The organism is Klebsiella sp. NPDC088457 (assembly GCF_044900465.1).
Lineage (GTDB): Bacteria > Pseudomonadota > Gammaproteobacteria > Enterobacterales > Enterobacteriaceae > Klebsiella.
Map to the genome: position 1 here is coordinate 75081 of NZ_JBJDNH010000006.1, position 57671 is coordinate 132751.

The following is a 57671-nucleotide window of genomic DNA, read 5'->3' on the forward strand; positions in this document are numbered from 1 at the left end:
CGCTTTCCCTGCGAGCAGCTCCTGCTGATAGTTTTTGACGATCTGCTGGAGATAATTGGCGGCGATTTGCGCGCTATTGGAGTTGCGACCATCCAGCAGCAGTTGCAGCGGCGCGGTTTGCCCATGATCGAGATGGCGCGAGAAATCCGCCGGGAAGCGGACCAACAGCAGCGCTTTTTGTTCATCAATGGTCGGGCGAATCTCCTGCGGGCTTTTGAGGATCAGAATGTGGGTAAAGGCTTTGGCGCGGGCAAAACGCTGGGTCAGTTCCACCGCGTGGCGGCCGTTGTCTTCGTTGTAAATGGCGATGGTGGCGTTGGTCACTTCCAGGGTGGCGGCGAAGGGAAACAGCAGCACCTGAATCAGCACCGGCATAATCAAAATGGCGCGGGTTTGCGGCTCGCGCAGCAGCGATTGCAGTTCTTTGCGAATCAACGTCCATAAGCGATGGAACATCTTGGTCTCTCTCAGCATGGCCCGCCGCTCCCCGTCGTGCGCATCCGGGTGAGCCGCCCGCGGGCGCGTTAATCCAGGCGACGTTTGGTTTTCAGCCACGTCAGGCCGATAAACATCACCGCCGAAGCGATTAAAAACAGCACGTTCACCAGCAGTACCACTGGTATATTGCCGGCCAGAAACAGGCTTTGCAGGGTGCTGACGAAATAGCGCGCCGGGATCACGTAGGTCACCGCGCGGATCACCGCCGGCATACTGTCGATCTGAAAAATAAACCCGGAGAGCATAATCGACGGCAGAAAAGCGGCGTTCAGCGCGACCTGCGCGGCGTTAAACTGGTTGCGGGTGATGGTTGAAATTAACAACCCCATCCCCAGGGTGCTGAGTAAAAACAGGCTGGTGATAAAGAACAGAATCAGCAGCGAACCGCGAAACGGCACGCCGAGAATAAAGACTGCCACCAGCATGCACAGCAGCATTGCCAGCATGCCGAGAAAATAGTAGGGGATCAGCTTACACAGCAGTAGCTCAACGCGGGTAATTTCCGTCGACAGCAGCGCCTCCATGGTACCGCGCTCCCACTCGCGGGCGACCACCAGCGAGGTGAGGATCGCGCCGACCACGGTCATAATGATGGTAATGGCGCCGGGGATAATAAAATGCTGGCTGATGGCCGCCGGGTTGAACCAGTAGCGCATCTGCACGTCAATCAGCGGCTCGAAGGTTTCACCGCGGTCCTCCGCGCGCTGCTGCTGCCAGATTTGCCAGATCCCCTCCACGTAGCCCTGGGCAAAGTTGGCGGTGTTAGGCTCGCTGCCGTCGGTAATCAGCTGCAGCGGGGCGCTATCCCCGGGGCGCGCCATCTTCTGGTCAAAATCCACCGGGATCACCACCAGCGCGCGAATGCGCCCGGCCTGCATCATCTGAATCAGCTGCTGGCGATTATCGCTGAGGGTGGCGTCAATATAGGGGGAGCCGGTCATCGCGTGGACGAAATCCAGCGCCTCTTCACTGTGTTGTTCCAGCAGGACGCCGACCCGCAGCTTGCTGGAGTCGAGGTTGATCCCGTAGCCGAAGATGAACAGCAGCAGCAGCGGGATTACGACCGCAATCAGCCAGCTGCTGGGATCGCGGACGATCTGCCGCGTCTCTTTGACGCACAGGGCGCGTACGCGCCGCCATGACAGCAGTTTAGCGCTCACCGGCATTCTCCTTATCCCAGTCGTGAATCAGGGTGATAAACGCCTGTTCCATGGTGGGATCGGGCTGTTCATCGTTTGCCGCCAGCGCTTTCAGGGCATCCGGGGTGCCGCTGGCGATAAGCTTACCGTGATAAACCAGACCAATGCGGTCGCAATATTCCGCCTCATCCATAAAGTGGGTCGTCACCATCACCGTTACCCCTTTATCCACCATACTATTGATATGCAGCCAGAACTCGCGGCGGGTGAGGGGGTCAACGCCGGAGGTCGGCTCATCGAGAAACAGAATATCCGGCTCGTGCATCAGCGAGCAGGCCAGCGCCAGGCGCTGTTTGTAACCCAGCGGCAGCTCATCGGCGGCATGGCCGGCGATGTTTTTCAGGCCAAACGCCTCGCTCATGCGGGCGATCTTTTCGTTTTGCTCCCGGCCACGCAAACCGTAAACGCCGGAGAAGAAACGCAGGTTTTGCTCCACGCTAAGGTTGCCGTACAGCGAAAACTTCTGCGCCATATAGCCAAGATGCTGGCGCGCTTTGCCGGAGCTGATTTTCAGGTCCATCCCCAGCACCAGCGCTTTGCCGGAGGTGGGGACCAGCAGGCCGCACATCATTTTAAAGGTCGTGGATTTACCGGCGCCGTTAGGGCCCAGCAGGCCAAAAATCTCGCCTCGCCTGACCTGGAAGTCCACGTGGTCGGTGGCGGCGAAGTCGCCGAACTTTTTGCTCAGGCTTTGCGCTTCAATGACCGTTTCATCGCCGCTCCCCTCGACGCGATGAATAATCTCGCCCAGCGGCGATTCGGCGGTCGCGGCGCCGCCCAGCAGATCGATAAACGCGTCCTCAAAGCGCGGGGCGGTTTCGGCCACCTCCAGCGGCGGCAGGCCGCTATTGTGCTGCACCTCCGCCATGCTGGCCTCTTTTTTCAGGATCAGACGTACCGATTTGCCCTGAATGACGCCGTCGCTAATCTGCGGCAGTTTCAGCGCCCGCTGCAGGAGGCGACGGTTATTCTCCTCGCGACTGGAAACCAGGAAGCTGCGCCCGGCCATCGTTTGGGTCAACGCCTTTGGCTCCCCCTGATACAGCAGTTGGCCTTCGTTCATCAGCAGCACATCGCGGCACTGTTCCGCTTCATCAAGGTAGGAGGTGCTCCAGAGGATCAGCATCCCGTCGCCCGCCAGTTCATGCACCATTTGCCACAGCTCGCGCCGGGAGATCGGATCGACGCCGACGCCGGGCTCATCAAGCAGCAGGACTTTCGGTTCGCCCACCAGGGTACAGGCGAGCCCCAGCTTCTGCTTCATCCCGCCGGAAAGCTTACCCGCCAGGCGGCCGGTAAAGGGGCCTAGAGAGGTGAACTCCAGCAGGCGGGCGAAGGTTTTTTTCCGCGCCTCGCCGGTGACGCTGCGCAGGTCGGCATACAGGGTGAGGTTTTCCATGACCGTCAGATCTTCATACAGCCCGAATTTCTGCGGCATATAGCCGAGCACCGCGTGCAGGGCGCTATCGTTGGCGATCGGATCGAGGCCGATAACGCTGGCGGTGCCGCCATCGGCCTTCAGCAGCCCGGCGAGCATGCGCATCAAGGTGGTTTTTCCGGCTCCGTCGGGGCCCACCAGCCCGGTGACATAGCCCGAGCGGATAGTGCAGGTGAGCGGCGCCACGGCCGGGCGGTCCATCCCGGCGAAGCGGCGGGTCAGCCCGTCGAGCGTGATGAGGTCCTCATTCATGTCCGTTCCCGCGGCTAAAGGTGACGGTCACCGGCATCCCCTGACGCAGCGCGTCGTCCGCATCGTTAACGACAATGCGCAGGCGGTAGACCAGGTCGGTACGTAAATCGGGGGTTTCAACGGTCTTCGGCGTAAATTCAGCGCTCGGGGAGACGAAGCCGATTTTGCCGTGATAGGGCTGATTCGGGCGGCTATCGGTGTACAGCAGGACTTCACGTCCCGGTGCCGCCTGGCCGAGATTTTTTTCGTCAATGTAGGCGCGGACCCATACCGGATGGGTGAGCGATAGCGTCATCACCGTGCCGCCGGCGCTGAGCATGCTGCCGGGCTCAACGGCGCGGGTCATCAGAGTACCGTCGGCGGGGGCGATCAGCGTGGTATCGTGCAGATCGAGCTGCGCCTGCGCCAGGGCGGCCTGCGCCTGCTCAAGGCTGGCTTTGGCCTGGGCGATTTCCTGCGGCCGGTTGCCGGCGCGATACTGACGCAGTTTATCCTGGGCTGATTTCAGCGTCGCCTGGGCCTGATCGCGGGAAGAGCGGGCGTTTTCGAGATCGTTAAGCGAAATGGCGCTGTTCTGGCGCAGCCCAAGCTGGCGCTGGTAGAAGTTCTGCGCGTAATCGTAGGCGGCCTGCGCCTGTTTGACGGCGGCGGCGGCCTGAGCGATCTCTTCCGCCCGGTAGCCGGCCATCATCAGGTCATACTGCGCCTGCGCGGTGGAAACATTGGCTTGCGCCTGCTGCAGGGCGTTCTCGTAGGGGGCGCGATCCAACTGGCCCAGGGTCTGCCCGGCCTGAATGGCATCGCCCTCATCGACGTTTAACGCCGCCAGGCGGCCGCCTACGCGGAAGCTCATATTGACGGTACGAATATCGACGTTGCCATACAGGGTCAGCTCCCTCTGTTGGCTGTTTTGATACCACCACCAGCCGCCGCCGACGGCGGCAATCAGCAGCAGCGCTAACAGGACGATGATGACGGGTTTTTTCATGATCCCAAACTCCTTTGCGATAACCCTTGCAGAACGAAATCGATATGGCAGGCGATAACCTGATAAATTTGCTCGGTTTTCTCTTCGTCGAACTGCGCCCAGCCGGTACGCAGCAAAATAGTTTCTCGCCCAAGGCGGAAAGCCAGAATCTCGCCCAGCAGCGCATGCGTGTGCAGAATCATCTGCGTGTCATCGGCATCAAGGCCGGTAAACGCGGCGATTAAACGGGTCAGATAGCGGTGCAGCGGCGCGATGACCTGGTCGTGGATTAACTGGTACGCCGCGGTGGGAGACAGCTGCTCGCGAGAGATGAATTTACTCAGATTGACCGTATCATCCTGGGTCAGCAGCAAAATCATATTCTGGCAGGCGCGCAGAATCAGCGTGCGAATCGCCGACTTGTCCAGCGTCGGCGCGGCAAGGAGCGTTTCCGCCGCCTCGGCATGCGGGCGAAAATTGTGGCTGATAAAATCGGCAATCCACTGCGCGCAGGCGAGATACAGGTCGTCCTTCGAGCCGAAATAGTAGGGGATGGCGGCGATATTTTGCCCGGCCTGGGCGGCAATATCCCGGGTGGTGGCATGCAGTCCATATTCGCCAAACTGGGCGATGGCTGCGGCAATCAGCTGACTTTTGGCTTGTTCGCCTTTGGTGGTGACCGGGGAGGTATTCATCGCGCGCACCAAAAAATTAATCAATCGATTGATTAATAGTATGTCCGGTTCGCGAAACTGTCCACCGTGGCTGATACTCTATTCAGCCTGCGTGCCCACCGGCTGGTGTCGCCGGGCGGACGAGGATTATGCGGCGGAAAAACCCCGCAGGGATATTTTATGCGCTATGTCACAAAACCTGCTAGACTGCGCCCCTTCATGGCATTGTGGTTTTTGCCATCTCTTTCGCAATAATCTCCCCGAAAACTACGCCTGTAACGGGCCGGGGCGGTTTGGAGTTGTTATGTCTTTTGATTCCCTTGGCCTGAATTCTGAAATCCTGCGCGCGGTCGCCGAGCAGGGTTACCTTGAGCCAACCCCAATTCAGCAGCAGGCGATCCCTGCGGTGTTGCAGGGACGCGATCTGATGGCCAGCGCCCAGACCGGCACCGGCAAAACGGCAGGCTTTACGCTGCCGCTACTGCAGCATCTGATTCAGCAAGAACCGCATGCCAAAGGCCGTCGCCCGGTGCGCGCGCTGATCCTCACGCCAACCCGTGAGCTGGCGGCGCAGATCGGCGAAAACGTCCGGGATTACAGCAAGTACCTGAATATTCGCTCTCTGGTGGTCTTCGGCGGCGTCAGCATTAACCCGCAGATGATGAAGCTGCGCAGCGGCGTCGATATCCTGGTGGCGACCCCCGGGCGTCTGCTGGATCTCGAACATCAGAACGCGGTCAGCCTGGATAAAGTGGAAATCCTGGTGCTGGATGAAGCCGACCGTATGCTGGACATGGGCTTTATCCATGATATTCGCCGCGTGCTGGCGAAGCTCCCGGCGAAACGCCAGAACCTGCTGTTCTCTGCGACCTTCTCCGACGAGATTAAGTCGCTGGCGGAAAAGCTGCTGCATAATCCGCTGGAAATCGAAGTGGCGCGCCGTAACACCGCTTCCGAGCAGATAACGCAGCACGTCCATTTCGTTGATAAGAAACGCAAGCGTGAACTGCTGTCGCAGATGATTGGTGAAGGCAACTGGCAGCAGGTGCTGGTCTTTACCCGCACCAAACACGGCGCCAACCATCTGGCAGAACAGCTGAATAAAGACGGTATTCGCAGCGCGGCGATTCACGGCAACAAGAGCCAGGGGGCGCGTACCCGGGCATTAGCTGATTTTAAATCCGGCGGCATTCGCGTGCTGGTGGCCACCGATATCGCCGCCCGCGGCCTGGATATCGAAGAGCTGCCGCACGTGGTGAACTATGAGCTGCCGAACGTTCCGGAAGATTATGTGCACCGTATCGGCCGTACCGGCCGCGCCGCCGCCACCGGCGAGGCGCTGTCGCTGGTCTGCGTCGATGAACATAAACTGCTGCACGATATTGAACGTCTGCTGAAAAAAGAGATTCCGCGGATTGCGGTTGCCGGCTATGAACCGGATCCGTCGATCCGGGCGGAACCGATTCAGAACGGTCGTCAGCAGCGCAGCGGCGGCGGCCGTGGTCAGGGGCAAGGCCGCGGTGGCCAGGGCCAGGGGCGTAACGCTCAGGGCCAGGGGCGCAGCCAGCAGTCCGCGCCGCGCCGTACCGACGGTGAAGCGCCGAAGGCCGGGGCTAAACCTTCACGTCGTACCGGCGAGGCGAAACCGGCCGGCGAGCAGCAGCGCCGCCGTCGTCCGCGTAAACCGGCGGCGGGCGAATAACCGTCGTACCTCGCTCGCGCGATCCGGGCAATCTCCTGCCCGGATCGCGCGAGGCCGCAGCATCGCCCGGATAAGGCCTTTATCCCGCCACCCGGGCTTCTTCTTTTACTTACGCCACGCCTGCTGGCATCGCGATTTTCCGCCAGACACCGAGCCGCATTCCACTTTCCGCAGAAAGAAACTCCTCCTGTCAGGCAAAAAGTGTCACAATAGTGGCTGTTTATACAGTATTCAGGTTTTCTCATGGCTTTGACCGCTGCGCTAAAAGCGCAAATCGCCGCCTGGTATAAGGCGCTTCAGGAACAGATTCCGGACTTTATTCCCCGTCCTCCGCAACGGCAGATGATTGCTGACGTGGCGAAAACGCTCGCCGGAGAAGAGGGCCGCCACCTGGCCATTGAGGCTCCTACCGGCGTCGGGAAAACCCTGTCGTATCTGATTCCCGGCATCGCCATCGCCCGTGAAGAACAGAAAACGCTGGTGGTGAGTACCGCCAACGTCGCGCTGCAGGATCAGATCTACAGTAAAGATTTACCGCTGCTGCGCAAAATCATTCCCGATCTGCGTTTTACCGCCGCCTTTGGCCGCGGGCGCTACGTCTGCCCGCGCAATCTGGCCGCGCTAGCCAGCACCGAGCCGACGCAGCAGGATCTGCTGGCGTTTCTCGATGACGATCTGACGCCGAATAATCAGGCCGAGCAGAAGCTGTGTGCCACCCTGAAGACCGATCTCGATAGCTACCGCTGGGATGGCCTGCGCGATCACACCGATAAACCTGTTGATGACGGGCTGTGGAGCCGCCTGAGCACCGACAAAGCCAGCTGCCTGAACCGTAACTGCCACTATTACCGCGAATGTCCGTTCTTCGTTGCCCGGCGAGAAATTCAGGAAGCGGAAGTGGTGGTGGCGAACCATGCACTGGTCATGGCGGCAATGGAGAGCGAAGCCGTGCTGCCGGAGCCGAAAAATCTGCTGCTGGTTCTGGATGAAGGTCACCACCTGCCGGATGTCGCCCGCGATGCGCTGGAGATGAGCGCGGAAATTACCGCCTCCTGGTATCGGCTGCAGCTGGATCTGTTCAGCAAGCTGGTGGCGACCTGCATGGAGCAGTTTCGGCCTAAAACCACGCCGCCGCTGGCGAACCCCGAGCGCCTCACCAGCCATTGTGAAGAGCTGTATGAGCTGATCGCCACGCTGAATAATATTCTCAATCTGTATCTGCCCGCCGGCCAGCAGGCCGAGCACCGTTTTCCGATGGGGGAACTGCCGCAGGAGGTGATGGCGATCTGCCAGCGGTTGGCGAAACTCACTGAAATGCTGCGCGGGCTGGCGGAGCTGTTTCTTAACGATCTCGGCGAAAAGACCGGCAGTCATGATGTGGTGCGTTTACACCGGGTGCTGCTGCAAATGAACCGGGCGCTCGGCATGTTCGAAAGCCAGAGTAAGCTGTGGCGGCTGGCGTCGCTGGCGCAATCTTCCGGGGCGCCGGTCACCAAGTGGGTCACCCGCGAGCTGCGCGACGGCCAGGCGCATATCGGGTTTCACTGCGTCGGGATCCGCGTCAGCGACCAGCTGGAAAGATTGCTGTGGCGAAGCGTACCGCATATTGTCGTCACCTCTGCCACCCTGCGTTCGCTAAACAGCTTTGCCCGCCTGCAGGAGATGAGCGGGCTGAAAGAAAAGGCCGGCGATCGCTTTGTGGCGCTGGATTCCCCCTTCAACCACGTCGAGCAGGGCAAAATTGTGATCCCGCAGATGCGCTACGAGCCGCTCATCGATAACGAAGAGCAGCATATTGCGGAAATGGCGGCCTACTTCCGCGGGCAGGTTGAGAGCAAAAAGCATCTGGGGATGCTGGTGCTGTTCGCCAGCGGCCGGGCGATGCAGCGTTTTCTGCAACATGTCACCGACCTGCGTCTGCTGCTGCTGGTGCAGGGGGATAAGCCGCGTTACCGGCTGGTAGAGCTGCACCGCAAACGGGTGCAGGACGGCGAACGCAGCGTCCTGGTGGGGCTACAGTCGTTTGCCGAAGGGCTGGATTTAAAAGGCGAACTGTTAAGCCAGGTGCACATTCATAAAATTGCTTTCCCGCCCATCGACAGCCCGGTGGTGATTACCGAAGGCGAATGGTTGAAAAGCCTGAACCGCTATCCGTTCGAAGTGCAAAGCCTGCCGAGCGCCTCTTTCAACCTGATCCAGCAGGTCGGGCGCCTGATCCGCAGCCATAGCTGCTGGGGCGAAGTGGTGATTTACGACAAGCGTTTGTTGACCAAAAATTATGGCCAGCGTCTACTGAACGCACTGCCCGTTTTTCCGATAGAGCAGCCGGGCGTCCCTGAGGTTATAGTAAAAAGCAAAGCAAAACAGACGCGCCGCAGGCGTCGTTAATGGTGCAGTGTCGACGATGTGAGCAGCTTAGAAGGAGTCTTCAATGGACTACAGCAAGATCATTAAAGAAGTCGGGCGGGGCAAAAATCACGCTCGCGACCTGGATGTGGAAACGGCCCGCGCGCTTTATACGCGGATGCTCGATGGCGAGGTCGCCGAGCTGGAACTGGGTGGGATTTTAATTGCTCTGCGCATCAAAGGCGAAGGCGAAGCGGAAATGAAAGGCTTTTATGAGGCCATGCAGCAGCAAACGTTGCGCCTGACGCCGCCTGTGGCCCGGCCGATGCCGGTGGTGATCCCCAGCTATAACGGCGCGCGTAAGCAGGCTAACCTGACGCCGCTGCTCGCCGTCCTGCTGCATAAACTCGGCTTTCCGGTGGTGGTGCATGGCGTCAGCCACGATCCCACCCGGGTGCTGACGGAGACGATTTTTGAGCTGATGGGGATCCCGGCGACCCGGCATGCGGGACAGGCTCAGGCGCGGCTGGACGGCCACGAGCCGGTCTATATTCCGGTTGGCGCCTTCTGTCCACCGCTGGAGAAACAGCTTGCCCTACGCTGGCGAATGGGCGTGCGTAATAGCGCGCATACGCTGGCGAAACTGGCGACGCCGTTTGCTGAACAGGCGGCGCTGCGCCTGGCGAGCGTCTCCCATCCCGAATATGTCGGCAGAGTCGCGAAATTCTTTGCCGAAATAGGGGGGCGGGCGCTGTTAATGCACGGTACCGAAGGGGAGGTGTATGCCAATCCACAGCGTTGCCCGCAGATTAGCCTGATTGATAGCCACGGCGCGCGGGTGCTCCATGACCGGCAAAGCGATACGCCGCAGGGGGACCTTGCGCTGCCGGAGTCAAAAGATCCGCTGGTGACGGCGCGGTGGATTGAGCGCTGCGCGGTGGGAAGCGAGCCGTTGCCGCAGTCGCTGAGAATTCAGCTGGCATGTTGCCTGGTCGCTACCGGGGAAGCCACCTCGCTGGAACAGGGGCTGGCTAAGGTAGCAGAGCGCTGGTAGCCGCCCGGCTATCCGGGCGATAAAAAACCGCTAAAAAGCTTCATCAGCGGTTAGCGTGGCGTGTCGCAGGTACAAGACGGCGCGAGCAAAAGCATTTTTTGCCGCCGCGCCGGGTGGCCGGTTTTTATGGCTGCCGCTGAAAAGCGTGCAGCATAAAAATGGCGGCGGTGTGGCAAGGGGCCGATCGCCTGAGGTTCCCGGCGGCCAGTACACGTCTCCATGCCATTGATCGGCGGCGGGTGATCGGCGGCGGACAATATCAACGCATGCCACAGCCGCCGTGAACGGAATTATCCGCTGCACCTGACTCATTTACCTTCGCCCACACCGCCTCCAACAAGAAACCCATCGCCGAATGCGGCGCATAAAAAAAAGCCCGTCCGGTGGCACGGACGGGCAAAACAAAGGTATTAAAGGGTTTTTCAGGGTTAATACAGGTGGAGCAGCGATTATTTGTAGATAACCGCGGTACCGCTAACTTTGTTATTGGTGTTAGCGGAGGTGATGCTGTAACCGGTGGCGCCCGCGGCATTCGCTTTCGCCGCCAGTTTGGCTTCCAGGCCATCCAGCGTCGTTGCGCCTTCCGCAGACACAACGCCGATTTTATTCATGCTTTCAGCCTGAGATGGAGTGACCGGTTGAGCGGCGAAAGCACCAAAGGACAGAGCAGATAGGGCAATAGCAGCGGCAGCATATTTAATGGTTTTCATGATTAATCTCTCGCAGGTTATTTTGTTAAGAGGACGATGTTCCGTCGATGTGATAAGTATCACGTTTGTTCGCGAGATATAAAATCGAAGGAAATTAACAGTCTTTATCGAATTTTTTGAATGACTATTAATTTATTGAATATTAATAAATTATTTTTCTGTTCGTGTCCCCGCGGGACGGTAGAGAGGGGCAGAAACTTTTCAGGGCACATTTTGCCACTTTTTTCGCCGGAAAACGTGCGCGAAAAGATAATCCATGCTGTGGTAATGAACGGTAAATGAAGGTCAGCGTAGCTGGCTATCCTTGGATCCGCGGCGATTATATCCTGAAAATGTATTGTTATGTAAATCTTTATCCTGCTGGCACTTCACGCAGAATCTGACCCCAGGAATCGCCTTGCGCCGGGCCTCGGGAATCGGCTCTCCGCATTCATCACAAAATTTGTTGCTCTCCCCGCTGGGAAGGGCGTTTCTCGCCCGCGCGACCGCATCGTCAATGGTGCTGTCGATCTGATCCTGAACTGCGCCATCATTTGCCCAACCTGATGCCATGATGCACCTCCTCACTGTTGTTACTGTCAGTATAGAGAAGATGGGGGCAAAAAAGGGTCAGGCAAGGGATCAGATTTCCGACCAGTCCCGCAGCAGGTTATGGTACAGATTCAGCAGCGATAGCACCTCATCACTTTCGCCGTGGCGGCTCTTCAGGGTTTGAATATTACGATCCAGCTCAAACAGCATACCGCGGCGCTTGTCGTCCCGGACCATTGACTGGATCCAGAGGAAAGAGGCCACCCGCACGCCGCCGGTGACTGGCGTCACGCAGTGCAGACTGCTTGAGGGGTAGAGTACCAGGTCGCCCGCCGGGAGTTTGACCGCATGCTGACCGTAGGTGTCGTTCACCACCAGCTCTCCGCCTTCATAGCTCTCCGGCGCGCTGAGGAACAGGGTGGCGGAAAGGTCGGTACGCATCCAGCCGCCCTGGGCCTGACTACGGACCGCGCCGTCAACGTGAAAACCGTAGGTTTCACTCTGCTGATAGCGGTTAAACAGCGGGCTGGAGAGGGTTTTAGGCAACGCGGCGGCGAAGAATAGCGAGCTGCGGTTGAGCGCGGCGAGGACCTTATTCTGCAGTTCAGCGTACAGAGGCGTGCGGGTGTCGACCTGCTGGTTTTTTTTCACCTGCGCGCCCTGATCGCCGGTGGTAGCTCGCCCGTCAACCCATTCGGCCTGCTGCAGCTGCGCGCGAAAATCATCAACTTCCTGCGGGCTGAGAACGGCGGGAATATGGTACATCATCGTGGTGTCTCCTGAGAAAACGGGGCGTTGCCGCCCCGTGTGTGGATTAGAAATGGACGTTGGCGGTCAGCAGGAAGGTCCGCGGTTCGCCTGGGTGATAACGGTAGCCGCTCTTGTTGATTGAGGCGACATAATTGGTATCGAACAGGTTATAGACGTTCAGCTGCAGATCGACGTTTCGGTTGATACGATAGCCCACTTTAGCGTCGGCCACCCAGTAGCCTTCGGTGTAGGACGGCGTACCGACGGCGCCGTCGCTGCCGCGATGCATGCTGCCGATGTAACGAGCGCCTGCGCCAAGGGCGATCGCATCGGTTGCCTGGTACTGGCTCCAGAGGGTAAAGGCGTGCTCCGGCGTGTACGGCAGCGCGCTGGTGCCATCCTGGGAGATGTTGGCGCCTTCACGGATGCTGGCGTGCTGCTGGGTGTATCCGCCGATGACCTGCCAGTCCGGCGTGATATTACCGGCCAGCGACAGCTCATAACCTTCGACGCGTTTTTTACCGTACTGCGAATAGGTGCCGTCGTCGTTTTGCTCGACTTCGTTCTCAATATCGGTACGGAAAACCGCCGCCGTCAGCAGCAGACGCTTATCCATCAGCTCCCACTTGGTGCCGACTTCGCTGGTCTTCGCTTTCTGCGGTTTGAAATCGGTACGGTTGGCGCTATTCCCGGTACCGCTCTGAGCCAGGGCGAAGTTGTTGCCGCCCGGGGGCTGCTGCGAGATCGCGTAGTTAACGTAAACGTTGCCGTTATCGGTCAGGTGGTACAGCGCGCCGGCTTTCCAGTTCACCAGATTGCCGCTCGTTGAGGTATCTACCGTGGTGACCGGCGAGTTCACCGCGACGCCGGCCGGGCAGGCAACCGCGCCGCGGCCGGTGCCGCCGCACAGGCTCGCGCTGTCGTATTTAGTCTGGTAGTTATCCAGACGAATGCCGCCGTTAAGCTCGAAATCACGGGTAATCTGCAGGGTATCGAAAGCATATACGCCGAAGGTGTCCGTCCGCCCGTTGGCATTGGCGCCGCTGCGGTTCAGCCCGCCAATAGAGATATCGCTATTGGGGTGGTAAATATTGACCGCCGGAGGCGTGATGGGATAAACGCCGTAGTTGGTCTGGGTTTCCCGGGTCAGCTCGAAGCCAGCGCTGATGTCGTGCCCGATCGAGCCGGTGTAGAACTTCGAGGTCAGGTTGGTCTGGTTGGTCAGAATTTTATTGCTGACGTCTTTGGTGTTCGCCAGGCGCGACCAGGTCCAGTCTCCAACATCCGGGCCACTTTGCGTGATGTTAGTCGCGCCGCCCATCACCGCCGTCAACAGATAATCCTGCTTCACGCGCGACCAGCGGGTGGTGTTGCGGATGGTGGTATTATCACTCAGGTCATGCTCAAAACGCATGGTCACCGTATCGGTGGTGGAGTCGTCGTAATCGGAATTGGTACCGTAGAAGTTGCTGGTGGCGACTTTGCCGGAGTGATTGAGCGCCGCCGTGCCTGCCGTAGGGGCCGAGTATCCCGGCAGACCGATGGTTGGGATACCGCCATCTGGCGTGTTGTGCTGGGTCACGTGCAGATAGTTCAGGTACAGACGATTCTCCGTGCCGAGACCAAACGCCGCCGATGGCGCGACGCCGTAACGTTCATTTTTGACGTTATCGCGGCCGGCATCGTGGGTTTTCTCACCCATCAGGTTCAGACGCACGGCGCTGGTTTCGCCGATGGCCTCATTGATATCGAGCGTGCCGCGGCGCAACCAGGCGCTGCCGGCGCTGACGGAGGCATCGATACCGGAGTCCAGGCGCGGCTGCTTGCTGATCATATTGATTGAGCCGGTAGGGGCGCTACGGCCGTAGTCAGACCCCGACGGGCCTTTAATCACTTCCACCTGTTCAGTGTTAAAGGTATCGCGGGTCACGCTGCCGATATCGCGGACACCGTCGACATAGATGCTGTTAGACGTATCGGCCCCACGCATATAAATGGAATCGCCGGTCGATGAGCTACCGTTTTCACCTGCATAGAAGGCCCCGACGCCAGGGACGTTTTTTAGCGCATCGGTCAGGTTGGTCACGCCCTGATCTTTCATCACCTGATCGGAGACGACCGTTACTGTACGCGTGGTATCCGCGAGCGGGCGGGAGAATTTAGGGTCGGCGGATTGCGTGGGGGCATACAGAGAGGGAGCCTGCGCTTCCACCACCAGCGTTTCACCGCTATTTTTTTCACTGCTGTCTGCGGCCAGCACCTGTCCTGTCGGCGACAGGCTCAGACACAGACCGGTAAAGATCGTCAGCGAGCTAAAACTGCTGAAAGGTAAATTCTGTTTTTTGTCCATTTCAATAAGCAACTTATAGTTTTAATTTAAGCCATTACGGCCGCAGGCCCAGCGATGCCGGGTCCCGACCACTGCAGGTGATTTGTTAAAATAACAATGCGTTTGATAATGATTTTGATAACCATTATCAAATAACGGCAAATTTCTATCACTCATTGATAAAAAAATAAATACATTTCTTTACGTGCATTACATTTTTTCTACATAAACGGCGGGCGGCTGGCTCACCATGAGGGTCGGAAGCCCGATGGTCACCGACCCGTTTAGCCGCGGCTTATTTATAGATAATGGCGGTCCCGGACATTTTATTGGCGCTGTTGGCGGAGTTGATACGCCAGGCGATCGCCCCTTGTTCATGCGCTTTTTGCGCCAGTTTTGCCTGCAAATCATCCAGATTGCTGGCGCCAGAGGCCGAGACGGTACCGACCGGGCGCAACGGACCGCTTTCGGGAATCGTGGGGGAAGGGAGTATCTCGGCCGGGGCCATAAACGAGCTGGCGGCGAGCGCGATGGTGATGAGTACCAGCACATTTCTTCTCATGAGCATATCCTCATTAACCGCATGGGACATACTCTAAGTTTAGGCCTTTGCCGCAGGATAGACAGGATAAAAAACTGAAGGCAAACAACGACTTTTTTGCATGAACGGCGCGATAATCTGCTGCCCGGCCGGCCGTTTGCGCAGCAGGCCGGGCAGAAGGGGGCGCGGTCAGGCGGGGTTAGCGCGCGTCCGGGCGGATCAGGTCAAAACGCAGACTTTCATCAATCGCGTAATAGGCGCTCGGGCCGCCGGCACGGAGAATCGGCTGGGCCTTCGCGGTCTGATACACGCCATTCTCCAGCAGCGATTCGTCGATATGGACCGCCACCACTTCCCCCAGCACCAGCCAACTGTCGACGGGGGCGCCATCGGCGGTGGTCAGGCGAATGCATTGGGATAACCGGCACTCGAAGTTCACCGGACTCTCCGCTACCCGAGGCGCGGCGACGAGGCGACTGTCTGCGGGGGTCAGCCCGGCGCGGACAAACTCATCTTCGTGACGCGGGATACTGGCGGAGGTCTCGTTCATTGCTTCAGCCAGCGGGCGGGTCGCCAGATTCCAGACAAATTCTTTGGTTTCGACAATATTCTGTACACTGTCTTTCCATCCGCTGCTGGCAAAACCGATAATGGGTGGCCGATAGTTAAAGCAGTTGAAAAAACTGTAGGGAGCCAGATTGCGCTGTCCCGCCGTGTCCAGAGACGCGATCCAGCCGATCGGGCGCGGCCCGATGATTGCGTTAAGCGGGTCGTGCGGCAGGCCATGTCCTTGTGAAGGTTGATAGAAATACATAGAACACCCGTAACCGAATAGGAGATATCCAGACTCCCTTATTTACCGCGCCGCCGTCAACGGGTATCTTACGCGGCTGTTCAAAGGAGATTGCCATGAAAGCCCAGAAACCGGGGTTACACCCGCGTAACCGTCATCATCAACGTTATGATTTGCCCGCGCTATGCCAGGCTCATCCGGAGCTGGAGGGCTTTATCACCCTGAATCCGCTGGGCGAACAGACCATCGACTTTGCTAACCCGCTGGCGGTGAAGGCGCTGAATAAGGCGCTGCTGGCGCACTTTTACGCGGTAAAACACTGGGATATTCCGGACGGCTTTTTATGCCCCCCGGTACCGGGAAGGGCGGATTATATCCACCATCTGGCCGATCTGCTGGCGCTGGATACCGGGACGATTCCCGACAATGCCACCATCCTCGATATTGGCACCGGGGCAAACTTAATTTATCCGCTGATTGGCGCGCATGAGTACGGCTGGCGTTTTACCGGCAGTGAGATTAACCCGGAAGCGCTCGCCAGCGCCCAGGCGATTATCAGCGGCAACCCGGGGCTGAGCCGTCAGATTCGCCTGCGTCGCCAGAAAGAGAGCGGGGCTATCTTTAGCGGCGTGATACATAAAAACGAGTGCTACGACGCCACGCTATGCAACCCGCCGTTCCATGACTCGGCGGCCAGCGCGCAGGCGGACGGCGAGCGCAAGCGCCGTAACCTGGGGCTTGGGGCAGACAGCGTGATGAACTTCGGCGGCCAGCAGCAGGAGCTGTGGTGTGAAGGCGGCGAGGTCGCGTTTATCACCCGGATGATTCGCGAAATCCAGCAGTTTGGTCGTCAGGTGAAATGGTTCACCTCGCTGGTCTCCCGCGGCGATAATCTGCCGCCGCTGTATCGTACCCTGACCGACGTTGGCGCAGTGAAGGTGGTGAAAAAAGAGATGGCTCAGGGGCAGAAGCAGAGCCGTTTCATTGCCTGGACCTTTATGGACGAAGCGAAACGTCGCCGCCCGCTGTAGCCGTGAGCCGGCGCAGTGACGACGGCCGGGCGGTCTGTGCCGCCCGGGCCTCACGCTAGAGCGTCGGTTCTGATGGCGCCGGAGGCGCCTCGGGGGAGGCTGTCGATGCCGGTGCCGGGAGGACCTGGTAAGTTTGTACCGGCGCCCGTACCCCGGCGAGGTCGAAGTGTTTTTTCACCTGGGTGTCGAGGGCGAAACGGACCGTCCACTGCTTCAGCGGCAGGGTGGTAAAGGTCACCCGCAGGGTAAACGCCGTATTGCTGAGGCCGACCAGCCCGGCAAATGACGGTTCGCCAATCACCAGCCCACGAATCTCCTCCTGGGCCATCACCGCGGCAACCGCATCTTTCAAGGCCTGCCCGGCTTTTTCCAGATTTTCATGTCTGTCGACATCGTAGTTGGCGACCACCGAACCGATGCCGCGCACGAAGTTGGCGAAGGTGGTGATCGAAGACCACGGGATAATATGGTACGCGCCGGTATCCTGGCGCACGCCGACCGAACGGATCGACATCCGTTCCACCGTCCCGGTTAACGGCCCGATGGTGACCAGATCGCCGGTATTCATCCCGTTCTCAAACTGGATAAAAATCCCGGTGATAATATCCTTCACCAGCGTCTGGGCGCCGAACGAAATAGCCAGCCCCAGCGCGCCGGCGCCAGCCAGCAGCGGCGCGATATTCACCCCCACTTCGGAGAGCAGGATCATCGCGGTGATGGTGCTGATGATTACCGCCAGCGCGTTGCGGAATAGGGTCAGCAGCGTGCGTGCGCGGGCGCCCGGCAGCGGACGGCCGTGGATGTCGGAGGCGAGGCGGTTTTCAATCAGGCTGGCGAGCAGCGTCCAGCCGATGGCGGAAAAGAACAGGATCAGCGCGATGCGGATCAGCACATCCACCGCTTTTTGTCCGGCGCCGTTTTGCATCCAGTTCCAGAAATCAAACAGCCCCCACGCGCTGAGCAACAGCATGATCGCCACGGCAACCACCAGAATACGCGCCACCTTGAGCGAGGCCGAGATCCAGCCGTTCAGCCGTTTTTGCAGCTCCGGGTAGTTACGCTGGGTGTGCGGCGACAGGGTGATGGTTTTGGCTATCCAGCGCGATAGAATGCCGGAGACCAGCGCGGCGGCGCCGATAATCGCCAGACTGCGTACCGTGGCCCCCATCATAAACTTCAGGCTGTTGCCGGGATCGAAGAGGGAAAAGAAAAACAGCACGATAAAATAGGCGCAGGCCAGCCAGTGCCAGATCAGCGCGAAGGCGCGGATAAACAGGCTGAAGAAGGCCAGCGAGCGATCCGCCAGATGGAGCAGCTCCTCGGTAATCAGTTTCTTATTATGGAAGATCAGATACAACGCCCACAGGGTGATACAGAGCATGATTATCACGTTGGCCAGCGCGCCAACCTGCACATTGACCTGGTTGGAGATAATCGGTACCGCCACGATAAGACCGTAGCCAATCAGGCTGCTCAACGCGCTGAGACGGAGGTTCCAGTATCTGGCGCCCTCATCGCTGAGGTTAAAGGGGCGCAGCTCCGCCACCCGCGGGCAAAAAATCAGGCGCAGAATGGCTTTAAAGAACTCAATCAGGGCGAAGGCGTTGAGGAACAGGCTTTGCTGAAAGGCGATGGTGCGGCTGCCGCCGTTAAACCGGTCGCTGAGCATCTGGCCGATAAACAGCGTGAGCGCCAGCAGGAGCAGGTCGAAAATAAACGCGCCGGCGATGGTGGCCGGCAGCTGCAGCCAGTTGCCGCGATCGTGGTTTTTCCGTCGTCCCCATTGGCCCATTTTGCGATACAGCGGCAGGGCGGCCAGGCGCACTAACCACCAGAAGGCGAAGACCAGCGCGGCCAGCAGCAGGAAGTGGCCCGCGGCGTTGCGAAAGGTATCGGCATGAAAGGGTTTATGCGCCGAAGCGGTGATATTGCGCCACAGCTGGGAGAAACGCGAGGCGAAGCGTTCGCCGTACTCGCGGCTGATTTGGGTGACATTTTCCAGCACCGTACGTTCATCTTTCTCTTCCGGCGGCGTCAGTTTCGGCGCGCTGGCCGGCGGCGGCGTGGCGGCGGCGGTGCGCAGCTGGTCGATCAGCTCCTGGCGTGCGGCATCGTTATCCAGTACGTCGGCCAGCGCGGCATAGGCGGCTTTCTTCTTCGCAAGATCGGGTTCACTGCTGGCGGAGCGATCGGCGGTGGCGGTCGGGGCGCCGGGTAGCGCGGCTGCCGACAGCGGGGCGGTAAACAGCGTTGCAAGCAGTAACAGGATCCACGGCACAGGCGCCTCCCTCTCATTCCAAAACCATTAAGTATAGAAGTTGATGGGCGGAGGGGGGCGGTGAGATGAGTCTGGAAAGCGGCCCCCCGCGTTGGGGGAGCCGTTGTTGACGGTCAGGCTACGTGCTGGAGGAATTCGCGCAGACGCGGGCTCGGTGGGTTCCTGACCAGCTCCTGCGGGTTACCATCTTCCGCAATGCGCCCTTTATCAATGAAGATCAGCCGGGAAGCCACCTTCTCGGCAAAGCCGATTTCGTGGGTGACGATGACCATCGTCATGCCTTCTTCCGCCAGATCCTGCATAACCTTCAGCACTTCGTGACGCAGTTCCGGGTCCAGCGCCGAGGTGGGCTCATCAAACAGCATCATTTTAGGTTTCACCGCCAGCGCACGGGCGATCGCCACGCGCTGCTGCTGGCCGCCGGACAGTTCAGAAGGATAGTGGTGGGCGCGTTCCGCCAGACCCACTTTCTCCAGCAGATCTTGCGCCAGTTTCTCTGCCGCCTCTTTTTTCGCGCCGCGTACGCGCAGCGGCCCGAACATGACATTCTCCAGCGCCGTCAGGTGCGGGAAGAGATAAAACTGCTGGAACACCATCCCGGCTTCCTGGCGGATCAGGCGCTCGTCGACCTTCGGGTCATTGACCTTCAGGCCATCGACAATCAGCTCGCCGCTGGTGATCTCTTCCAGTTTGTTGATGCAGCGCAGCAGAGTTGATTTTCCGGAGCCGGACGGCCCGATGATCACCACCACTTCGCCCTGGTTGATCTTCAGATCGATATCATGCAGCACCTTGGTTGGGCCAAAGTGCTTGGAAACGTTTTTAAATTCAATCACAGGATTTTCATCCTTCTTTCAAGACGACGCAGAATGAAGCTCAACACCAGGGTGATGATCAGATAAATCACGGCAACGGCGCTCCAGATTTCCAGCGCGCGGAAGTTACCGGCAATAATCTCCTGGCCCTGGCGGGTCAGTTCGGCGACGCCGATGACGATAAAGAGCGAGGTATCTTTGATGCTGATGATCCATTGGTTGCCCAGCGGCGGCAGCATACGACGCAGCGCCAGCGGCAGGATCACGTGACGAATGGTCTCGCGTCGGGAGAGACCAAGGGCCAGACCGGCTTCGCGGAAGCCTTTATGGATAGAGAGCACCGCGCCGCGGGTAATTTCCGCGATATAGGCGCCGGAGTTAATCATGATGGTGACCACGGCCGCGGAAAACGGGTCGATGCGCAAATCATTAAACGCCATTGGCAGGGCGAAGTAGATAAACATGACCTGCACCACGATCGGGGTGCCGCGAATGATCTCAATGAACACTAACGCGATGTGGTTGGCGATCCAGCCGCCAAAGCAGCGGGCGAAACCGGCGACGAGGCCGATAATCAGGCCGCCAGCCAGGCCGAGGACGGAAATCCACAGCGTCATTTTGGCGCCTTCCAGCAAAATCGGAATGGCGGGCCAGATGGCACTCCAGTCAAACTGCATAATTCGTTCCTGTTACCGTGTCGAAAAACAGAGGACAACCTCTGCGAAAAAATGACTCAGGCCTGCGGTGAGGTGATTCCCGGAGCGAGGCAACGGCCTTGTCCGGGAGACCAGACCACAGCAGGCCTGTAAACGAGCGACGCCGATTATTATTTCGGTTCAGTACCGAACCATTTTTTATAAATTTCGTTGTAGGTGCCGTTTTCATGCAGCGTCTTCAACGCGCCGTTCACTTTCTCGCGCAGCTCGTCGCTGCCTTTCGGGAAAGCGATACCGTAGTTTTGCGCTTCCAGCGACTCACCTACCGCTTTGAACTGACCGTTGCCGGCAGTTTTGATGAAGTAGAGGATGTTCGGGGTGTCATGCAGAACCGCATCGGCGCGGCCGGTACCCAGCTCCATATAGGCGTTATCGATATTCGGGAACTGGCGCAGATCCTTGGTTTTGATGTTCGCTTTTGCGTAGTCAACGGAGCCGGTGCCGCCTTTAACGGCGACGACTTTACCGTTCAGATCCTTCACGTCTTTGATGTCGTTGTTATTGGCTTTCACCATCACCAGCAGACCGCTCTTATAGTAGCCATCGGAGAAGTCGATCGCTTTCTTGCGTTCTTCAGTAATGGTAATACCCGCCAGCGCGAGGTCGATGTTCTTGGTTTGCAGCGCCGGGATGATACCGCTGAAATCCATCGGCTTCAGGGTGTAGTCCAGTTTCAGCTCTTTGGCGATGGCGGCCCACAGGTCAACATCGAAGCCGACGTACTTATCGCCTTGTTTAAATTCAAACGGCACAAACGCCGTATCAGTCGCCACAATCAGTTGTTTTTCAGCGGCCTGGGAAGAAACCGCAAAAGCCAGGGTCAGTGCAGCCAGTGAAACTTTAAATACAGACTTCATAGCATTTCCTTTTTTATCCACGGGACGATCCCCTGCGAGAACGACTAACCATATGAAAAAATCGTGCCAGTTTTACAACTTATTGTTTTATAACAAACGAAGTCGGTCCTGTTGCACGGTTTCGGTTATAGAGAACGGTAAATGCACCGCAATGGGGCGTCATTTTGGTGCGCCATAAACGCGCCGTATAACCAGCACATTTTTAACGCAAACACCGATGGTAAAACAATCTCGCTGTAACGATTGTGTGAGGTGATTATTACAATTGATTTACTTTAGTACGTATTTCGTACATTGGTGTGCACTGAAATAGTGCGTTTCGGCGAGCGAAGAAAAAATGGAGGGCAAAGGTGAGGATCATCTGAAAAAAGAAAGGCCGCCAGCCAGGCTGACGGCGATACAGGACGATCAGGCAATATTGGCTTCGATGAACCACAGGAATTTATCCAGGTCGCGGGAGGCGGCGGTAAAGATATCCGCAGTATCCTCGTCTTTTGCTTCGTCGATCGCTTTACGTACGTCATTGGCGACAATCGCGTAACGATCGGCCAGCTCTTTCAGGTGGTCCTGCACGTTGTGAATATCCAGCGGGTAGCTTTTCAGCGGCGTTTTGCTGTTAATCACCTGGGTGGTGCCGAGGGCGACGCCGCCCAGCTGTACGGCACGTTCTGCCATGGTGTCGAGATGATCGGTAAGCGCCGTACGGAAACCATCGAGCATTTCATGGACGGCGATAAAATTGGCCCCGCGCATATTCCAGTGAGCCTGCTTGGTGATCAACGACAGGTCGATGAACTGAATTACCTGGCGATTCAGCAGCTCGACGGTAGCCTTTTTCTCATTGTCTGCGACATCGTTGCGGGTATAGAGCAGATCGGACGCTTTCGTTTTAACCAGTTTTGCGGTACTCATAGTTTCATATCCTCTTGATATTTATACTCGTCATACATCAAATTTGAATCAGATGGAGCGCTTGTCCCCGGTAACTAATGGCATTAAGTATAGCAACGGATAGGAAAAGGGGGGTGGTGGTAGTCTCTATCGGTTTGATAGCGCAGGTGGGTTAGCTATTTTGAAAAATTCGTGAAATCAAAAGATTAGTCGGTGGCGGTTCTGCACGACACCCGGTGGCCGTGCAGAACGGAGGGGAGGATTTAGCGGATATCCACTTTTTCGATTTTACTTTCTCGCTGCATCGTCAGCGTCGACCCCATCGAGGCCAGGATAATCGCCCCGAGCGCCAGGGTTTGCGTTAAGGTCAACGTCTCGCCAAGGAACACCATCCCGGATAGCGCAGCCAGCGCGGGCTCCAGACTCATCAGGGTACCGAACGTTTTGCTTGGCATACGGGTGAGGGCGATCATTTCCAGTGAATAAGGCAGCGCGGTGGAGAGCACGGCGATAGCCACACCCAGCGGCAGAAGCGACCACTGGAACAGCGTATCGGTGGCCTGCAACATCCCCAGCGGAACAAAGATCGCCGCCGCGATAAGCGACCCCATGGCCACCGTTGCCGGGCCGTGCTCCTCCCCGGCGCGCTGTCCGGTCAGGATATAGACCGCCCAGCAGGCTCCGGCGCCGAGCGCCAGCAGCGCGCCGGGCAGATCGACCTGTGAGACATCTTGCCCCAGCGGCAGCAGGAACCACAGCCCCAGCACCGCGAGGATCACCCAGACAAAGTCGGGCGGACGTCTGGCACCAAACAGCGCTACCGCCAGCGGCCCGGTAAATTCCAGCGCCACCGCGATGCCAAGCGGGATGCGTTGGATAGATAAGTAAAAGAGATAGTTCATCGCCCCCAGCGCCAGGCCGTAAAAGAGCAGCGGCACACGCTGCGCTGCGGTGAAGCGCAGTCGCCAGGGCTTGAAGACGATCGCCAGAATTAAGGTACCCAATGCCAGGCGTAGGGCGGTCACGCCAGGAGCGCCGACTAACGGGAACAGCGATTTCGCCAGCGATGCGCCGCTCTGGATAGACACCATCGCGATTAAAATAACCAGTATCGGCAGCCATGCCGGAACTTTACGGGACGAGCCGGGCATCCTTTCTCCTGTCAGAATTTGTCAAACGCGGTAAAGGTTCCAGTGTAAATGAATAACCCAGCTACGGTTTATCTATTGTTGAAAAAAACGCGGACAGGAAGCGTACAATGCGGCGAGATGCGAAGATAAACCTCTCTGTGGATTAGGAATTATCTGGATGCACGTCCGGCGGGTTATGGGCCTTAATAAGAGGATATTCGCTAAAAACGGTTGTTTTCCAGTTTGTTATAGAATTGTGGAAACTTTTGGTTACATGAAAAGCTATGTTAGACAGTGTAAAGTGAAAAGAGTTTCCCCAAAGTTTTTGATATATTTAAGACTTAGGACTTATTAGAAACACATTTGAGGTGGTTATGAATAAAATTGCACGTTTTTCAGCACTGGCCGTTGTTCTGGCTGCATCCGTAGGTACCGCTTTCGCTGCAACTTCTACCGTTACCGGTGGTTACGCGCAGAGCGACATGCAGGGTGAAGCCAACAAAGCAGGCGGTTTCAACCTGAAGTATCGTTACGAGCAAGACAATAGCCCACTGGGTGTTATCGGCTCCTTCACTTACACTGAAAAAGACCGTACCGAAGCCGGCGTTTACCAGAAAGGTCAGTACTACGGCATCACCGCGGGCCCGGCTTACCGTCTGAACGACTGGGCAAGCATCTACGGCGTAGTGGGTGTTGGTCACGGTAAATTCCAGGACAACAGCTACCCGAACAAGCACGACATGAGCGACTACGGTTTCTCCTACGGCGCGGGTATGCAGTTCAACCCGATCGAAAACGTTGCCCTGGACTTCTCCTACGAGCAGTCTCGTATTCGTAACGTTGACGTCGGCACCTGGATTGCTGGCGTAGGTTACAGCTTCTAATCACTCCGGTGATATAAAAAATCCGCCTCATTGGGGCGGATTTTTTTTGCCTGCAGCGAGCGACGATTCGCCGCCGCTAGCTGGGGGTGAAGAGATCGCTACCCAGATGGGTATAGTCCACCTTCTGCAGCTGGAAGTTAGTGATATAGACTGGCCCGGCTTTTTGCTCCGAGATAAAACGATAGCGCGGCGTAATTTCTGCGGCGCTGATTCCGGTCCACTGGGAGAAGAACCCCAGGAAGTCGTTGGCGGAGCGACGGGCTTTAATGATCTTATGCGCTTTATCGTCGCTGGACAGCACCATAAACGGAACCTGGAAATTCTGCTGAAACTTATCGTCGTGCGCCAGGTACTGAACCGCTTTGCCGCGCTCTTTAAAGGCCAGCCCGTGATCGGAAAAATAGGTCATCGAGAAGCTATCGCCGGAGTTTTGTAACTGACGGTAGAGCTGCCCCAACAGACCATCGGTTTGCGTCATGCTGTAGAGGTAGCAGGAGGTCTCTTTCGATTGCACAAAGACGGTATATTTTCCTTTGGTGCGGTCACAGGCCTGCGGGTGAGAGCCCATCAAATGCAGGACGATCAGCTGCGGCTGGGTCCGCTGAACCGAAAGTACCTGCTCTGTCAGCTTTAACAACTGCTCATCCTGGGTATTTTTGTTCGCTTCAAAGTCGCCATTTTTGAGGAACTGCACCTCATCCGCGCGCCTGGCAATACTGGCGATCGCCGTATCGTATTCGCCAATCTGCCCCTGATTCGAGAACCACCACGTCTGAAAGCCCGCGCGGTTGGCCAGAGTGACAAAGTTATCCTGATACTGCGGCTTGCCGTCTACTACCCGGTTAAGCGTTAAGCCGAGGGATTTTTGCGTTGAGCCGCTGGCGGCAATGTAGTCATTGAACAGATAGCCGTTGACCGAGCTGGTAAACGGGGTGTTGTCCCAGTGGCCGCCAAAGGCGCCGAGAGCATCGCGGCGCGCGCTTTCGCCGATCACCACAACATACAGATGATACTTCGGCTTGACCGCCAGCACGTGCCAGCTGTCTTTCATATTCGCCAACTGGGCCATCCGCGCCTGTTCATCCAGCACTTCATTGTTATTCACCACCACGTCCTTGACGAAGCGCAGCGCGGGATAGCCGGTATCAATCACTTTGAAGACCCCGCCCCAGGCCAGGTTCTGCACCGGCTGGAGAAAGAAAATACCGATGCTGAACAGCAGGGCGACTATTTCCAGTTTATTCCAGCGCTTGTGCTCTTCCGCTTTGCGGCGCACGGCAATGACGCCCAGCGCAAAAATGAAGACCGCCAGCAGGTAGTTGTACCAGGGGAAGATGGTCAGGATCTCCGTCGATTCTTCGACGTTGGTGGCATGCAGCGCCAGCAGCGTGTTGAAGTTGGGGGCGCCATACGCCTGGCCAAACGGATAGTAGAGCGCCGCCAGCAGGGAATAACCGCCCACCACCACCTTTTGCGCCCGCGGGAAACTGCGCCATAGCAGATGTAGCACGCAGGTAAATGCGACGGTATAAAGCAGGCTAAATTCGTAGCCAAGGGCGAGGTTAATCAGCAGAGACTGTAAAAAATAGAATCCTGTCCATGGGTTGGGAACCAATCCACGGGCGACCAGCGTTTCTTTCAGGGTGACATTCATAGTTAATAATCAAAAAGACGCCATGTGCATCCCCTGGCATCAAGGGGTAAAACCTGCTGGACAGTGCCGGAAGAGGGTCTCTGCGAGCCGCAGTAGTGGCAGGGCTGACAAAAGATAGGGCCTGCAAATGATAAGGTCAACCGGGCATAACGGATTGTTTTGGGAGAATGCTTACAAAACTTGAAAAAAGTGGCGGGAACGCGGGGAAACTAGCCAGTCTGGCAGCGGATTATGACGAAAAAATGAAGCGGCGTACCGCGACGCCGCTTCAGGGGTTGGATTTGTCCTGGCGATTTTTGCCATTAATCATGTCGCACAGCATGCCGATCAGCATCAGGCGGACTTTAAAGGGAGAATGAGTAAACACGGCTAAGCACCTCTTGAATTCGTTCATGGGACCTCCTGTAATTTCGCCCTTCGCTCCTTGAAGGATGTCTGCATTACATACAGATATAGCACAGGCTATATCTTATAGCTATGGCTAAAACGTTAATTTTTTGTGCTACGGGCCCAATCATTTACAATGGTGATCTTTTGAGATGATGCGTAATGCGTCACCAGGTATGAGGAAGCACAATGAACCGTCGCGTGGGTAAACCAATAACAAAAAAAGTGACGCAGCTTGTTAATGTTGAAGAACACGTTGAGGGGTTTCGCCAGGTGCGTGAGGCGCATCGCCGGGAGCTTATTGATGACTACGTGGAGTTGATTTCCGATCTGATTCGCGAAGTAGGGGAAGCCCGTCAGGTCGATATGGCCGCACGTCTGGGGGTTTCGCAGCCGACGGTCGCCAAGATGTTGAAACGGCTGGCCAGCGTCGGGCTGATTGAGCAGATCCCGTGGCGCGGCGTGTTTTTGACCCCGGAAGGCGAGAAGCTGGCGCACGAGAGCCGTGAACGTCATCAGATTGTGGAAAACTTTTTGCTGGTGCTGGGGGTCAGCCCGGAGATTGCTCGTCGCGATGCCGAAGGGATGGAGCACCACGTGAGCGAAGAGACGCTGGCCGCCTTTAATCAGTTCACCCTGAAATACGGGCCGCGCGGAGAATGAGTCTCCCCTTTGTCCAGTCGTTGATCCGCGATCGCTTTCTCCATCTGCTGCTGCTTATCGCCTGTGGTTTAAGTTTCTTTGTACCGTTCGCGGCAAAAGGCTGGCTGCATGCTATCGACTGGCACACCATTATCACCCTGAGCGGGCTGATGCTGCTGACCAAAGGGGTTGAGCTGAGCGGCTACTTCGATGTGCTCGGGCGTAAAATGGCGCGTCGCTTTGCTACCGAACGACAGCTGGCGATCTTCATGGTGCTGGCGGCGGCGCTGCTGTCGACGTTTTTAACCAACGACGTGGCGCTGTTTATCGTCGTGCCGCTAACGCTGACGTTGAAAAAATGGTGCGCGATACCGGTTAACCGCTTGATTATTTTCGAGGCGCTGGCGGTCAATGCCGGCTCCTTACTCACCCCCATCGGCAATCCGCAAAATATCCTCTTGTGGGGGCGGTCCGGCCTCTCTTTCCCGGCGTTTATCGGTCAAATGCTGCCGCTGGCGGCGGCAATGATGCTGACGCTGCTGGCGCTGTGCTGGTGCTGTTTTTCCGCAACCCGCCTGCATTTTCAACGCGGCGACCGGGTACCGGCATGGCAGCCGAAGCTGGTATGGGGCTGCCTGGCGTTTTATCTGATTTTCCTTACCGCCTTAGAAATGCAGCTGGCGCTGTGGGGGCTGGGGCTGGTTGTGATCGGCTTCCTGGTGCTGGCGCGGTCGGTGATTATCTACGTTGACTGGTCGCTGCTGCTGGTCTTTATGGCGATGTTTATCGATGTTCATCTGTTGACCCAGCTTCCCGCGCTTCATCTGGCGCTGAGCGGCGTTGGCCAGCTCTCTTCCGGCGGGCTGTGGTTGACGACGATTGGCCTGTCGCAGTTTATCAGCAACGTGCCGGCCACGATTCTGCTGCTCAACTATGTTCCCCCTTCAACGCTGCTGGCCTGGGCGGTCAACGTCGGCGGTTTTGGCCTGCTTCCCGGCTCGCTGGCCAATGTAATTGCCCTGCGTATGGCGTCAGACCGTCGTATCTGGTGGCGTTTCCATTTTTATTCCCTGCCAATGCTGCTGTGGGCGGCGCTGGTGGGCTACGCGATACTGCATTTCAGCGCCTGATTTTCAGAGAATTGGGCAAGAAACAGACAGAATCACCCCATTCGGACTCTCTCCTGCCGGCGTATAACTATAACGCTGAGGTATAACATCCTGATGAGGAGAGTCCCATGCGTTATCAAAAACTAGGCAATACCGGTCTGTTTGTTTCTGAGCTGTGTCTCGGCACCATGACCTTTGGCGGCGAAGGCGGCATGTGGGGGAAAATTGGTCAACTGCGCCAGGCCGAAGCCGAACAGCTGGTGGGCAGCGCGCTGGATGCGGGAATTAACTTTATCGATACCGCGAATATCTATTCTGAAGGACGCTCGGAAGCGTTAACCGGCCAGGCGCTCAAAAACCTGAAAGTCCCGCGTGAAAACGTGGTGGTTGCCACCAAGGTCTTTGGTGAAACCGGGACGGCGGGCGTCAATTCCCGCGGCAGTTCGCGCTATCACATCATGAGTAGCGTCAAAGAGAGCCTGCAGCGGCTGCAGCTCGATCATATCGATCTTTATCAGCTGCACGGTTTCGATCCGGCGACGCCCATCGAGGAGACGCTCTACGCGCTGGATAATCTGGTGCAGCAGGGGCATGTCCGCTATATCGGCGTGTCGAACTGGGCGGCGTGGCAAATCGTCAAAGCGCTGGGGATTTCCGCACGTCTGGGTCTATCGCGCTTTGCCTCTTTGCAGGCGTACTACACGATCGCCGGGCGTGACCTGGAGCGTGAGCTGGTGCCGATGATGCGCAGCGAAGGGGTAGGGTTGATGGTCTGGAGCCCGCTGGCCGGCGGTCTGCTCAGCGGTAAATACGATCGCGATGGTCAGACGGCGGCGGGCGGTCGGCGGCAGGAGTTTGATTTTCCGCCGGTGGATAAGGATCGCGCGTTTGATTGCGTGGACGCAATGCGCGTCATTGCCGACGCCAGAGGCGTATCGGTGGCGCAGATTGCGCTTGCCTGGCTGCTGCATCAACCGGCGGTCAGCAGCGTGATCATCGGCGCCAAACGAGTCGATCAGCTGACGGATAATATTGCCGCCACCGCGATTCGCCTTACTGAAGAGGAGCTCCAGCAGCTGGATGCCGTGAGCGCGCTGCCGCGGGAGTATCCGGGGTGGATGCTCGAGCGCCAGGGTGAGTATCGCCGTAATCAGCTTAAAGATTAATTTTCCGCGATCCTCAACGGCGGGCACTGTCCCTGATGCTGGTCACTTGAGGTGGCCAGCTTTTTTTATGGTTTATCGTGGGCCTGCGTAGGTAGATAAACGGTGGTTCAGGCGCAAGCTGAAGCGCTTGCGGGGGAATATTCCCGGGCACCCACGTAAGAAAACAGCTTTCGCCTGAACCACCATACAAAAGAAATTCTCTGCTTCACGGCGACGTCAGGTACGGGCTCACCTGTCAGGTATGTTGAGAACCGGCTCTTTAACCGACCGGCAGCAGGCTCTGTCCCGCCGTTTTCTTCTCCTCTTTTCGAAATCGCTCACAAAAACGACATAACTCTTTTGCCTGATTGGTCATTTCATTCTATATGACTAGTCATTATTTTTTAATGACTAGTCATAGCAACGGAGCGAACGATGAAGACACTGGCGAAGGATTTTTTATGGGGCAATTCAGTTTCCAGCATGCAGACGGAAGGCGCATGGAATGAGGGCGGAAAGGGGATGTCGGTATACGACATTCGCGAAGCTTCAGAGTTTGCTTCGGACTGGAAAGTGGCGACCGACTCCTACCATCGCTACGAAGAAGACTTTGATTTAATGCAGGATCTGGGCATGAATTGCTACCGCTTCCAGATTTCATGGAGCCGCGTGTGTCCGACCGGCGATGGCGAGTTCAACGAAGAGGGGATCGCGTTTTACCACCGCTTTATTGACGGGCTGATTGCCCGCGGCATCGAGCCGATGATTTGCCTGTACCATTTCGACATGCCGCTGGCGCTGGCGAATGAGTATAACGGCTTTATCGATCGCCGCGTGATGGCGGCGTTTGTGCGCTATGGCAAGAAAATGATCGACTGCTACGGCGATAAGGTGAAGTACTGGCTGACCTTCAATGAACAGAATATTTTCCATATGCCGATCGCGTTTCGCATTGCCGGCTACCTGCACGGTGATGAAACGCTCCGCGAGCTGTATCAGATCCAGCATTACACCATGATGGCGCACGTCCATCTGACCGCGTACCTGCACGCTACCAAACCCGGCAAGCTGATGGGAGGGATGCTGGCGCATCAGCTTATCTACCCGGCTACCTGCCGGCCGCGCGATATTTTTTGCGCTCAGCAGCATGATGAGTTCCTCAACCAGAACCTGCTGCGGGTATATGCCGGCCAGGGCTACAGCCCGGAGGTGATGGCGGTAGTGGCGCGCGAAGGCTTTGGGGATATCTATCGCGAAGAGGATTTAGCCCTGATTGCGCAGAATAAAAATGACTATATGGCGTTCAGCTACTATGCCAGCCGCACGCTCAGCAGCGATCCGATCCCGGAAGGTACCGAGGTGAACTACTACATGCAGTTCGGCGATAAGGACAACCCGTACCTGCAGTCTACGGAGTGGAACTGGCAGATCGACCCGCTCGGTTTTCGTACCATCATCACCCGCTACTACAACGACTGGCGCCTGCCGGTGTTCCCGATTGAAAACGGCATCGGGGTGATTGAGTCCTGGGATGGCGAAAACATGATTGCCGACGATTATCGCATCGCCTATCACCGTGACCATATCAACGCCATGAAAGAGGCGATTTTTGACGATGGCGCGGAGGTGATCGGCTATCTCGGCTGGGGGCTTATCGACATCCTCAGCTCGCAGGGCGATATGCGTAAACGCTATGGCGTGGTCTACGTCAATCGCGAAAACCACGATCTGAAAGACCTTCAACGGGTACCGAAGAAAAGCTATGCGTGGTTGAAACGGGTGATTCACAGCAACGGCCAGGAAATGTAAGCCGGCGGGTCGAACCGGGTTAACGGGTCAGTGATGAAGAGGATTCTGCAAAATGTCTGATAACACAACATCCAGTATGCAGTCTTTGACCGATCGCTTTGTTGAATTTTCCGCGCGTATCGCCAACCAGGTCCACCTGCGTTCGCTGCGCGATGCCTTTGCCGGAGTGATGCCGATTTTCATTCTGGCCGGGCTGGCGGTGCTGGTGAATAACGTGGTGTTTCCGTGGATATTCGTCGGCGACACGCTGGCGCACTTTAAGGTATGGGGCGATGCGATTATCAACGGAACGTTGAATATCGCCGCGCTGCTGATTGCGCCGATGATTGCGTGGTCGCTGGCCCGTAACAAAAACTTCGCTAACCCGGTTTCGACCGTCGTCATCGCGCTTTGCAGCTTTATTATTATGATGCCCATGCAGGTGGAGCTGGTGCCTGTCGGCGGGAAAGCCACGGTCAGCCTGACCTCGGTGCTGACCTTCGCCAACATTGGCTCTACCGGGATTTTCGCCGGGGTACTCATCGGCCTGCTGGCGACCGAGATCTTTATGCGCATCGCCGGCATCAAGCGTCTGGCGATTAATCTCGGCGAGAACGTGCCGCCGGCGGTGGGGCAATCCTTCTCTTCGCTCATCCCGGCCATTCTCACCCTGTCGCTGTTTGCGGCGCTTGCCGCGCTGCTGAATAACCTGCTGCATACCGATCTGATTCATCTGATCACCACGCTTATCCAGCAGCCGCTGCGGCTGATTAATACCAGTCTGCCGGGGACTATTTTTATCTACAGCTTTGGCAACTTCCTGTTTACTCTGGGTATTCATCAGTCGGTTGTCAACAGCGTGGTGCTGGAGCCTTTCCTGCTGATTAATACCAATGAGAATATGCTGGCCTACGCCAGCGGTCAGCCAATTCCGCATATCATTAACAACATCTTCGTCCCGACCTTCGGCATGGTTGGCGGTACCGGGAGTACCATTTCGTTGCTGATCGCCATCTTCCTCTTCTCGCGTCAGCGGGCCTCAAAGCAGGTGGCGCGTCTGGCCATTACCCCGGGATTGTTCAATATCAACGAGCCGGTGATTTTCGGTCTGCCGATCGTTTTCAACGTGCCGCTGATGATCCCGTTCGTGCTGCTTCCCGCCATCGGCATCTTTTTCGCCTGGCTGTGCACCACGCTTGGGCTCATGTCGCGCTGCGTGGTGATGATCCCGTGGACGACGCCGCCGGTCCTGAGCGCCTGGCTGGCGACGGCGGGGGACTGGCGGGCGGTGGTGGTGCAGTTGATAATCATCATCTTTGGTGTATTCTTCTACCTGCCTTTCCTCAAGATTTCCGAGAGAGTGGCTTTAAAAAACAATGGGATAAATGAATAATAAGGAACGGGCAATGGCGGCGAAGTATCTTCTGATCGCGCGGGAAATTAAAAAGCGGATTATCAGCCGGCAGTATCCCGCCAGCACGCCGTTACCGGACCAGTTTGCGCTGGCGGCGGAGTTTAACACCAGCCGGATGACTATCCAGCAGGCGATACGCCAGCTCATTGTGGAAGGGCTGATCTACACCCGTAAGGGGCAGGGCACCTTCGTACGAAAAAATTTTCTTCAACTTTCGCAGTGGGATCTGCCCGGCAGCGACTATTTTGGCGCCACCAAAACCTGGGCGCATCTGGGGACGGTGAGCAGCCAGGTGGTGCGTTTTGAGCTGCGTTTTCCCAGCGAAAAAGAGCAGGCTTCGCTACTGATTAATGCCGACGCCCCGGTTTATGACTTCGTGCGTCTGCGGCTGCTCAACGGCGAACCGATGTCGCTGGATGCCACGGTGATGCCGGTGAATCTGGTTCCCGGCCTGAACAAAGGTCATCTGGAAAGCTCGGTGTTCCAGTATGTCGAAACCCTCGGGCTGAAGATCATGGGATCGTATCGCGTGGTGCGCGCTATTAAGCCAGGGGAGCTGGAGCAGCAGCATCTGGTATGTGACGCCAGCGATCCGGTGCTGGAGGTTGAGCAGGTGATTTACCTGGAGGACGGTACGCCGCTCGAATATGCCCACTGTCACTACCGCTACGATCACGGCGGCATCGTTATCGTTAATAACGGCTGACCTGAAGCGAAAATAAAAAAGGGCGAGGTGTTAACCTCGCCCTTTTTCTGCATAGTGCTCAGGATCAGTTCAGACGAACCGGCATACCGGAACGGTTCTGAACGGCCTGCTCCACAACACTCTGATCGACGTCGGACTGGCTGGTGACCGACTGTACTGCTTTGGTCAGCGTAATCGGTACGACTTCGTCGCCCTGGAACTGTGCTTCGGTGGTGGACAGCGGGTTATGGACTTCAACATAACGGCTACCGTCTGGCTCAGTGGTGGCTTTCACCGGCTCATCGATAAATTCGACGCGGGTACCGACCGGCACATTTTCAAACAGGAATTTAATGTCTTCGTTGCGCAGACGGACGCAGCCGTGGCTGACGCGCAGGCCAATACCGAAGTTAGCGTTGGTGCCGTGAATAGCGTACAGGCGGCCAATATACAGCGCGTAGAGACCCATCGGGTTGTCAGGGCCGGCCGGAACAACGGCTGGCAGCGGGTTGCCTGCGGCAATATATTCGGCGTGCATTTTCGCCGTCGGCGTCCAGGTCGGGCCCGCTTTCTTACGTTCTACTTTGGTGACCCATTTGATCGGCGTATCTTTACCCAGCTGGCCGATACCAATCGGCAGCACGATGACGGTATTGGTGCCTTTCGGGTAGTAGTAGAGACGCATTTCCGCGCTGTTGATAACGATACCTTCATGAACGGTATCCGGCAGAATCAGCTGCTGCGGGATATTCAGCACGGTACCGCCTTTCGGCAGGTAGGTATCCACACCCGGGTTCGCTTCCAGCATGTTGGACAGACCCATCTGGTATTTAGCCGCGAAATATTCCAGCGGCTGTTTATTGTCATCAGGAACCGTGACGACCTGGTTCTGACCAATCAGTCGGCTACCGTCAGTCGGCAGCGGATAAGTGACGGCGGATGCGGTATTGCAAAAGCCCACAATGGCGAAGGCGGCCGCTAAGAGTGTCGATAATTTCATATTCATCATGTCGTGTGCAGTGTCAAAGCCACACAGGCCTTTGTCAGATTATTCAGGGAGTAGATAGGAGCGCATTATATGTGCATTCCAGGCAACAGGGAAATCAGATGTGTACGAAATCACACTTTTTTGCCAGTTGTTTCAAGTGTCGTTCGCCGCCCTGGCCGCGGGCGGCAAAACGTTGAATGCCAAAAACCGGCGGCTACCCTTCAAGAAGCCTTGCCCGCAGCGCCTCTCTCGCCTGCGGCGTGAGCTGATACTCCTGTTCCAGCCACGCCTCAACGCTGGGGTAACGTTCATTAATCGCTGCCAGCGCCGCCGAGAGATACGACTCATGCACCGTCATGATCTCTGCCAGGTTCTGCCGTCCTCGCGGGGTCAGATCATTGCCGAGCGTGTTGAGCAACCAGGCTTCAACCTCGTGTAGCATGCCGTGAGTGAGGAGATACTCCTCCATCACCGTATGGCTATCGCAGCCCAGCGCGAGCAGGGTCAGCGCGCAGCCGACGCCGGTACGGTCTTTCCCCACCGCGCAGTGCTGTAACAGCGCGCCGTCGTAAGGCTGCATCAGCCACCCGGCAAGCTGGCGGTAGGCGGGGTTGTTGAACGGCAGCTGGCGATAGAGCTGCAGCATAAACTGCTCGCCGTTAAGCGCATTCAGCGTCGCGGCGTTAAACTCCGTCACTTTGGCGTTGACGGGGGATGCGAGCGGGTTGGCGGGGGCATTGAGATAGCGGGTTCGTTGATTCAGCTTGTCGGGGCTGCGCTGCACTTCGTGCGGGTCGCGGTAATCCAGCACCCGGGTCAGCGGAATCGCCTCCAGACGACTAAGATCCTCGTCGGACATCATATGCAGCGCGCCGGAGCGCAGTAACTTTCCCCGGCGCACGCGTCGTCCGTCGGCGGTGGGCAGGCCGCCGAGGTCGCGAAAGTTGATGCCGCCCTGCAGCGATAAGAAGGCCGGATGGCGGGAGTGTGTGGTCATAGGTTCCTTCCAGATTCAGAGAAAAAACGGGTTTCAGGCAGATGAATCGCGCAATATAAGAGAGACCGTACCACAAGCGCGGCCCGGGATTTTATTGCAAACCGTGAAAAGTGTTGGCTTTGCTGGCATAATGTCCGATGTATCACACTTCTCATTCTCTTTTTTCAGGATAACCCCGTGCTAGTATCCAGCAACGTCACCATGCAGTTTGGCAGTAAGCCGCTGTTCGAAAACATCTCCGTCAAATTTGGCGGCGGCAACCGTTACGGCCTGATTGGCGCCAACGGTAGCGGTAAATCCACCTTTATGAAAATCCTCGGCGGCGATCTTGAGCCAACGCTGGGCAACGTCTCTCTCGACCCGAACGAACGTATCGGTAAACTGCGTCAGGATCAGTTCGCCTTCGAAGAATTCACCGTGCTGGATACGGTCATCATGGGCCACGGCGAGCTGTGGGAAGTGAAACAGGAACGCGACCGCATCTATTCTCTGGCGGAAATGAGCGAAGAAGACGGCTATAAAGTGGCCGATCTGGAAGTGACCTATGGCGAGATGGACGGCTACTCTGCCGAAGCGCGCGCCGGTGAACTGCTGCTGGGCGTGGGGATCCCGGTTGAACAGCATTACGGCCCGATGAGCGAAGTCGCTCCCGGCTGGAAGCTGCGTGTGCTGCTGGCGCAGGCGCTGTTCTCAAACCCGGATATTCTGCTGCTCGATGAACCGACCAACAACCTCGACATCGATACCATTCGTTGGCTGGAGCAGGTGCTGAACGAGCGCGACAGCACCATGATTATTATTTCGCACGACCGTCACTTCCTGAACATGGTCTGCACCCATATGGCGGATCTCGACTACGGCGAGCTGCGCGTTTATGCCGGTAACTACGACGAGTACATGACCGCGGCGACGCAGGCTCGCGAGCGCCTGCTGGCCGATAACGCCAAGAAAAAAGCGCAAATCGCCGACCTGCAATCTTTCGTCAGCCGCTTTAGCGCCAACGCCTCTAAATCGCGCCAGGCGACTTCCCGCGCCCGTCAGATTGATAAAATCAAACTGGATGAAGTGAAAGCCTCCAGCCGTCAGAACCCGTTCATTCGCTTCGAACAGGATAAGAAACTGTTCCGTAACGCGCTGGAAGTGGAAGCGCTGGCGAAAGGCTTCGACAATGGCCCGCTGTTCAAAGGGGTTAATTTACTGCTGGAAGTCGGCGAGAAGCTGGCGGTACTGGGGACCAACGGCGTGGGTAAATCCACCCTGCTGAAAACCCTGGTGGGCGAACTGGAACCCACCAGCGGTAGCGTAAAATGGTCTGAAAACGCGCAGATTGGCTACTATGCGCAGGACCATGAATACGAATTTGAAAACGATCTGACCGTCTTCGACTGGATGAGCCAGTGGAAGCAGGACGGCGATGATGAGCAGGCGGTGCGCAGCATCCTGGGCCGTCTGCTGTTCAGCCAGGACGATATCAAGAAGCCGGCAAAAGTGCTGTCCGGTGGTGAAAAAGGTCGCATGCTGTTCGGTAAGCTGATGATGCAAAAACCGAACATTCTGGTGATGGACGAACCGACCAACCACCTGGATATGGAATCGATCGAATCGCTGAACATGGCGCTGGAGATGTATCAGGGGACCCTGATCTTCGTCTCTCACGACCGTGAGTTCGTCAGCTCGCTGGCGACCCGGGTAATCGAAATTACGCCGGAACGAGTGATCGACTTCACCGGCAATTACGAAGATTACCTGCGCAGCCGCGGTATCGAGTAATTCTGCCGGCGCGTCGCGCCTGAGCGGATCGTCCGTAGTGAACCCCGGCAAGCCTCAGGCTGCCGGGGTTTTTTATGCCGGTTTAGCCGATGGCCCACTCGCTGGCGCGTTCACCGTTGATCAGCAGCGCGCGTGTTTCACCTGCCGGTAAGGTCACTTTCAGCGCCTTCCACGCCGGGCGATAATGACCGCGCGGGCTGATCTGCAGGCTGATGGTGCTGCCGTCACAGATCATTTTCCACTCCAGCCACAGCGCATCGTCCTGTTGATAGCCCCAGCTTTCGCCGTCGTCCTCAAACAGCAGGCCCTCTGATGACCCCACGCCTTTCAGCGGGAACAGCCTCAGCTCGCGGCGATCGTCCTTCGCCGCGTCCACATGAGCGAGGCGTTCGCTGAGCGGCAGGCCGGCCCCGGCGCGGACCAGCAGCGGCAGTTTTTCCAGCGGGGCATCCAGGGTGATCCACTGCCCGCCGGAGAACCACTCTCCGCGATAAAAATCGTACCAGCCGGATCTATTATCCGGTAGCCACACCCGACGCTGACGCTGGCCCGGCTCCACCACGCTGGCGACCAGCAGATCGCGGCCGAGGAGAAAATCATCGCACTCGGCGAAGGTCTGCGGATCGTGCTCGTGGTCGAGGAAGGTCGGGCGCAGCATCGGCTCATCGTCGGCATGCGCCTGCCACAGCAGGGTATACAGGTAGGGCAGCAGACGATAGCGCAGTTCAATAGCGCCGCGAATCGCGGGGGTGACGGCCGGATACATCCATGCTTCATTCACCGTCCGATCATCGTTCCAGGAGTGGATCGTAAAACGCGGGTGCATCACGCCGTTCTGGACCCAGCGTACGAACAGTTCGGCATCCGGTTTGTCGCCGGAGAAGCCGCCAACGTCATGGCCCACGTTATACAAACCGGACAAGCTCATTCCCAGCCCCATGCGGGTGTTGTAGCGCAGGGTCTCCCAGCTGGTGCGGTTGTCGCCGCTCCAGGTCTGGACATAGCGCTGCATCCCGGCGCAGCCGGAGCGCGAGATCAGATACGGCCGTTTTTGCGGCGCAAAACGCTGCTGGGCTTCCATTGAGGCGCGCATCATCAGCAGCGGCATGACCGGACGGATATGCTTGATGGCGATGTCGCGACCAAAGCCGTGGCAGCGGGCTTCGCCATCCCAGACTTCAAATTCGTTGTTATCGTTCCAGGTCGAATCGATCCCCATCTCCAGCAGCTGGCGGGTGACGCCCTCCTGCCACCAGTTGACGGTTTGCGGGTTGGTGAAGTCGAGATGCGACCCTTCGTCGTCCCAGAAGCTGGAACGTTCCGGCGCGTCCGTTTCCGAATCGCGGATAAACAGTCCTTGCTCCGCGACTTCGCCATAGCGCGGATGGTCCTGTAACAGACACGGTTTAATGTTGGCCGCCAGCCTGATGCCGGCGTCATGGAAGCGTTGGCTCATCACTTTTGGCTGCGGCACCTTGTCATAGTTCCAGTTAAAGACGTAGCGCTTGTCGTTGATGGAGGTATAGCCGGACGAGAGCTGGAAGGAGTCGCAGGGAATCGCATGCTCTTCGCACAGACGAATAAAATGCATCAGCTGATTTTGCGCATCCGGCGCGTCGGTGTAGTGCATGGTGGAACCGCTGTAGCCGAGGCTCCATTTGGGGCCGAACAGCGTTTTACCGGTCAGACGGACGAATGCTTTGGTGACGTCCAGCGCCCGTGGTCCGTTAAACAGGTAGTAATCGATATCGCCGGCTTCCGCCTGCCAGCGGCGATAGGCGGTGTGGTAGTTATCAATTTCATTGCCGAGGTCCAGCCAGCAGTTGCTCAGGTTGTCGTAGAACAGGCCGTAGCTGATGTCGCCGCGCTGGGTGAGGGTAAAGGGCACATGCTTGTACAGCGGGTCGGTGCTGAGGGCGTTGTAGCCCATCGCATCGAGGTTGCGCATCTCATAGCGCCTGCCGTTGCGCTGCAGGTCGCCGGCCTTCTCGCCAAGGCCGTAGAACCGTTCGTCCTTACGGCGGCTGAGATAGTGCGCCACGCCGTCGCCGTGGGCGTTCAGCAGGTAGGCGCTGGTGGGACGGTCGTTGACCAGCGGCTGCCACTCGCCGTTGTCGTTGCGATAGCTCCACTCCAGCCACAACGGCTGGTGGACGGTCACCCGCAGCTGTCCGGTGGCTACCGTCAGGCTGTCCGGCTGCTGTTCCAGCGTCCAGGCGGGAAGGGTGAAGCCGCTCAGGTCGTCGCGCGGACGGCCTTCCCACGGAACGTCCTGCTGCGGGGCAATGCTCCAGGTGCGGTCCAGCGCCAGCTCGCCCTTGCGCCTGAGCAGGACGCGGAACAGGTTCTCTTCCAGTACATACAGGCACAGGGTGTGTTGCCCGTCGACGGTCAGCTCCACGTGGTGGGTAAGCTGTTGGTGTAATGTCCAGTGTTTAAGCGTTTTCATCTTTGTATCCACTCTCAGGCGCGTTTGGCGCGACGTTCAGCAATAAAAGTCACCAGGAAGATGGCGCCAATCAGGTCAAAGAACCCCATGGCGATAAATAGCGGGTTGAAGCCGATCTTGTCGGCGGTCACCCCGATGAGCAGCGAGAACAGGAAGCTGGCGATCCAGGCGGCGGAACCGCGCATGCCGTTGACGGTCGCCATCTGGCCTTTATCAAAGGATGCCACCACCAGCGCGCTCAGCATGCAGGAGATGATCTGGTGGCCGAAGCCGCCGATAGAAATCAGAATGATGGTGATATAGGGGTCGCGGGTGATGGCGACGAGCGCCAGCGAAATCATCAGGAATGCGCCGGTCACCGAGCTGGCGACCACCGAGTTAATCTGCGTGCAGCCGAACCAGCGGGTATACAGTCTGGTCAGATAGCCGCTGGCGACGCTGCCGAGGTCGGCGGCGAGGAACGGCAGCCAGGCGAACATGGCGATCTGCTTGAGATCCATCCCGTGCTCTTTCGCCAGGTACAGCGGTACCCAAAAGCTCAGCACCGCCCAGGCCGGTTCGGCCATAAAAGCCGGAATCGCAATACCGTAGAAGCGCTTATTTTTCGATACGGTTTTCAGCGCGGTAAAGAACGGCAGTTTTACCGCCGCCGGTTCATTATCCTGGCGGATGTACTCCAGCTCCGCTTTGCCGAGGTTGGGGTGCTTTTCCGGGGTGTGGTAAAACGCCCACCACAGAACCACCCACAGTAGCGCCAGCGCCCCGGTGAACATGAACGCGCCCTGCCAGCCGAAAGAGGCGTGGGCGAAATAGATAATCGGCGGCGCCAGCATGGCGCCGATGGAGAAGCCGACCCCGGCCCAACCGGCGGCAATCGGCCGTTCAGATTTCGGGAACCATTCGCCGATGGTTTTGGCGTTGGCCGGCGTGGCGGCGGCTTCTGCCCCACCCATAAAAAAGCGCAGGATCGCCAGGTGCAGCCAGCTACCGGCGCCGGCGTGAGCGATACAGGCGATCGCCCACAGCGTGGCGCAAATCATAAAGCCGAGCTTCAGGCCGATCACGTCGATAAGCCAGCCGCACAGCGGCTGGAAGAGGGTGTAGGCGAGCTGAAACGCGCCGACGATCCATGAGTACTGTTCGGTGGTGATGCCGAGGGTGGATTTCAGTTCCGGGGCGATAATCCCCAGAGAGTTGCGGGTAATGTAGTTAACGGTGACGCCGAGTAAGAAAAGGATCAGCATCCACCAGCGTAAGTTTTTTACCACCCGGCGGGCTTTGCTGACTGCCATATCGTTGTTGAGGCCTTGGCTCATAGAACGCTCCACAAGATTTTTTGTGTAGGGGGAAATGACCGTCTCAATCCGTAAGTTGTCATACCTGTTTTTTTAATATGTTGAATAATATTGTTTTATTTGTTTGGTTTTCCGAGGGTTTTTAGCGGAAGCTATCGGACCAATTGAGGTTAAGATAGAAAATTAGCCGACAGTAGCGTTATTTATGAAAGCTTTTTCATAAGATGGCGGAATGCTCACGGAAGATGCCAACGGTGGCTTGATAAACTGGGTTTTCAGTTGGTGAAAATTCTTTCATTTGAAAAATGGAGCTGGATCACAAAATGGATAAAAAGCTAAAAATCGCCGAAATCGCCGCCCGGACGGGGATGTCGGCGAGTACGGTTTCCAGGGTGCTGGCCGGAAAAGCGAACACCAGCGAGAAGGCGCGCCAGACCGTGCTGACCTGCGCGCGCGAAATGGGGGTGATGGATGGCATCGCCGCCGGACGCATGCTGCTCAATAGCCTGGTGGTGTTTGCGCCGCAGCGGGCGTTCGACGAGCGTTCCGATATCTATTACTACCGGGTTATCCAGAGCATTCATCACGCGCTGGCGGCGCATGAGGTGCGCCTGCGTACCTGTGCGCTGGAAGAGAACGACAGCGATGCCAACCTGTTTCTGGAGCGCATGAATGAGCCGGAAACCGAGGCGGCTGTCCTGCTCGGTATTGACGATCCGCATATTCACGATCTGGCGGCGGACCTGGCGAAACCCTGCGTACTGATCAACTGCCGCGATGAGGGAATGCGCCTGCCGTCGATTGCGCCGGATCACCGGCTGATCGGCCAGTTTGCCGCGCAGTATCTGTTTGATATGGGGCATCGGGCGGTGCTGAACGTGATGTGCCTGCGGCGCTACACCATGGAGCTGCGGCTGGTGGGCATCAAGGAGGCCTGGCGCGCGCGGAATCTGCGGTTTAGCGACGGGCGGGATCTGCTTACTGTCGCCAGCTTCAGCGCCAGGGAGACGGAAGAGCGGGTAGGGGAATGGCTCGATGCGCAGGCGGGGAAACCGCTGCCGACGGCATTTCTGGTGGGCGGCGATTTTATGGTCGCCGGCACCGTCAGCGCATTGCAAAAGCGCGGCCTGCGGGTGCCGCAGGATATATCGGTGATGAGTATCGATGGCTTTAATCTGGCGGCGATCCAGGATGTGCCGCTCACCGCGGTACACGTCCCACGCGATGAGCTGGGTGCCGAAGCGGTCCATATGCTGCAGCAGCGGCTGCTCCGTCCGGATGCGCCGCGGGGTTCACTGCTGCTGCACGGTACGCTGGCGGTGCGTGACTCGGTACGGCGGATACGGCCGGATAACCGCCATACCGCCGTGGTGCAGGCCGGGCTCTACGACGACTAAACGGGGATACCCAGCGCCCGTTTACCGTGAACGTTGAGATCGTCCAGGGTAAAGCGTTCCTGCCAGTCGGCCTCGTAGTCTTCACGCGGGAAGTCACCCGGCGAAGCGCCTTTTTCCAGCGCCAGTTTGACCTTCTGCGCGTAGGCGAGGTTTTTCTCGCACATCGGCGCGGCGGGGATATACATCACGTTGCCCCAGCCCTGCTGGTTTTCAACCGGGGCAACCGAGTGAATCACATCGCAGTGCCACCATACCGAATCGCCGGCGTTGAGCGCCGGAATCGAGCTCAGCGCTTTCATCAGCAGCGGGTGCCATTTCTGTGAAATCGGCAGCACTTTGCCCGGCGCCACGCCGCACAGCTCGTCTTCCGGCACGTCGTCAAGCAGCGGCCGCAGCAGGACATAGGCCATCGCTTCCGGAATCGGCACCACGTGCAGCAGTCCCTGACCCGGAATCATATCCGAGAGTGCGGTCCAGCCCTGGAAGGTACGGAAGACGGAACATTTGGTGGTGTTGTCGACGGTATACTCTTCCACTTCGGTGCGGTGCGCCGCATCCCACGGGTCGTAGGCTTCAATATTGCCGTTAAAAACGTTGGCAAAGACGCGTTGGTAGGCCGGCAGCAGCCAGCGCTCCAGCGCTCCGGAATCGGTGTGCGCGCCCAGCCCTTTTGAGGTGGTGCCCGGCGGGCGGCGGCGAATACGGTCCGGGTAAATGACGCTGACGTCAGGATCGAACCACTGTTTGCCGTCATGGTTAAAGGTCCACAGGCGGTTGAGGAACGATTGCACGGCCGCCATTTCATCGCTCTGCCGCGCCTGCATCTGCGCCTGGGACCAGTAAATCGGGTAAATTTCCGGGCGTGAGGCGTCGAGTGAGCCGAAGAAGGTATCGCCGGGGCCTTTGTAAACGTCATCGAAATGGTTGTGGTCGAGATACTCCAGCATTGCGTTATCCCAGGCCAGCGCGCGCTCGCGTGAAAAATGACCTTTGATCACCGCGCAGCCGCGACGCTTGATGGCTTCGCGCTGGGCGGGGCTGACCTTACCCTGGGCAATATCGCTAAATGGGATCACCGGCCAGACCTCTTCGCCGCGGGCCTTCAGCGCCTCGATCTCTGCCAGACGCGCGCTAATCCGCGCCGTTAGCTTATCGAACACCGCCTGCACATCGCCGATTTGCCCGCGCAGATGCTGTTTCATTTGTCGAATTGCCGCTTTGTGGTCGGCAGGTAATGTTTCGTGGGTATAGATAGCAGCCATGGTGACCTCACTCATCTTTCATTCGAAAGTATTAAATCTTACAAACGTTAATTTAAGTTAAATTTAAGTTAATGCAAGTTTAAAAATTAGAGGGAGTGCACAAAATGGGGAAAAACCGGGGCGGAAGGCCCCGCTGAGCGATCAGACGTCGAAGGGGGAGGCGTTATCCAGAACGGCCTGAATGACCTTTAGCGCGCCGTGGTGATTATTGTCATCGGTCGCATACTGCGAGATAGTTTTGATGCTTTCGGCGGCATTGCCCATGGCGAATGAGTATTTCACCAGCTTGAGCATTTCCGCGTCGTTGCCGCTGTCGCCAATGGCGACGCACTCCTGCGGCGAGACGTGCCAGCGTTTCAGCAGGCGACTGATGCCGTTCGCTTTATGCAGGCCGGGAATGATTAAATCGACGAAGCCGAAACCGCTGGTCACCGGCTTCATGATGCCATCCAGCGCAACGTGCAGTTTATCGATCAGCTGCGGGATCTCGCTATCCGGCAGATTGAGCGAAAACTTAAACAGGGTGTCGTCGATTTGCTGATAATCGCTGATGCGCTGCAGGCGGTGATAATGTTTTGCCATCAGGGCGACAAACGCATCGGGGGCTTTATCGCTGACGTAGGCGCTCTGCAGGCCGCAGGCGACAAAGTTCAGCTGGCTATCTTTCAGCAGCTCGCCAATGACCACCTGGGATTCGTGGCGCGTCAGCTCGCCGTGAAACAGCTGCTTGCCGTGCTCATACACCAGCGCCCCGTTCTCGGCGACGAAAGAGATCTGCTGTCGGATTTCAGGGAAAAAGGAGATCAGCTGGTAGTACTGGTTGCCGCTGGCGACAACGAATTCAATACCTTGCTGCTGAAGTTGCGCGAACTGCGCAAGAAAACGCGGGCGGTCATACTGCTTGGCGTCATTGAGAAAAGTTCCGTCCATATCAGTGACGATAACTTTAACGGTCATACCTGTGCTCCTGGCTTAACTGCGACCAGTAACATTCTAATTACAATGTGACCCAAAGCACAAATTTATTTCGAATGAAACTTCATCCGCCTCGTTGCGCTCCAGATAGGTGGGTTGACTCCGCTAGCGGCTGACAATGTACGGGAGAAAATCCCCGGGTTGCGGCGCTAACGCCTGACCCGGGCTACCACGGCGCGCAGATGGCCGTGAATCCGTAGCCCGGCTCAGCGCAGCGCCAGCCGGGGCTTTTACTTACAGCGTAGGCCTGGTACGGGCGATGAACTCGTCTCCGGGTTGCGGCGCTAACGCCTGACCCGGGCTACCACGGCGCGCAAATGGCCGTGAATCCGTAGCCCGGCTCAGCGCAGCGCCAGCCGGGGCTTTTACTTACAGCGTAGGCCTGGTATGGGCGATGAACTCGTCTCCGGGTTGCGGCGCTAACGTCTGACCCGGGCTACCAGCCAGCAAATGGCCGTGAATCCGTAGCCCGGCTCAGCGCAGCGCCAGCCGGGGTTTTACTTACAGCGTATGCTCGGTGCGGGCGATGATATCGTCCTGGGCATCCGGCGACAGGGCGGTGAAGAAGGCCGAATAGCCGGCGACGCGGACCACTAAGTCGCGATACTGGTCAGGGTGTTTCTTCGCTTCCAGCAGCGTTTCGCGCGAGACGATGTTGTACTGGATATGCCAGCCTTTATGCACCTCGAAGAAGGTGCGCAGCAGCACCATCAGCTTCTGTTTATCGGACTCGTTCTCCAGCGTCGCCGGATTGAGCTTCTGATTCAGCAGCACGCCGCCGAGAATCGACCCGGTGGGGAGTTTACCGACGGAGCCGATCACCGCGGTGGGCCCGAGGTGGTCAGTCCCTGACGCCGGGCTTGCCCCTTCCGCCAGCGGGGAGTGCGCTTTGCGCCCATCCGGGGTGGCCATCGTCTGCGCGCCAAACGGTACGTTTGCCGAGATGGAAGAGGTCCCGGCGTAGTAGTTACCGCCAATCGGGCCGCGGCCGTAGCGCGGGTTATGATATTGCTTCAGCTCATCGATATAGGTCTGATACGCGCGCGCCAGCAGAATATCCACGCTGTCATCATCGTTACCGTACTTCGGCGCGCCGTTAATGAGGCGTTGGCGCAGCTGTTCGTGGGTCAGTCCGGCGAAGTCCTCCGCCAGGGCTTGCGCCAGCTGCTGCTGACCGATCGCGCCCTGCTCAAACACCAGTTTTTTCACCGCCACTAAGCTGTTGCCGAGGTTGGCGATACCGACCTGCAAACCGGATACCCAGTCGTATTTCGCCCCGCCCTGCTTAATGCTCTTCGCCCGCTCGATACAATCATCCACCAGCGCCGAGCACAGAATGTCGTGGACGTTCTCTTCCAGCATGGTATCGACCACGTACTCGATCTCGATAGATTTGCGCGTGTAGTAGCGAATCTGCCTGTCCCAGTCCTCCAGCACCTGGTCGAAGCTGGCGAAGTTGCCTTTCGACAGCGCGCGCTCCTGCGGCAGAAACACCTGGCCGCTGGTGGCATCGCGGCCGCCTTCGAGAGTGGCCAGCATCACCCGGGCGAAGTTAATAAAGCTCATCCCGGTACAGCGATAGCCCCACTTGCCGCCGACGGCGGTTTCGATGCAGCCAATGGCGGCGTAGTCGTAAGCGTCCTGCGGCTCAATGCCGAGCTTGATGAATTCCGGAATAACGATTTCGTCGTTATTGAACGCCGGCATGCCGAAACCGCAGCGGATCACCTGCACGCAGGCATCGAGGAAGTCATTACTCATCCCGGCATGGTAACGCACGCTGAGGTTGGGCTGGGTGGAACGCAGTCGGCCGCAGGATTCGAGGATCGCGTAGGAGAGCGGGTTCACCGCGTCCTGCGGCTTGCCGTCGACCAGATTCTGTCCGCCGATGGTGACGTTCTGGTACAGCGGGCTGCCCGCAGAGGCTTTGGAGTGCGAGCCGGAGCGGATTTTGTTCACTTCCAGCAGCTTCAGCCAGCAGCTATGCAGCATTTCAATCGCCTGCTCACGTTCCAGAGAGTGCTGCAGTTCGACGTCGCGGCGGTAGTACGGGTACAGATACTGGTCCATTCGGCCGAAGGAGACCGAGTGGCCGTTGGATTCGATTTGCAGGATCAGCTGGATGAAATAGCACAGCTGCAGCGCCTGCCAGAAGGTTTTTGGCGGTTCATGGGCGATAATGGCGCAGTTTTCGGCGATGGCCAGCAGCTCGTCGCGACGGGTTTCGCGCGTTTCTGCGGCGGCCATCGTCCGGGCCAGCGCGGCAAAGCGTTGGCAATGTTCGCTCACCGCTGCCAGAACGATATCCATCGCTTTCAGGAACTGTTCGCCGTGTAAATCTGCCAGCACGGTGAGGTTAATCCGCGAGCGGCGCTCGGCGACTTTAGCGCGCAGGCCATCGAGACCTTTTTCCAGCAGCAGGGGATAGTTAACCGCCAGATGAGCGTCGCCGGAGGTCATGTTGCCTTCGGCTTTGATAATCCCGGTCGCCAGCAGCGCTTTTTGCTCATCGCTGAACATCCCGTAGCAGCGGTCCTGGACGGTTTGTCCGCGCCACCACGGGCAGATTTCATGCAGAACGCGCTTGTTCTCTTCGCTGACCGCGAAGCCCGCGCCCGGGCGATCGGCGAGGTCATCGATCTCTTTTTCGATCCAACTGACGGTATATTCCGGGAAGATCGGCGCCGCGCGGACTTCGCTCGCCTGGTTGCCGACGATCAGCTCGTCGTGCTTGATCCAGATGGTGCGCTCTGCCAGGTGATGGGCCAGCGCCAGCGCGCGACGTACCGGGAGCGGCTTATCCAGATGCTGCTGATAAGCGGTGGTGTAATGCTGCGCGCGTTCGGTGCATACCGGCGGCTTAACAATATGCACCAGCGCCATTTTGTGCGCCTGAATGCGGGCGCTCAGCGTATCCAGTTTCAGAGTGGTCATGAGTTTATCCTCGTAAAGTAGCTGTTAAACCTTTGCTCTGAGCATAGTGCTGCGCGAAGGCGAGCAGCTCGGGGGCAGCAAGCGGTTTGTCCGGAGCGGTATAGGGCTGACTGAGTAACTGGTATTTGTTCATTCCCAGCGTGTGGTACGGCAGGAAATGAATCTCTCCGACCTGCAGGCGGTCGGCGGCAAAATCGGTTATGGCGGTAATCGCGGCTTCATCGGCGTTAAAGCCCGGAATGAGCGGGACGCGGATGATGATTTTCTTCCCGGCCTGCGCGACGCGCTGCAGGTTATCCAGCACCCGGCGGGCGCTGCCGTCGGTCCACGTATTGAAAATGGCCTCATTCACATGCTTGAGATCGGCGAGGAACAGATCGATCCACGGCAAAGAGGGGGCCACATACTTCCAGGGGACGTGCAGGCACGTTTCGACGGCGGTATGGATCCCGGCCTCATGGCTTTTTTGCAACAGCGGCAGCGCCAGTTCAGGGCTCATAAAGGGTTCGCCGCCGGAGAGAGTGATCCCGCCGCCGCTGCGATCGTAAAAGGGCTTATCGCGTAGCACTGCGGTCATAATCTCGTCCACGCTTTTCTCTTCGCCACAGACGGTGAGCGCGGTAGTCGGGCAGCATTCGCGCAGCCGCGCATAGTGGTCATCGGTGAGCTTTTCACGATGGATAATCAGGCCATCCAGCTTGCGGGTTATCACCTCCGGCGCCGCCTGCTGGCACAGGTCGCAACCGTCGAGGCACAAACGGGCGTCATACAGCAGGTCCGCCGTACGGGCGCGGCTTTCCGGGTTCTGGCACCAGCGGCAGCCCAACGAGCAGCCTTTAAGGAACACCACGGTGCGGATCCCTGGGCCGTCATGGGTGGAATAGCGCTGAATATTGAAGATCATGATGAGTCCTCTCTTTGCATATGAAGATTAAATAACTTTCGAATGAAAGTTATATTGATGCAAATCAACAAGCATGGCGGAGAAGCTGGCAAAGAACGGGAAAGGTGTTGCAGGTCACAGATTAGCCGGCGACCGCCGCCGCCGGAAGGCGGTGGCAGGTTAGCGGCTTGCGCACACCTCGCACTGCGGATTGCGCGGCAGTCTCATTTCTCGGAACTGGCAGGTCATCGCATCATAGATCACGATTTTCCCCGCCGCGGGCGTGCCGTAGTGGGTGAGAACCTTGATGGCTTCCATCGCCTGCAGGGCGCCGATGATCCCCACCAGCGGGGCCATCACACCGGCCTCAACGCAGGTAAGGGCGTTATCGCCAAACAGACGGCTCAGGCAGCGATAGCACGGCTCACCCTCCTGCCAGGTGAAGACGCTGATCTGGCCTTCCATACGAATAGCCGCGCCGGAAACCAGCGGCGTGCGGTGCTGAAAGCAGCCGGCGTTAAGCTGGTTGCGGATGGCGACGTTATCGGTACAGTCAAGCACCAGATCATGGGCGGCGATTTGCGCCCACAGCGCCGGCCCTTCCAGCAGAGCGTTAAGCGGCGTGAGCTGAACATGGGGATTGATCCGCGCCAGCGCCTCGCGGGCGGAGTCGACTTTCGGCTGGCCGAGAGTCGCATCGCTGTGCAGGGTCTGGCGCTGCAAATTGGAGAGTGACACGCTATCAAAATCCAGCAGCGTCAGCTGCCCGACGCCTGCCGCCGCCAGATACTGCGCGGCGGCACAGCCGAGCCCGCCGAGTCCGACCACCAGCACCCGGGCGGCTTTCAGCTGCTCCTGACCGTCAAAATCAAAACCGCGGAGGATGATTTGCCGGTTGTAGCGCAGCATCTCCTCATCGCTCAGCTCCACGCCCATTACAGCCCCCCGAACAGATGGTTGAAGGGCTCGACTTCAACCCATTCGCCCGCTTCGACATGACCGCGTTCGCGTTCGAGGACGATAAAGCAGTTGCCGAGGCTGAAGGAGCTGAAAATGTGCGACCCCTGATGGCCGGTGGATTCGACCACCAGTTCACCGTCCGGATTGCGTTGCAGGATGCCGCGCTGGAAGTCGAGGCGCCCCGGCGATTTTTTCAGGCGTGCGGCGGCGCGAACCCGCAGGCGCATCGGCTGGGCCTGCGCGGTATTACCGCTCAGTTTCGCCAGCAGCGGCTGCACCAGCTGGTAGAAGGTGAGGGTTGCGGAGACCGGGTTCCCCGGCAGGCCGCAGAACCAGCTGCTGTTTAGCTTACCGAAGGCAAAAGGTTTACCCGGCTTGATGGCCAGCTTCCAGAAGCCGATTTCACCCAGCTCGTCGAGAATATCTTTGGTGTAGTCCGCTTCCCCGACGGAGACGCCGCCGGAGCTGATCACCACGTCAGCCTGCTGGTCGGCCTTGATAAAGACCTCCCGTAGCTTTTGCGGATCGTCAGGAATAATGCCGAGGTTAATGACTTCGCAGCCCAGCTGCTGAAGCATCAGGTGCACGGCAAGGCGGTTGGTATCGTAGATTTGCCCGTCGCCCAGCGGCTGGCCCGGCAGCTGCAGCTCGTCGCCGGTGGAGAAGACCGCCACCCGGACCTGACGAACCACTTCGACCTGGGCAATCCCCAGCGACGCCAGAACCGGCAGCTCGGCGACGGTTAAACGGGTCCCCGCCGGGAAGACCACCGCTCCCCTGGCGATATCCTCACCACGGCGGCGAACGTTTTGCCCGGCTTTGACCGGGGCAATGAAGCGAATGCCGTCCGCGGTTTGTTCGGTCTCTTCCTGCATCACCACCGCATCGCAGTCCGCTGGGACCGGCGCGCCGGTCATAATACGCAGACAGCTTCCCGCGGGCCAGGCGCCATGGAACGGCTGACCGGCGAACGCTTTACCCGCGACCGGCAGAGCGGCGCCATCGGCGAGATCGGCCAGACGTACGGCATAGCCATCCATCGCCGAGTTATCAAAGCCCGGAACGTCCAGCGGCGAAACGAGATCATGGGCGGTCACGCGCGAAAAGGCCTGCAACAGCGGTACGGTTTCCACCGCATTCAGCGGCGTTATACGGTTGAGCATCTGAGTCAGGGCGGTGTCGAGCGGCATCAGTCCGGCGGTAAAATCCATGGGTTGCTCCTGCGGGCAAAACATCAAAACGCCTATTATGGCAGAAAAGCGCCGGCGGCTATATGCCCTCCGGAACAGGCTTTACATCACCGCGCGCGCTTTCTATATTCAAAAATTGTATAGGACAGTAAGCACGATAATGATATTTATACACAAAATCATTCAGAGCGCGTCGAAGCGACAGCAACATCACCCCGGGATGGTGCGGGTGTTTGTTGCGTCGCAGGCGGCCGTTCACAGGATGCCGTGTAGAGGCACTTTATCGTTTAAGGATCGCTGAATGGGCAAGGCGGTAATAGCAATTCATGGCGGGGCGGGAGCCATCACGCGCGCACAGCTGACGCCAGAACGCGAACGTCAGTACGTGGCGGCGCTGTCGGCGATTGTCGACAGCGGGCAGAAAATGCTGGCGGCGGGAGCCAGCGCGCTGAATACGGTGACCGAAGCGGTGCGCCTGCTGGAAGAGTGCCCGCTATTTAATGCGGGTATCGGCTCGGTATTCACCCGCGATGCGACGCATGAGCTGGATGCCTGCATTATGGACGGCAACAGTCTCCACGCCGGGGCGGTCGCCGGGATTAAACATCTACGTAACCCGGTGCTGGCCGCGCGTCTGGTACTTGAGCAGAGTCCGCATGTGCTGCTGATTGGCGAAGGGGCAGAGGATTTTGCCGCCTCTCACGGCATGGAACGGGTGGCAAACACGCTGTTCTCAACCACCGAACGTTTACTGCAGCTGCAGCAGGCGCAGTCGGATGACGAGATTGTCCTCGATCACCACCTCGCCCCGCTGGACGAGCGCCAGAAAATGGGTACCGTCGGCGCGGTGGCGCTGGATTTGGCCGGTAATCTGGCTGCCGCGACCTCTACCGGGGGGATGACCAATAAACTCCCCGGCCGCGTTGGCGACAGTCCGCTGCCCGGGGCCGGTTGTTACGCCAATAACGCCAGCGTGGCGGTCTCCTGTACCGGTACCGGCGAAGTCTTTATGCGTACGCTGGCGGCCTACGATATTGCCGCGTTGATGGAGTATGGCAACCTGAGTCTGTACGACGCCTGCGAACGCGTGGTCATGGAAAAACTGCCGGCGCTGGGCGGCAGCGGCGGGCTGATTGCGATCGACCGGGAAGGTAACGTGGTGCTGCCGTTTAACAGCGAAGGTATGTATCGGGCGTGGTGCTATGCGGGCGATACGCCTACGATTGGTATTTATCGGGAATAAGGGGAAGGACGTTGCCGCAGAGTCAAGAAATCGATGCCAGCGATGTGCTGGTGGTGCGCGATCTGAACGTGGCGTTTAGCCAGGAGCAGCAGACCTTTTCGGCGGTGCGTCATCTCTCGTTTACCCTGCGGCGCGGCGAGACGTTAGCCATCGTCGGGGAGTCCGGCTCGGGTAAGTCGGTGACCGCGCTGGCGCTGATGCGTCTGCTCGATCAGGCGGCAAGCCAGGTCAGCAGCGAGGGGCTGTGGCTGCGCCGCCGCAACGGCCAGGTGCTGGCCTTGAGCGAGCAGTCCGCCGCCGGGATGCGCAGCGTGCGCGGGGCCGATATGGCGATGATTTTTCAGGAGCCGATGACCTCGCTGAACCCGGTGTTTACCATCGGCGAACAGATTGCCGAGTCTATCCGTCTGCATCAGGGGCTGGGGCATGAAGAGGCGCTGCGCGAAGCGAAAAAAATGCTCGACCAGGTGCGTATTCCCGAAGCGCAAGCGATGCTCTCGCGCTATCCGCATCAGCTCTCCGGCGGGATGCGCCAGCGGGTAATGATCGCCATGGCGCTGTCGTGCCGACCGGCGGTGCTGATCGCCGATGAGCCGACCACCGCGCTGGATGTGACGATCCAGGCGCAGATCCTCCAGCTGATTGCCGTGCTGCAAAAAGAGATGGCGATGGGGGTGATTTTTATTACGCACGATATGGGCGTGGTTGCCGATATCGCCGATCGGGTGCTGGTGATGTACCGCGGAGAAGCGGTGGAGAGCGGGGCGGTGACGGAGATCTTCCGCGCGCCGCAGCACCCCTATACCCAGGCGCTGCTGGCCGCGGTGCCGCGTTTAGGTTCGATGCGCGGCAGCGATCTCCCGCGTCATTTCCCGTTATTACAGCAAACCGCGCCTGACGAGGGCGAGCAGAATACCGTCGTCGCCGGGGAGCCGATTCTGAAAGTGCGTGACCTGGTGGCGCGTTTCCCGCTGCGCAGCGGCATTCTGAATCGCATCACCCGCGAAGTGCACGCGGTGGAAAAAGTCAGCTTTGACCTGTGGCCGGGGGAGACCCTGTCGCTGGTCGGCGAATCCGGCTGCGGGAAATCAACCACCGGTCGCGCCCTGTTGCGGCTGGTCGCGACGCAGGGCGGGACCATCACGTTTAACGGCGAGCGCATCGATACGCTCGCCAACAGCAAGCTGCAGGCGCTGCGCCGCGATATTCAGTTTATTTTTCAGGATCCGTATGCGTCGCTCGACCCGCGACAAACGGTCGGCTATTCGATTATGGAGCCGCTGCGCATCCACGGTATGCTGGAGGGCGATGCGGCGCGCGAACGCGTCGCCTGGCTGCTGGAGCGCGTCGGCCTGCTGCCCGAACACGCCTGGCGCTACCCACATGAGTTTTCCGGCGGCCAGCGCCAGCGCATCTGCATCGCCCGCGCCCTGGCGCTCAATCCAAAAGTAGTGATTGCCGATGAGTCGGTCTCGGCGCTTGATGTCTCGATCCGCGCGCAGATTATTAATCTGATGCTCGATTTACAGCGCGAAATGGGCATCGCCTTTCTGTTTATTTCGCATGATATGGCGGTCGTTGAACGCATCAGCCACCGCGTGGCGGTGATGTATCGTGGTCGCATCGTGGAGATTGGCCCACGGCGTGCCGTATTTGAAGACCCACAGCATCCTTATACCCGCAAACTGATGGCCGCCGTTCCGGTCGCCGACCCGACGCATCGTCATCCGCAGCGCGTGCTGCTCTCTGATGAGCTGCCGGGCAATATCTATAAGCGGGGAGAAGAGGTAACCAGCGCGCCGTTACTCCAGGTGGGGCCGGGACATTTTGTCGCCAGGGAACCCGTCGCCGACGTGCTGGGAAGATAACAACAACATCCATAATGCAGGATTTCAGGAGAACAACATGACACAACGCGTATCACGCAAATGGTTGCTGGCGCTGGGCGTCGCGTCGGCGCTGGCGGCAAGTCCCGCTTTTGCCGCCAAAGATGTGGTCGTAGCGGTCGGTTCTAACTTTACGACCCTCGACCCCTATGATGCCAATGACACCTTGTCCCAGGCCGTCGCCAAGTCGTTCTATCAAGGGCTGTTCGGTCTTGATAAGGATATGAAGCTGCAAAACGTGCTGGCGGAAAGCTACACCATCTCCCCGGACGGGCTGGTCTATACCATCAAGCTGCATTCGGGGGTCAAGTTCCAGGACGGCAGCGATTTTAACGCCGAAGCGGTGAAGGCCAACCTCGATCGCGCCAGCAATCCGGACAATCACCTCAAGCGCTACAACCTGTATAAAAATATCGCCAGTACCGAAGCCGTTGACCCGACGACGGTAAAAATCACTCTCAAACAGCCGTTCTCGGCGTTCATCAACATTCTTGCCCACCCGGCAACGGCGATGATCTCCCCGGCGGCGCTGAAAAAGTACGGCAAAGAGATCGGTTTCCATCCGGTGGGCACCGGCCCGTATAAGCTGGATACCTGGAATCAGACCGATTTTGTGAAGGTGACAAAATTTGCCGACTACTGGCAGCCGGGCTTGCCGAAGCTGGATTCTATTACCTGGCGTCCGGTGGTGGATAACAATACCCGTGCGGCGATGCTGCAAACCGGCGAAGCGCAGTTTGCCTTCCCGATCCCCTATGAGCAGGCCCCGGTGCTGGAGAAAAACAGCAAGCTGGAGCTGGTGGCCAGCCCGTCGATCATGCAACGTTACATCAGCATGAACGTCACGCAAAAGCCGTTTGATAACCCGAAAGTGCGGGAAGCGATCAACTATGCGATCAACCGCCAGGCGCTGGTGAAGGTTGCCTTCGCCGGCTACGCCACCCCGGCCACCGGCGTTGTCCCACCTTCCATCGCCTACGCCGAGACCTTTAAACCGTGGCCGTACGATCCGGCGAAAGCCCGCGAGCTGCTTAAAGAGGCCGGTTTCCCTAACGGGTTCAGCACCACGCTGTGGTCATCGCATAACCACAGCACCGCGCAGAAGGTGTTGCAATTCACTCAGCAGCAGCTGGCGCAGGTAGGAATTAAGGCGCAGCTGACGGCGATGGATGCCGGACAGCGTGCGGCGGAAGTGGAAGGCAAAGGGCAGAAAGAGAGCGGAGTACGCATGTTCTACACCGGCTGGTCGGCCTCAACCGGCGAAGCCGACTGGGCGCTGTCGCCGCTGTTTGCTTCGCAAAACTGGCCGCCAACCCTGTTCAACACCGCTTTTTACGCCAACCCTCAGGTGGATAAGGACCTGAATGATGCGCTGAAAACTACCGACGTGAAGGAAAAAACGCGGCTCTACAAAGACGCGCAGGATACGATCTGGAAAGAGTCGCCGTGGGTTCCGTTGGTGGTGGAAAAACTGGTGTCGGCGCACAGCAAGAGTCTGACCGGCTTCTATATCCAGCCGGATACCGGCTTTAGCTTCGAGCAGGCGGATTTAGCACAGTGATAGCATGTACCCTGGCCCTCTCCCGCCGCGGGGGAGGGCAGCGGGCCACGCGGCTACGCCTGTTATCCTCGTCCCGACGCAGTGAGGGCGGAAGTCAGGAGGGGCGATGCTTAATTATGTGATTAAACGCCTGCTGGGGCTGATTCCTACGCTGTTGATTGTCGCGGTGCTGGTATTTCTGTTCGTGCATATGCTGCCCGGAGACCCGGCGCGGTTGATTGCCGGACCGGAGGCCGATGCGCAGGTAGTGGCGATGGTGAGCCAGCAGCTGGGGCTCGATCGGCCGCTGCACGTCCAGTTCTGGCACTACATCACCAGCGTGCTGCAGGGGGATTTTGGCATCTCGATGGCGTCGCGTCGTCCGGTGAGCAGTGAAATCGCCAGCCGCTTTATGCCGACCCTGTGGCTCACGCTCGCCAGCATGAGCTGGGCGGTGGTGTTTGGTATGGCGGCGGGCATTGCGGCGGCGGTGTGGCGCAATCGCTGGCCGGATCGTCTGGGGATGGCGCTGGCGGTCACCGGTATTTCGTTCCCGGCCTTTGCGCTCGGTATGCTGTTGATGCAGGTCTTCTCCGTTGAGCTGGGCTGGCTGCCGACGGTCGGCGCTGACAGCTGGCGGCACTACATTCTGCCTTCCCTGACCCTGGGGGCGGCGGTGGCGGCGGTGATGGCGCGTTTCACCCGCGCCTCTTTCGTCGATGTGCTGCATGAAGACTACATGCGCACCGCGCGGGCGAAAGGAGTCAGCGAGACGCTGGTGGTACTGAAACACGGCCTGCGCAACGCGATGATCCCGGTGGTTACCATGATGGGGCTACAGTTCGGTTTCCTGCTCGGCGGGTCGATCGTGGTAGAGAAGGTCTTTAACTGGCCCGGCCTTGGGCGACTGCTGGTGGATTCAGTGGAGATGCGCGACTATCCGGTGATTCAGGCGGAGGTTTTGCTCTTTTCGCTGGAATTTATTCTTATCAATTTAGTGGTGGATGTGCTGTATGCCGCCATTAACCCAGCTATCAGGTACAAGTAAGGTGCGATTGCTCAACTGGAGAAGGCAGGCGGTTATCAATGCCATGCCGGGGCTCAAACCCGGACAAATACGCACGCCGTGGCACGAATTCTGGCGGCGTTTTCGGCGTCAGCCGGTGGCGATGGGAGCCGGCGTTTTTGTCCTGCTGCTGATTGCGGTGGCGGTGGTCGCCCCGTGGATCGCGCCGTTCGATGCGGAAAACTATTTCGATTATGACCGGCTGAATGAAGGCCCGTCGATGATGCACTGGTTTGGCGTCGATTCGCTCGGGCGCGATATTTTCAGCCGGGTGCTGGTCGGGGCGCAGATTTCACTGGCGGCCGGGGTGCTGGCGGTGCTGATCGGCGCGGCGATAGGCACCGTGCTCGGACTGCTGGCCGGGTATTATGAAGGCTGGTGGGATCGGATCATCATGCGTATCTGTGACGTGCTGTTTGCCTTCCCCGGGATCCTGCTGGCGATTGCGGTGGTGGCGGTGATGGGCAGCGGGATGTCGAACGTGATTATCGCGGTGGCCATTTTTTCGATCCCGGCCTTTGCCCGCCTGGTGCGCGGCAACACCCTGGTGCTCAAGCAGCAGACCTTTATCGAGTCGGCGCGCAGCATTGGCGCCAGCGATGCCACGATTCTGTTCAGCCATATCCTGCCCGGCACGGTGTCGTCAATCGTGGTCTATTTCACCATGCGTATCGGGGTGTCGATTATCTCCGCCGCCAGTCTCTCTTTCCTGGGGCTTGGGGCGCAGCCGCCGACGCCGGAGTGGGGGGCGATGCTCAATGAGGCGCGGGCGGATATGGTGATGGCGCCGCACGTGGCGCTGTTCCCGGCGATTGCGATTTTTCTGACGGTACTGGCGTTTAACCTGCTGGGCGACGGCCTGCGCGATGCGTTGGATCCGAAGATCAAGGGGTAGCGGAAGATTCCCCGCCGGCGCGGCGCTTATCGGGGAGCGCGGGCGGGGCGATGTGTGGTTTTGCTCGCCCGGATAAGCCGCATCGCGGCGTTATCCGGGAGCGGGACGATGCCGGAATTAAACCCGGCTGCCCCACAGGTCGTATTCGTCGGCGTGTTCCACTTTCACCCGCACCACGTCGCCAGGTTTCACCCCGGTTTCTCCGTTCAGATAGACCGCGCCGTCGATTTCCGGAGCGTCGGCCATGCTGCGGCCGATGGCGCCTTCTTCATCGACTTCGTCGATCAGCACCATTACTTCGCGGCCCACCTTCTCCTGCAGACGTTCGGCGGAAATCTGCTGCTGCAGCTGCATAAAGCGATTCCAGCGCTCTTCTTTTACCTCTTCCGGCACCTGATCCGCCAGTTCGTTGGCGGTAGCGCCTTCAACCGGGCTGTACTTAAAGCAGCCAACGCGGTCGAGACGCGCCTCTTTCAGGAAGTCGAGCAGCAGCTGGAAATCTTCTTCCGTTTCTCCCGGGAAGCCGACGATAAAGGTCGAACGCAGGGTCAAATCGGGGCAGATTTCACGCCACTGCTTGATGCGCGCCAGCTGACGATCGGCCGAACCCGGACGTTTCATCAGTTTCAGGATCCGCGGGCTGGCATGCTGCAGCGGGATATCGAGGTACGGCAGGATTTTGCCTTCCGCCATCAGCGGGATCACGTCATCGACGTGCGGGTACGGGTATA

The 57671-nt window shown here is 58.2% G+C and carries 47 protein-coding genes and 1 pseudogene (2 of these 48 cut by a window edge); 18 read left to right on the plus strand and 30 right to left on the minus strand.

Annotated elements, in window-relative coordinates; all coding sequences use genetic code 11:
• The 5 genes from ACI2JR_RS05740 to cecR all read right to left on the minus strand — a co-directional run.
• A protein-coding gene (locus tag ACI2JR_RS05740) for an ABC transporter permease (RefSeq protein WP_132728138.1) crosses the window boundary here: on the minus strand, positions 1 to 456 show its 5' portion. 651 nt of this gene lie to the left of the window's left edge; 456 of the gene's 1107 nt are visible here — the first part of the coding sequence; its start codon is at positions 454 to 456; its stop codon lies beyond the left edge, outside the window.
• Between the two features lie 68 nt (positions 457 to 524).
• Positions 525 to 1658 (minus strand): ABC transporter permease, encoded by a 1134-nt coding sequence (locus tag ACI2JR_RS05745; protein WP_165905664.1) that lies wholly within the window; start codon positions 1656 to 1658, stop codon positions 525 to 527.
• Positions 1648 to 3387 carry an ATP-binding cassette domain-containing protein gene (locus ACI2JR_RS05750; protein ID WP_462478080.1) on the minus strand — a complete coding sequence of 580 codons (1740 nt, stop codon included), beginning with the start codon at positions 3385 to 3387 and terminating at the stop codon, positions 1648 to 1650. The genes ACI2JR_RS05745 and ACI2JR_RS05750 overlap by 11 nt, the downstream gene beginning before the upstream one ends.
• Positions 3380 to 4375 (minus strand): secretion protein HlyD, encoded by a 996-nt coding sequence (hlyD, locus tag ACI2JR_RS05755; protein ID WP_462478081.1) that lies wholly within the window; start codon positions 4373 to 4375, stop codon positions 3380 to 3382. The genes ACI2JR_RS05750 and hlyD overlap by 8 nt, the downstream gene beginning before the upstream one ends.
• Positions 4372 to 5049: a transcriptional regulator CecR gene (gene cecR, locus ACI2JR_RS05760; RefSeq protein WP_132727854.1), complete on the minus strand. Its 678-nt coding sequence runs from the start codon at positions 5047 to 5049 to the stop codon at positions 4372 to 4374. Before cecR ends, hlyD begins: the two co-directional genes overlap by 4 nt.
• Positions 5050 to 5332: 283 nt before the next feature.
• Here cecR and rhlE point away from each other — a divergent pair, with 283 nt between their 5' ends.
• From rhlE to ybiB, 3 genes are all read left to right on the plus strand, one after another.
• On the plus strand, positions 5333 to 6730 hold the full coding sequence (rhlE, locus tag ACI2JR_RS05765; RefSeq protein WP_462478082.1) for an ATP-dependent RNA helicase RhlE: 1398 nt from the start codon (positions 5333 to 5335) through the stop codon (positions 6728 to 6730).
• A gap of 243 nt (positions 6731 to 6973) precedes the next feature.
• Positions 6974 to 9118 carry an ATP-dependent DNA helicase DinG gene (gene dinG / locus ACI2JR_RS05770; RefSeq protein ID WP_462478083.1) on the plus strand — a complete coding sequence of 715 codons (2145 nt, stop codon included), beginning with the start codon at positions 6974 to 6976 and terminating at the stop codon, positions 9116 to 9118.
• Between the two features lie 43 nt (positions 9119 to 9161).
• Entirely contained in the window at positions 9162 to 10130 is a 969-nt protein-coding gene (gene ybiB, locus ACI2JR_RS05775) for a DNA-binding protein YbiB (protein WP_132727846.1), read from the plus strand.
• 449 nt (positions 10131 to 10579) lie between these two features.
• Here ybiB and ybiJ read toward each other — a convergent pair whose 3' ends face one another.
• The 6 genes from ybiJ to ACI2JR_RS05805 form a co-directional block, all read right to left on the minus strand.
• Positions 10580 to 10840, minus strand: coding sequence for a DUF1471 family protein YbiJ (ybiJ, locus tag ACI2JR_RS05780; RefSeq protein WP_132727843.1), 261 nt, complete (start codon positions 10838 to 10840; stop codon positions 10580 to 10582).
• A gap of 285 nt (positions 10841 to 11125) precedes the next feature.
• On the minus strand, positions 11126 to 11392 hold the full coding sequence (locus ACI2JR_RS05785; protein ID WP_132727840.1) for a DksA/TraR family C4-type zinc finger protein: 267 nt from the start codon (positions 11390 to 11392) through the stop codon (positions 11126 to 11128).
• A 69-nt stretch (positions 11393 to 11461) separates the two neighbouring features.
• Positions 11462 to 12139 carry a PKHD-type hydroxylase YbiX gene (gene ybiX, locus ACI2JR_RS05790; RefSeq protein ID WP_132727837.1) on the minus strand — a complete coding sequence of 226 codons (678 nt, stop codon included), beginning with the start codon at positions 12137 to 12139 and terminating at the stop codon, positions 11462 to 11464.
• A 46-nt stretch (positions 12140 to 12185) separates the two neighbouring features.
• Positions 12186 to 14471, minus strand: a complete 2286-nt coding sequence (locus tag ACI2JR_RS05795) for a catecholate siderophore receptor Fiu (RefSeq protein WP_132727834.1) — start codon at positions 14469 to 14471, stop codon at positions 12186 to 12188.
• Between the two features lie 274 nt (positions 14472 to 14745).
• On the minus strand, positions 14746 to 15012 hold the full coding sequence (locus tag ACI2JR_RS05800) for a YdgH/BhsA/McbA-like domain containing protein (protein ID WP_132727831.1): 267 nt from the start codon (positions 15010 to 15012) through the stop codon (positions 14746 to 14748).
• A 178-nt stretch (positions 15013 to 15190) separates the two neighbouring features.
• The gene (locus tag ACI2JR_RS05805) at positions 15191 to 15805 is read right to left on the minus strand and encodes a flavin reductase family protein (protein ID WP_462478084.1); all 615 of its coding nucleotides are present in this window, start codon (positions 15803 to 15805) and stop codon (positions 15191 to 15193) included.
• A gap of 95 nt (positions 15806 to 15900) precedes the next feature.
• Here ACI2JR_RS05805 and rlmF point away from each other — a divergent pair, with 95 nt between their 5' ends.
• Entirely contained in the window at positions 15901 to 16815 is a 915-nt protein-coding gene (gene rlmF, locus ACI2JR_RS05810) for a 23S rRNA (adenine(1618)-N(6))-methyltransferase RlmF (protein WP_462478085.1), read from the plus strand.
• 55 nt (positions 16816 to 16870) lie between these two features.
• Here rlmF and ybiO read toward each other — a convergent pair whose 3' ends face one another.
• The 6 genes from ybiO to rhtA all read right to left on the minus strand — a co-directional run bounded on the left by ybiO (position 16871) and on the right by rhtA (position 23523).
• Positions 16871 to 19093 (minus strand): mechanosensitive channel protein, encoded by a 2223-nt coding sequence (gene ybiO / locus ACI2JR_RS05815; RefSeq protein ID WP_462478086.1) that lies wholly within the window; start codon positions 19091 to 19093, stop codon positions 16871 to 16873.
• A gap of 113 nt (positions 19094 to 19206) precedes the next feature.
• Entirely contained in the window at positions 19207 to 19929 is a 723-nt protein-coding gene (gene glnQ, locus ACI2JR_RS05820) for a glutamine ABC transporter ATP-binding protein GlnQ (protein WP_132727819.1), read from the minus strand.
• Positions 19926 to 20585 (minus strand): glutamine ABC transporter permease GlnP, encoded by a 660-nt coding sequence (gene glnP, locus ACI2JR_RS05825; protein WP_032700530.1) that lies wholly within the window; start codon positions 20583 to 20585, stop codon positions 19926 to 19928. The genes glnQ and glnP overlap by 4 nt, the downstream gene beginning before the upstream one ends.
• 149 nt (positions 20586 to 20734) lie before the next feature.
• Complete coding sequence (gene glnH / locus ACI2JR_RS05830) at positions 20735 to 21481, minus strand: glutamine ABC transporter substrate-binding protein GlnH (RefSeq protein ID WP_132727816.1); 747 nt, start codon at positions 21479 to 21481, stop codon at positions 20735 to 20737.
• 408 nt (positions 21482 to 21889) lie between these two features.
• Positions 21890 to 22393, minus strand: a complete 504-nt coding sequence (gene dps, locus ACI2JR_RS05835; protein ID WP_132727813.1) for a DNA starvation/stationary phase protection protein Dps — start codon at positions 22391 to 22393, stop codon at positions 21890 to 21892.
• A 242-nt stretch (positions 22394 to 22635) separates the two neighbouring features.
• Positions 22636 to 23523: a threonine/homoserine exporter RhtA gene (rhtA, locus tag ACI2JR_RS05840; protein ID WP_132727810.1), complete on the minus strand. Its 888-nt coding sequence runs from the start codon at positions 23521 to 23523 to the stop codon at positions 22636 to 22638.
• A gap of 353 nt (positions 23524 to 23876) precedes the next feature.
• On the opposite strand from rhtA, the gene ompX reads away from it, so the two are divergent.
• Positions 23877 to 24386, plus strand: coding sequence for an outer membrane protein OmpX (gene ompX / locus ACI2JR_RS05845; protein ID WP_132727807.1), 510 nt, complete (start codon positions 23877 to 23879; stop codon positions 24384 to 24386).
• A 76-nt stretch (positions 24387 to 24462) separates the two neighbouring features.
• On the opposite strand, the gene ACI2JR_RS05850 is transcribed toward ompX, so the two are convergent.
• The gene (locus ACI2JR_RS05850; protein ID WP_462478087.1) at positions 24463 to 26040 is read right to left on the minus strand and encodes a phosphoethanolamine transferase; all 1578 of its coding nucleotides are present in this window, start codon (positions 26038 to 26040) and stop codon (positions 24463 to 24465) included.
• 268 nt (positions 26041 to 26308) lie between these two features.
• On the minus strand, positions 26309 to 26434 hold the full coding sequence (gene mntS, locus ACI2JR_RS05855) for a manganase accumulation protein MntS (protein ID WP_132727801.1): 126 nt from the start codon (positions 26432 to 26434) through the stop codon (positions 26309 to 26311).
• A gap of 182 nt (positions 26435 to 26616) precedes the next feature.
• On the opposite strand from mntS, the gene mntR reads away from it, so the two are divergent.
• From mntR to ACI2JR_RS05885, 6 genes are all read left to right on the plus strand, one after another.
• Positions 26617 to 27090: a manganese-binding transcriptional regulator MntR gene (gene mntR, locus ACI2JR_RS05860; RefSeq protein WP_462478088.1), complete on the plus strand. Its 474-nt coding sequence runs from the start codon at positions 26617 to 26619 to the stop codon at positions 27088 to 27090.
• Positions 27087 to 28199 (plus strand): anion transporter, encoded by a 1113-nt coding sequence (locus ACI2JR_RS05865; protein WP_132727795.1) that lies wholly within the window; start codon positions 27087 to 27089, stop codon positions 28197 to 28199. Before mntR ends, ACI2JR_RS05865 begins: the two co-directional genes overlap by 4 nt.
• 107 nt (positions 28200 to 28306) lie before the next feature.
• Positions 28307 to 29344, plus strand: a complete 1038-nt coding sequence (locus ACI2JR_RS05870) for an aldo/keto reductase (protein ID WP_132727793.1) — start codon at positions 28307 to 28309, stop codon at positions 29342 to 29344.
• A gap of 414 nt (positions 29345 to 29758) precedes the next feature.
• Complete coding sequence (locus ACI2JR_RS05875) at positions 29759 to 31132, plus strand: glycoside hydrolase family 1 protein (RefSeq protein WP_132727790.1); 1374 nt, start codon at positions 29759 to 29761, stop codon at positions 31130 to 31132.
• Positions 31133 to 31184: 52 nt separating this feature from the next.
• Positions 31185 to 32504, plus strand: a complete 1320-nt coding sequence (locus ACI2JR_RS05880) for a PTS sugar transporter subunit IIC (RefSeq protein ID WP_132727787.1) — start codon at positions 31185 to 31187, stop codon at positions 32502 to 32504.
• 13 nt (positions 32505 to 32517) lie between these two features.
• Positions 32518 to 33231: a GntR family transcriptional regulator gene (locus ACI2JR_RS05885; RefSeq protein ID WP_132728137.1), complete on the plus strand. Its 714-nt coding sequence runs from the start codon at positions 32518 to 32520 to the stop codon at positions 33229 to 33231.
• A gap of 64 nt (positions 33232 to 33295) precedes the next feature.
• Here ACI2JR_RS05885 and ldtB read toward each other — a convergent pair whose 3' ends face one another.
• Positions 33296 to 34216 carry a L,D-transpeptidase gene (ldtB, locus tag ACI2JR_RS05890; protein ID WP_132728135.1) on the minus strand — a complete coding sequence of 307 codons (921 nt, stop codon included), beginning with the start codon at positions 34214 to 34216 and terminating at the stop codon, positions 33296 to 33298.
• Positions 34217 to 34412: 196 nt separating this feature from the next.
• Positions 34413 to 35195: a tyrosine-protein phosphatase gene (locus ACI2JR_RS05895; RefSeq protein ID WP_132727784.1), complete on the minus strand. Its 783-nt coding sequence runs from the start codon at positions 35193 to 35195 to the stop codon at positions 34413 to 34415.
• A gap of 177 nt (positions 35196 to 35372) precedes the next feature.
• Here ACI2JR_RS05895 and ACI2JR_RS05900 point away from each other — a divergent pair, with 177 nt between their 5' ends.
• Positions 35373 to 36965 carry an ABC-F family ATPase gene (locus ACI2JR_RS05900; RefSeq protein ID WP_132727781.1) on the plus strand — a complete coding sequence of 531 codons (1593 nt, stop codon included), beginning with the start codon at positions 35373 to 35375 and terminating at the stop codon, positions 36963 to 36965.
• A gap of 82 nt (positions 36966 to 37047) precedes the next feature.
• Here the strand turns inward: ACI2JR_RS05900 and ACI2JR_RS05905 are convergent, their stop codons facing one another.
• A complete protein-coding gene (locus ACI2JR_RS05905; RefSeq protein ID WP_462478089.1) occupies positions 37048 to 39414 on the minus strand; it encodes a TIM-barrel domain-containing protein in 2367 nt (788 codons plus the stop codon).
• 14 nt (positions 39415 to 39428) lie between these two features.
• Positions 39429 to 40730, minus strand: a complete 1302-nt coding sequence (locus tag ACI2JR_RS05910) for an MFS transporter (protein WP_132727775.1) — start codon at positions 40728 to 40730, stop codon at positions 39429 to 39431.
• A gap of 284 nt (positions 40731 to 41014) precedes the next feature.
• Between ACI2JR_RS05910 and ACI2JR_RS05915 the strand changes: the two genes are divergently transcribed.
• Positions 41015 to 42106 carry a LacI family DNA-binding transcriptional regulator gene (locus tag ACI2JR_RS05915; RefSeq protein WP_462478090.1) on the plus strand — a complete coding sequence of 364 codons (1092 nt, stop codon included), beginning with the start codon at positions 41015 to 41017 and terminating at the stop codon, positions 42104 to 42106.
• Here ACI2JR_RS05915 and ACI2JR_RS05920 read toward each other — a convergent pair.
• From ACI2JR_RS05920 to moeA, 6 genes are all read right to left on the minus strand, one after another.
• Positions 42103 to 43368, minus strand: a complete 1266-nt coding sequence (locus ACI2JR_RS05920; RefSeq protein ID WP_132728133.1) for a DUF1479 domain-containing protein — start codon at positions 43366 to 43368, stop codon at positions 42103 to 42105. The two genes, ACI2JR_RS05915 and ACI2JR_RS05920, sit on opposite strands and share 4 nt — an antisense overlap.
• Before the next feature lie 141 nt (positions 43369 to 43509).
• Entirely contained in the window at positions 43510 to 44325 is an 816-nt protein-coding gene (locus ACI2JR_RS05925; RefSeq protein ID WP_132727769.1) for a Cof-type HAD-IIB family hydrolase, read from the minus strand.
• 519 nt (positions 44326 to 44844) lie between these two features.
• Positions 44845 to 47277: a formate C-acetyltransferase/glycerol dehydratase family glycyl radical enzyme gene (locus ACI2JR_RS05930; RefSeq protein ID WP_462478091.1), complete on the minus strand. Its 2433-nt coding sequence runs from the start codon at positions 47275 to 47277 to the stop codon at positions 44845 to 44847.
• Between the two features lie 4 nt (positions 47278 to 47281).
• On the minus strand, positions 47282 to 48181 hold the full coding sequence (locus ACI2JR_RS05935) for a glycyl-radical enzyme activating protein (protein ID WP_462478092.1): 900 nt from the start codon (positions 48179 to 48181) through the stop codon (positions 47282 to 47284).
• 159 nt (positions 48182 to 48340) lie between these two features.
• The gene (moeB, locus tag ACI2JR_RS05940) at positions 48341 to 49096 is read right to left on the minus strand and encodes a molybdopterin-synthase adenylyltransferase MoeB (RefSeq protein WP_132727760.1); all 756 of its coding nucleotides are present in this window, start codon (positions 49094 to 49096) and stop codon (positions 48341 to 48343) included.
• Positions 49096 to 50331, minus strand: a complete 1236-nt coding sequence (gene moeA / locus ACI2JR_RS05945) for a molybdopterin molybdotransferase MoeA (RefSeq protein WP_132727757.1) — start codon at positions 50329 to 50331, stop codon at positions 49096 to 49098. The genes moeB and moeA overlap by 1 nt, the downstream gene beginning before the upstream one ends.
• Positions 50332 to 50611: 280 nt before the next feature.
• Between moeA and iaaA the strand changes: the two are divergent.
• The 5 genes and pseudogenes from iaaA to gsiD all read left to right on the plus strand — a co-directional run bounded on the left by iaaA (position 50612) and on the right by gsiD (position 56940).
• Positions 50612 to 51632: pseudogene (gene iaaA, locus ACI2JR_RS05950) on the plus strand (beta-aspartyl-peptidase).
• The gene (gene gsiA, locus ACI2JR_RS05955; RefSeq protein WP_462478093.1) at positions 51565 to 53421 is read left to right on the plus strand and encodes a glutathione ABC transporter ATP-binding protein GsiA; all 1857 of its coding nucleotides are present in this window, start codon (positions 51565 to 51567) and stop codon (positions 53419 to 53421) included. The pseudogene iaaA and the gene gsiA overlap by 68 nt, the downstream one beginning before the upstream one ends.
• Positions 53422 to 53458: 37 nt before the next feature.
• Entirely contained in the window at positions 53459 to 55000 is a 1542-nt protein-coding gene (gene gsiB, locus ACI2JR_RS05960) for a glutathione ABC transporter substrate-binding protein GsiB (protein ID WP_462478094.1), read from the plus strand.
• A gap of 106 nt (positions 55001 to 55106) precedes the next feature.
• Positions 55107 to 56027, plus strand: a complete 921-nt coding sequence (gene gsiC / locus ACI2JR_RS05965) for a glutathione ABC transporter permease GsiC (protein WP_132727745.1) — start codon at positions 55107 to 55109, stop codon at positions 56025 to 56027.
• Position 56028: 1 nt separating this feature from the next.
• Positions 56029 to 56940 carry a glutathione ABC transporter permease GsiD gene (gsiD, locus tag ACI2JR_RS05970; protein ID WP_132728132.1) on the plus strand — a complete coding sequence of 304 codons (912 nt, stop codon included), beginning with the start codon at positions 56029 to 56031 and terminating at the stop codon, positions 56938 to 56940.
• 117 nt (positions 56941 to 57057) lie between these two features.
• Here the strand turns inward: gsiD and rimO are convergent, their stop codons facing one another.
• Positions 57058 to 57671: the end of a 30S ribosomal protein S12 methylthiotransferase RimO gene (rimO, locus tag ACI2JR_RS05975; RefSeq protein ID WP_462478095.1), read on the minus strand. Its footprint extends 712 nt past the window's final position; only the last 614 of its 1326 coding nucleotides appear in the window; its start codon lies beyond the right edge, outside the window; its stop codon occupies positions 57058 to 57060.

Bases quoted from the DNA above. Each gene is read 5' to 3' on its own strand.
- ACI2JR_RS05750 (WP_462478080.1), bottom strand. From the start codon at position 3,387: ATGAATGAGGACCTCATCACGCTCGACGGGCTGACCCGCCGCTTCGCC.
- hlyD (WP_462478081.1), bottom strand. From the start codon at position 4,375: ATGAAAAAACCCGTCATCATCGTCCTGTTAGCGCTGCTGCTGATTGCC.
- cecR (WP_132727854.1), bottom strand. From the start codon at position 5,049: ATGAATACCTCCCCGGTCACCACCAAAGGCGAACAAGCCAAAAGTCAG.
- rhlE (WP_462478082.1), top strand. From the start codon at position 5,333: ATGTCTTTTGATTCCCTTGGCCTGAATTCTGAAATCCTGCGCGCGGTC.
- dinG (WP_462478083.1), top strand. From the start codon at position 6,974: ATGGCTTTGACCGCTGCGCTAAAAGCGCAAATCGCCGCCTGGTATAAG.
- ybiB (WP_132727846.1), top strand. From the start codon at position 9,162: ATGGACTACAGCAAGATCATTAAAGAAGTCGGGCGGGGCAAAAATCAC.
- ybiJ (WP_132727843.1), bottom strand. From the start codon at position 10,840: ATGAAAACCATTAAATATGCTGCCGCTGCTATTGCCCTATCTGCTCTG.
- ACI2JR_RS05785 (WP_132727840.1), bottom strand. From the start codon at position 11,392: ATGGCATCAGGTTGGGCAAATGATGGCGCAGTTCAGGATCAGATCGAC.
- ybiX (WP_132727837.1), bottom strand. From the start codon at position 12,139: ATGATGTACCATATTCCCGCCGTTCTCAGCCCGCAGGAAGTTGATGAT.
- ACI2JR_RS05795 (WP_132727834.1), bottom strand. From the start codon at position 14,471: ATGGACAAAAAACAGAATTTACCTTTCAGCAGTTTTAGCTCGCTGACG.
- ACI2JR_RS05800 (WP_132727831.1), bottom strand. From the start codon at position 15,012: ATGAGAAGAAATGTGCTGGTACTCATCACCATCGCGCTCGCCGCCAGC.
- ACI2JR_RS05805 (WP_462478084.1), bottom strand. From the start codon at position 15,805: ATGTATTTCTATCAACCTTCACAAGGACATGGCCTGCCGCACGACCCG.
- rlmF (WP_462478085.1), top strand. From the start codon at position 15,901: ATGAAAGCCCAGAAACCGGGGTTACACCCGCGTAACCGTCATCATCAA.
- glnP (WP_032700530.1), bottom strand. From the start codon at position 20,585: ATGCAGTTTGACTGGAGTGCCATCTGGCCCGCCATTCCGATTTTGCTG.
- glnH (WP_132727816.1), bottom strand. From the start codon at position 21,481: ATGAAGTCTGTATTTAAAGTTTCACTGGCTGCACTGACCCTGGCTTTT.
- dps (WP_132727813.1), bottom strand. From the start codon at position 22,393: ATGAGTACCGCAAAACTGGTTAAAACGAAAGCGTCCGATCTGCTCTAT.
- rhtA (WP_132727810.1), bottom strand. From the start codon at position 23,523: ATGCCCGGCTCGTCCCGTAAAGTTCCGGCATGGCTGCCGATACTGGTT.
- ompX (WP_132727807.1), top strand. From the start codon at position 23,877: ATGAATAAAATTGCACGTTTTTCAGCACTGGCCGTTGTTCTGGCTGCA.
- ACI2JR_RS05850 (WP_462478087.1), bottom strand. From the start codon at position 26,040: ATGAATGTCACCCTGAAAGAAACGCTGGTCGCCCGTGGATTGGTTCCC.
- mntS (WP_132727801.1), bottom strand. From the start codon at position 26,434: ATGAACGAATTCAAGAGGTGCTTAGCCGTGTTTACTCATTCTCCCTTT.
- mntR (WP_462478088.1), top strand. From the start codon at position 26,617: ATGAACCGTCGCGTGGGTAAACCAATAACAAAAAAAGTGACGCAGCTT.
- ACI2JR_RS05865 (WP_132727795.1), top strand. From the start codon at position 27,087: ATGAGTCTCCCCTTTGTCCAGTCGTTGATCCGCGATCGCTTTCTCCAT.
- ACI2JR_RS05870 (WP_132727793.1), top strand. From the start codon at position 28,307: ATGCGTTATCAAAAACTAGGCAATACCGGTCTGTTTGTTTCTGAGCTG.
- ACI2JR_RS05875 (WP_132727790.1), top strand. From the start codon at position 29,759: ATGAAGACACTGGCGAAGGATTTTTTATGGGGCAATTCAGTTTCCAGC.
- ACI2JR_RS05880 (WP_132727787.1), top strand. From the start codon at position 31,185: ATGTCTGATAACACAACATCCAGTATGCAGTCTTTGACCGATCGCTTT.
- ACI2JR_RS05885 (WP_132728137.1), top strand. From the start codon at position 32,518: ATGGCGGCGAAGTATCTTCTGATCGCGCGGGAAATTAAAAAGCGGATT.
- ldtB (WP_132728135.1), bottom strand. From the start codon at position 34,216: ATGAATATGAAATTATCGACACTCTTAGCGGCCGCCTTCGCCATTGTG.
- ACI2JR_RS05895 (WP_132727784.1), bottom strand. From the start codon at position 35,195: ATGACCACACACTCCCGCCATCCGGCCTTCTTATCGCTGCAGGGCGGC.
- ACI2JR_RS05905 (WP_462478089.1), bottom strand. From the start codon at position 39,414: ATGAAAACGCTTAAACACTGGACATTACACCAACAGCTTACCCACCAC.
- ACI2JR_RS05910 (WP_132727775.1), bottom strand. From the start codon at position 40,730: ATGAGCCAAGGCCTCAACAACGATATGGCAGTCAGCAAAGCCCGCCGG.
- ACI2JR_RS05915 (WP_462478090.1), top strand. From the start codon at position 41,015: ATGGAGCTGGATCACAAAATGGATAAAAAGCTAAAAATCGCCGAAATC.
- ACI2JR_RS05920 (WP_132728133.1), bottom strand. From the start codon at position 43,368: ATGGCTGCTATCTATACCCACGAAACATTACCTGCCGACCACAAAGCG.
- ACI2JR_RS05925 (WP_132727769.1), bottom strand. From the start codon at position 44,325: ATGACCGTTAAAGTTATCGTCACTGATATGGACGGAACTTTTCTCAAT.
- ACI2JR_RS05930 (WP_462478091.1), bottom strand. From the start codon at position 47,277: ATGACCACTCTGAAACTGGATACGCTGAGCGCCCGCATTCAGGCGCAC.
- ACI2JR_RS05935 (WP_462478092.1), bottom strand. From the start codon at position 48,181: ATGATCTTCAATATTCAGCGCTATTCCACCCATGACGGCCCAGGGATC.
- moeB (WP_132727760.1), bottom strand. From the start codon at position 49,096: ATGGGCGTGGAGCTGAGCGATGAGGAGATGCTGCGCTACAACCGGCAA.
- moeA (WP_132727757.1), bottom strand. From the start codon at position 50,331: ATGGATTTTACCGCCGGACTGATGCCGCTCGACACCGCCCTGACTCAG.
- gsiB (WP_462478094.1), top strand. From the start codon at position 53,459: ATGACACAACGCGTATCACGCAAATGGTTGCTGGCGCTGGGCGTCGCG.
- gsiC (WP_132727745.1), top strand. From the start codon at position 55,107: ATGCTTAATTATGTGATTAAACGCCTGCTGGGGCTGATTCCTACGCTG.